Genomic DNA, 46,029 nt, shown 5'->3' with positions numbered 1-46,029 from the left:
GCAAAGTGGGTTAGTGCCCGCACCGTGCGTGCGGGGCCGATGCCGGTGGATGAGTCGTACCTAATGGAATAGACGCGCCGATATCGCCCATATTGCACTGGCAGTGTGGGGGTCAGGGATTCGAGTCTCCTTAGCTCCACAAGAAACGGCTTGGTCAGAGAATCTTCTGACCGGGCCGTTCTTCGTCTATGACACCCGGGCGTGCTTCGGTGGCACTTACTCGGGCAGTGGTTGTTCGAGCCGAGTCTCGTTGCGTCACGCCCGGTAAGACTTCAGCGAAAGGCGGGTATCTAGAGAAGTGCGTAGAGCGTTGGCTCCAATACACATTAACGACCACGAGTTGTACGACTACGACGTGGTGTTGCGACTGATCGACACAAGGATTCTTACGGTTGCAGGAACTTTCGTCCATGAAGACGGCAGAAGGGAGTACGAATTCCTTGCGGGAGCTCTGCCGCTAAGTCTGTATGACGGTGGCTTTGGGTACAGCAGGGATCCCGTCGAAGTCGGCGATAGCGACGATCTCATTTACTTGGGGAGCTTTGCAGTGACTAATGCGCTGCCGCTACCCGAAGGACTATTCGGTCACTGCGCAGAAATCCGACTAGTCGCGGAGGTGGAGGTGCCCTCGGATGCGATAGTCGTGGGCGAGGATGGGAAGCCAACAGCGATCGAGACGCTGGGTGAACGAGATTTCCCGGACCTCCCTTTGGCGATCTTTTCCTAGGGGCATCGCCCGATTGTTCGGGATGACTGAACTAACGGTGTTGACCACGGTCTGACTGACGCGCTCGATCTCAAGAACGAGATGTAAGACGCGACTTGCTTTCCAGCACAAGGCTTTTGCGCGTAGCGCGTGATCGTCGTAATCCGCTTTTAGTGGGTGTCGTCCGCGCCGTGATCCATGTGATCCCTTCGCTCAGCCGGCCTCCTCACCTTTCGGCATCCAGCGAAGCGCAAGTGCGCCGAGCGCGGCACTGAGGACGGCGGCGATGCTCACCGCGACATGCAGACCGGTGAGGAAGGCTGACTTGGCCTGCTCAACGATCCCGGCGGCAAGGTCGTGGTCGAGGGTTTCGTCCAGGGTGGGCGCGAGGTGTGGTCCCGCGAGCCGGAAGATCACCGCTGCCGTGGAGCCGAGCAAGGCGATGCCGAGGGCGTTTCCGATCTCATTCGATGTCTCCGCGATCGCGCCAGCCGAACCAGCACGGTTCGCCGGGACCGCTGCGACGGCGGTGTCGGCGACCAGCGCGAAAGAGATTCCGTAGCCGACGCCGGCGACGACGGTGGAGGCGATGAACCAACCGATTCCGCCGGTGATCGTGGTCGCGAGCAACAGCGCCAGGCCCCCGGCCATTGCGAAGTGGCAGAGGACAAGTGCTCCGCGTTTCCCGATCCGCTCGGTGATCATGGGCGTGATGACGCATACCGTCGTGAGCACGGCCGCACCTGGCAGGGCGAGTAGGGCTGCGGTTAGCACCGGAAGGCCGAGGACCGATTGAAGGTACATGCCGGTGAGGTAGGCGGCGGCTGACCAGGCGAACAGCGAGAGCACGCCGGTAATGATCGCGACGGTGAAGGCCTTCTCTCGGAACAGGGTCACGTCCACGAGCGGGTACTCGAGCTTTCGCTGCCGCAGGACGAACCAGGCGAGCACCAGCACCCCGACGATGCCGAAAATCCCGACGGGCCAAGAAGGACCGTAGGCAGCGAGTTCCTTAATCGCGTATACGGCGGCGAGGAGTCCTCCGGCGGAAAGGATCATGCTCAGCAGATCGACGCCGCCTGGTCGGGTCGCCGTGACCTCGCGAAGCACTAGCGGGGCAGCGGCGAGAAAGATCACAACAACGGGCAGGTTGACGACGAACACCGAGCCCCAAGTGAAGTGGCTTAGCAACACTCCGCCGATGACCGGGCCGATGGCAAAGCCGGTCGCGAAGGTCGCGGCGAAGATCCCTATCGCTTGCGAACGCTGGCGCGGGTTCTCGAACAACTCGCTAAGCACCGCCAGAGCAGACGGGAGCAGAGTGGCACCTCCGAGGCCCATGAGGGCGCGGAACCCGATGAGCCATTCCGGCGAGGTCGAGAACGCGGCAACGGCGGACCCGATACCGAACACGGTCGCTCCGATCATGAGGAGTTTGAGTCTGCCGAAACGGTCGCCAATGTTTCCGAATGTGATGAGTAGCGACCCGACGGCGAAGCCGTAGATATCGAGAATCCAAAGCGCTTGATCCGCGGTCGGGGCGAGAGCGTGGGTGATCGTCGGCATCGTCAGGAACAGGATCGAGCCGTCCATCGACACCAGCAGCACCGGGCCGAGCACGACCAGCAACCCGAACCACGCACGCCGATCGGCCCGCACCTGAACTTGAGGGGCGGAAGTATCGGCGGTGGCGTTCTGCGTTTGTTGGCTCACGTCTTGGATTCTCGACAGCGCTGTGAATCGCAGCCAGACCCCTGTGATGGGTACACCTGACAGGTGCAGGCACGCCGGAAGGTGGCTGGCTAGCATGACGAATATGCAGACCGAGACCCTCGGCGTGTTTCTCAAGACTCGCCGCGACCGCGTCACTCCCGACGACGCCGGCCTGCAGACCTACGGCACTACGCGCCGGGTGGCCGGATTGAGGCGTGAAGAACTCGCGCAACTTGCCGGAGTCTCGGTCGGCTACTACACGCGCTTGGAGCAAGACCACTCCGGCACCGCCTCACCACAGGTGCTTGACGCCTTGGCTCGCGTGCTCCGGTTGGACGAGGCCGAGACGACGCACCTGCACAATCTTGCGCACCCCTCCGGTCCCTTTCGACTCAATCGGCCCGAACCGGAAATCCTGGCACCTCGGGTCTCCGCGCTCATGTCGTCGCTGGGTGAGAGCGTGCCCGCGATCGTGCTCGGTCGGCGCGGTGACGTGCTCGCATGGAACCGCACCGGGCACGCGCTGATGGCCGAACACCTCGACTACGACGCGCCAGCGCACCCGGAGACGCGGCCGTCGATCCCGCGCATGTTCTTCCTCGACCCGCTTCACCGCGATCTGTACCGGAACTGGGATCAACTCGCACGCATCCATATCGGCTACCTCCGCCTTACTTCCGGCCGCTACCCCTGCGATGCGAAACTCGCGGAACTCATCGGCGAACTCACGATGCACAGCCGAGAGTTCGGCACGATCTGGGCCTCCGGCGAGGTCGCTGACTGCACGAGCGGCCCGATGGATCTCCAACACCCCACCGTCGGCGCCGTGGCCGTCGATTACCAGGTCTGGTTGCAACCGGACAGCCCCGACCATCGTCTGGAGATCTACACGCCCAGCGACGCGGCATCGCGCGACGCGATAGCGCTCTTGTAGGAAGGTGGGGGGCGGCGGCCTCGCCGACACTTCAGTGGCAGTCTCATGAGCCCACGAACTTCCGCGAGCGACTATCGAGTGGCTAGGCCAATGTTCTATCCGCCGTGGTGCCAGGGGGCGTACGACTCCCCGAAAATACTGTAGAAGAATTGGCCGGGACGTAGCTCGTTCATGTCGTGCCAGAATCCCCAGGGATCGCGTTGATAAAAATCGTTCGGCCCGAAGCCGATATCGAGACACACGATGTTTGACCTGCCGAACGGACTCCAGTACACGGGCAGATTGCCGCGATTGACTTCGAGTGGAGTACGGAATCGGTCATTACACTGGGTGACTTTTGGGTGCATCTCTGTCGGCTCGGCGTTGGCGGATCCAATGCCAGTAAAGGCGAGGGTCCCGGCCGCGGCTAGAGCGCCGGCCCCCGCTATTACTTGACGGACAACTGAGTGCATCGGTTACTCCTCTGATTTTGTGAAGCAGGTCTCGTTGCTTGTTATGTCGCATCAGAAGTGTCGGATCGTTACGATCGAATGAATGGCAGCAAGGTGTAGTCAACGCCAACCGCTCAGTCAGCTAGTTCGATGGTCTCGCGGATCCAAACGAGGGCAGGCCGATTGGTGCCTGAGCATTCTGCGGTGATGGGGATGAAGGCCCAATGAAATTGTCGTCCCCGTCGCAGGCGTCGGAGGGCATATTGCCCTCCGAGCCTTTTCACGGGGACGAGATTTTCGCTGGGCCGCAACCAGCGGCAACGGGGAGCAGGTACTAGTACGCCGAACCACCGGAGAATTGACGACGTGCATAACCCAGATAGTTAAAGGAGATCTCATGACCACCATCCCAGAAACCCACCGCGACCTGTTAGAGAGGCCGCTCTACGCGCACCTCGCCACCATTCGCCCCGACGGCACGCCGCAAGTGAATCCGATGTGGTTCTCGTGGACCGGAGAGCATCTTCTCTTCACCAACACGACGGTCCGCCAGAAGTACAAGAATGTCACGGCACACCCGGAAGTTGCGATATCGATTAACGATCCGGAGCAGCCATATAGATATCTCGAGATTCGGGGAACAGTCGACCGGATCGACGACGATTCCACCGGAGCGGTCTTCGCGGCGCTGGCCGAGCGATACGGAATGAAACTCGACGGCCCACCACCGGACGTCCAGTATCGGGTGGTTTACGTGGTGAAACCGACAGCTACCAGCCACCAGTAGGAGACTCGACGCGGTCGTCGTCATACGAGCTCCCGATACACTCATAACCGCCGATGACGATAGGCATCACGGACGTGTTCGACGAAATAGCGGCCAATACTGTCCGCAGTGGTGAGCTCGGTATATGTCGACATAGGCACGTCGAAGTACTGGTAGGCCGAGCCGCTGTTGAACTCGACCTCCAACGTCCGGGTTGTCTCGTCGTAGCCCACCGAGGCGAGACTCGAACTGGAAACAGGATTTCGCCGCATCGACGCTCAGAATACCGCCATTAGCTCGGTCGACGTCGGCGTTGTTACCGCGCGTCCGGATCGATGAATGTGGTCCACGCGGTCTCGACGGCCGGCGCTTCGGCGGCCGACGGGAACTGGGCCGGCGGCGTGAGGTTGCTGTCGATCTCGAAACCGCTGGCGTCGACGATCATCGCGCTCGGCGGGGGCTGGCGCCAGAATTTGATGGCTTTGTCGAAGTCGCGCAATTGGGCGTGAGGTAGGCCGATGTGCTTGCGCCACAATCGGGTTCGTAGTTCGATCGCATAGCTCTTTCCCAAGAACACATCGAGAGTGTTGGCATCGGTGAAGCCGACCACACATTCGGTATCCAGCGTGTAGCCGCGATTGTCGCAGTTGGCCGATCCGACGATCGCATAACCGTCGTCGAATATCCACGTCTTGCTGTGCAGGTATGTACCGCAGACCTTTTGCCGTTCTGGATCGCCAGAATCCTTGAGTATGTACATCCCCCAACGCTTACGTTGGGGATCGATCTTCAGGAGATCGCGGCGGAACTCATTACGTTGTGTCACAAGGAATTTGAAGTCCGACGCGGCGGCGCCGGATCCGTTCATCACCATCAGCAGGTATTCGAAGTTGGGATCGGCGAGCTTGGCCAGCAGGGCTTTACGCGCCATCCGACTGACCAGGTACTGGTCCTCCAGGTAAATCCAGCGCTGCGCCTTTGCTATGCCGTGTTCGATCATCTCCCACGCCGAATAGTCGCCCGACGACGCAAAGGTGTACGGTCCGCTGGCCTTGCTGCTCGCAAAGGTTCGGCCGATGGCAGCGAAGCCATCCATCGATCGTGACTTAGTTGCCCCCGGAAGCCAAGTGGTCGACGGCAGACTCCCGCGATCGAGTTGTGCCGGATCGGGGAATGCTAGTTTCCGACGGGCGTCGCTGGTGAGCATCGTTGTCCCAGCAAGCCTTTCGTCGCGCGTCGCCGCAGTAGGGTGATCTATCCAGCGGTCCTCGAATATTTGCCGAACCTCGAGAGCGGCGGGACCGGTGATACGCACCTGTACGTCATGCCACGGCTCGCCCGCCGCGGGGTTGACGTTAACCCTAGACGGCGCGAGATCCATTCCGCCGAGAAACGCGACGAGCCCGAACATGCCTTGCACCACAAGGGCTTTCTGATGATGTATGCCCGACGGCGGAAGTCGTCCATCAATAACTGCCGCGCCGTTGGGGAGGTTGTTGATCATGTCGGCGATCCACTTGTTCTCGACGCCGGTATTGATACTTATCAACGGGGACAACGTAATTCGTCCGTCATAGAACAGGCCGCGAATCTGCGCCCGTGAGTTCTTCAGATGGTCTTCGAGTGTGCCGCCAGCGCCGGGCACCAATTGCACACCCTTGTCGACGGACCATCCGATGAGGTAAATCCGATGCTCGGGAAGAAACGCTGTCTTCAGTGCTTCGGACATATCGGCGAAGGCGCATTTACCATTGACATAGGGAATGATTTCGTTGCCCGACGTCACCTTTCGGCTCGCTGGGAACCAATCCTTCGACCGCACGACCCCTCGTTTGCGATAGGCGGGGTCTTCGACGTTGCGGCCCGGCACCTTCGCCAGCGCCTCGTCATCACTCTTGCAATTGCCGAACGACAGGGTGGGCGGTGAGGGAGCGGCCGGTGCCGCAGGCGCCTTGATCGGGGCTATGGGCGCTATCGCGGCCGGTGGATCGGCCATCGCACCTCACAGTCCCTTCAAGCTGTATTCGGTGGCAACAACCTGTTCGGTCGGCAAGATCTCGGTCCATTGGCTGAACACTTTGAATGGTTCCTTGCCGAATGAGATTCCGCCCGCGAGCGGGTCGAAGCCGTGGGCGAACACGGTCTCGGTTGGCAGCGCTAGATCCGAGTTCGGATCACCCGGCCGGGTTGGAACCGGCGTCAACGATTGTTGTTGTTCCTCAGCGATTTTCGCCGCAATCATCAGCAGGACATCGCGAAGTGACTTGCCCTGATATTCGGGCGGGTCCTCCGCCGCGTTGAACGGATACGGTTCGTCGAGACCTTCTGTTCCGGCCACTTCCGGCCGACTCAGGAAGGTCATCGCATCCTTTTCCCGACCGGGTCGGATCGGCAATACCGCTTTGACCCACGGGGAGTTGAGGAATGCGTTGCGGTTCGCGTCGCCGTCGAGTTGGAGGAACCAGCCGAGCGAGGCGCCCAGCGGTGCCGGGTCGGATTCGTCGGTGAACAAGTAGCGGTCACCGTGCACAAGGGTGGTCGCCTGTAGGTTGCCCGACGAATCCATCGGGGCGCCTTGATGGGCGCGTGGCTTCCACCAGTCTGGTGCGACGAAGTACAGCATGGCCTCGATATCGAAGAAGTAGCGGATGAGCTCGGACGCCACGTGGTAGTCGTCGTTCACCCAACCGGCTGTCTTGCCATACAGACGCGACACGATTGCGCGGTAGATCATGCTGCGCTCTTCTTCGCGTAGGTCCTCCGGACGCCGAGATTGCACCTTGCTGGAGAGCTTGATGCGCTTGCGCAATGTTTGATAGAACAACCGTTCCTTTTCTGCGGCAACAAGATCGGTGTAATCCTTCGATGCCGCGGCATTCTTCGCATCGATCGCATCTCTGATCGCTTTGGTGGCTCGGTACACCAACGTCGCTTCGAACGGAATCGCGCCCTTGCCGCCGAAGTTAGCCACAAGCAATCGCACACGGAACTTGTTGGCGGCAGTGGAGGGATTCGGCCGCAGATCCTCGTCGGTGACGGTGAATTCGACTTGCTCATTCTTAAAGTCGAGGACCGGAAGCGTGTCGAGCAACTCGTACCCTTCCGGCGGCGGTGGAAGAGCGATGTCGAACTTGAACTTGATGATGTTGTTGTCACCAACGTCAACTTCGTTGATACCTCGGTCCCGGTTGCCGTCTTCGCTCACATAGGTCAAGTCGTTGTCATCATCCCCGCCCTTATCCTGAAGGAACGGAATCGACAGTGGATAGGTCACCGGCTTATCCGGGGGATAGGGAATAGTGTCGGGACGTTTGATGTCCGGGTTGAGCGACTCTGCCTTCTCATGGACGAATTCGCCTGTGTCCAAAGTACTTCCGGGATTGTCGACGTAGAGCTGCCAGCACAATTGCTGGCCCTGATCTTGGACCTGAACCGCGACTTTGCGCATCTTGCGACTCAGTTCGTAACTGACGAGACGATCGGTAGTGTTCTGCAGAACGTAGCGGCGGCTCGACGTATCGGTGGTCTCGGTGACGGTGCGGAAGGTGGTTTTGAAATTCTGCTTCACCTCGCTGGAAAGCTTCGACGTTTGTTCCCGCATTCGCTTATGTGTCTGCTCCTGCGCCTGCTTGCGCGAGGAGTCCAGATTGAAGGACGCGCTGCCGCTCGCCTGGAAGATCGCACCGAAACCGCCACTGGCCGACGTCGTGACACCGAGTTTCATATCGGTGGCGTTCTCAGTCTTGACCGCATCGGCGATTTCGTCACGGACACTTGACGATTGCTCAGACTTTTCGATGGTCTCAACGGACTGTTCCATGGTGCGCTCGACCAGGGTGCGGCGAGTATTGACTTCGACTAACTCGACCGTGCCGCCGGGGCTGATCCACACGTGACCCACGGGTGGACCGAGGAAGGTGCCCAATTCGAAGAAGTATTCGCGGAAGCGGTGGAGAATGCCGATCGGGGATAGGAACATCTCCTTCGACGGATGACGTTGTCCCAGTAGCTTGACCGCTGCCAGTGCGCGCTCCCAGGGCTGGATTTGGCGGGCGAACAGTTGAGGCAGAATCGCCGCGTCGGTGTTCTGCAGATCCTGTAGTAGTCGCGCGGTGGCCATCTCCCGGGTGGGGGCAGCTGCGTCGGCGTCGGCACCAGCATTGGCGTTGGCGGCCAATGCCGGTGCGTTCAGCGTCGCCATCATCGTCGTGATGGGCGAATCAGGTGCGTCGGCGAGCAGCGTCTGCCACAGATTCGGATCGGCGGAGTCGGCGGCTCGCGCGCGCACCACGAGTTCGCGGCCGATGGACGTGCCGGTGAAGTCGGCAATATGCGGTGACGCGAGATGCGGGCCGGGCGCCGGCGCTCGCTCGAGGTCGGCGAGCCGCACGGCCTGCGCGAATCGGTTGGCCATTCCGGCGCGCACACGTTCGCCCTGCAGTTTGCTCCGCCAGCCGATCAGTGGTTGGTAGACCCCGAATGGTTCGCTGGCGTACGGCATGATCCCGTTCGGAAGTTGCTGTGGGGCAACCACATCGGGAGGCTTGTCGCCGGGATTGGCCGGACGCGGCGGCGCGGGCAGATCGGGTATCGCGAGTACCCAGCCGACTTCGATGTGGTCTGGATTGCGAATCGCGTTGGTAGCGGCGATGATTCCGAATTTTCCGGGGTCGCCGTAGAAGCGCTGTGCGAGCCCGGACAGGGTGTCTCCCGCGACGACCGGATGGACGCGGCCAAGATCGGGCAATGTCAGCACTTGGCCGACATTGATCATATTCGGATCGGCGATGCGATTGGCCGCCGCGATGAATCCGAACAGCCCTGCTTGTCCGTAGAAGCGCTGAGCGATCGCGCTCAGGGTGTCGCCGGGGGCGACGGTGTGTGTACGTGGCATGGGACGCTCCTTGCGCTCGCTGTCTGCGCTTCGAACGTATGCAGATATGGCGATAGGCGCGCGAGTAGTGCCCTACCTGAGTTGGGCGTAGGCGAGCACCTGTGCCTACTCGTTGAAAGTCTCGACCGCGGCACGCTGATGCAAGCGCTGCAAGTCCTCGGCCTGACGTACGGCTTGGCGATCGAACTCGGCTAAGCGCTCGTGGAATTGATCGCCGGGTTCGTGAAGCGAGAGGCCGAGTTCCCACATCGCCTTCTTCGCCAGCACCAGCGAGCGCATCGCCTCGAGGGAGACCGTGCGGCGTAGTTGTCCGCGCAACGGTCGCAGTGCGCTCAGAGCAACTCTCATGGCAGCGGTCAGTCCGAAGACCGCTGCCGTCCATATTTCCGGTAGGCGGCTGTAACCAGATGCCCATTCTTTGGCAAAGGCCGCTTCGTCGTCGAGTTCGCCGGGAAGGTGATCGAGTGCCCCGTCCATCCAGGGGTCCTTCGCGAGCAGTTCGGCGAGCCTGAGCCCGCCGCTCGCGCCCACCAGGTGAATCCGGATGTACATGGCCAGAGATTGCTGGCGAGTGATTCGGCTCATGGCTGGCGTCTCCTAGTTCTCCATCGCGGCTCGTAGAGGTTGCCCGGACGAAGCGTTTCTAAACCTTGGACCGACTCACTGTGATGTCCACGACAGCAGCCGGTCGACCGGCCAGGTCGTCACGATGCGATCGAGATCGATGCCATGTGCGACGGCACGCTGGGCTCCGAGGATCGCGAACTCTAGTTGTCCGGGAGCGTGTGCGTCGGAGTCGATCGCGAACAAGCAGCCCGATTCCCGTGCGAGATCGATGAGATCGTCTGGCGGGTCGACCCGTTCTGGTCGGGAGTTGATTTCGACAGCGGTGTTGTGTTCGGCGCACGCCGCGAAAACCGTTGCGGCATCAAAGGTTGACGGTGGTCGATGCCCACGACCGCTGAGTACTCGCCGACCGGTGCAATGTCCCAGAACGGTGACTCGTGGATTGCTCGCCGCGCCAACCAATCTGGCCGTCATGGCGTCGTGATCCATCCGCAGTTTGGAATGCACTGAGGCGGTGACGATGTCGAGCCGGCCGAGCATCTCGTCACTCTGATCGAGCGAGCCGTCATCGAGGATGTCCACCTCGATTCCGGTGAGCAACCGAAGCGAATGAGTTTGTGTATTCCACCGGCCGATCTGCTCGATCTGGTCGACGAGGCGTTCGGCAGAGAGACCGTTCGCGACGGTGAGACGTGGCGAGTGGTCAGTTATCGCTAACCACTCGTAGCCGAGAGCCGTTGCCGCGCAGGCCATTTCTTCGATGGGCGCGCCACCGTCGCTCCACTCGGTATGTGAGTGCAGATCGCCACGCAAAGCGGTCGCCAATTCGCCGGAGTCGCCGACTGGAAACGATTCAGGCATCTGCTGCAAGCGGTCCAGATAGCCGGGCACTTCACCGCGCAGAGCCTCGACGACGACCTGGGCGGTGGTCTTGCCGAGCGAGGGAATTTCGGTCAAAGTGCCCGACGCAGCACGGTCCGCCAAGTCACCGGGATCCAGCGCCGCGGCCGCTTGGCTCGCCTTGCGGAATGCTTCGACCCGGTAGCTTCGTTCGCGCTGGCGCTCCAGCAACCAGGCGATTCGCGTTAACGCGTGGACCGGGGAGATCGGAGCGATGAGGGGTTGCAGCGATCTCATCGCGTCCAGGTCCGGTCATCATCGAATGCGCCCATGTCGTCAGGGTATTCCCGACCGTCGCGGTGCTGCCAGCGCCGGCCAGTGGGACCAGCACGTCGACAGCGGTGCTGAAAGCATGAATGCGACGATAGAGCCATGACCGCAACCCTCGTCGCCAAGGACATCGCCGGCGGCTACGCGCATCGCGTGCTGTTCGACAACCTCGACCTCACGGTCACTCCCGGCGACGTGGTCGGTGTTGTAGGAGCCAACGGTGCGGGTAAGTCGACGTTGCTGCGGATTCTTGCCGGAGACCTGCCGCCGCTGGGCGGTTCGGTATCTTGTGCGCCGGCCGACGCCTTCATCGGATGGTTGCCGCAGGAACATGAGCGAGTGCCGGGGGAGACCATCGGGCAGTACATCGCGCGGCGGACCGGCTGTGCTCGTGCGACGCGGGCCATGGAAGCAGCCGCGACGGCACTTGCCGACGACGCCGGCTCCGGAAATTCCGCCGACGACTACGCAGCCGCACTCGATCACTGGCTCGCAGCCGGCGGCGCCGACCTCGACGAGCGAATCCCCGCGGTGCTCGCCGATTTGGGACTCGACGTCGGCGCACAGGCGCCCGAATCGGTTCTGATGGAAGGGCTTTCAGGTGGGCAGGCCGCGCGAGTGGGACTTGCGGCGTTATTGTGTTCGCGTTTCGACATCGTCTTGCTCGACGAACCGACCAACGATCTTGACCTGGACGGCCTGGCTCGGTTGGAGGAAGTCGTCGCGGGTATGCGCGGCGGCGTGGTATTGGTCAGCCACGACCGAGAGTTCTTGGCGCGCAGCGTCACCCGCGTCATCGAGCTAGACCTGGCGCAGCACACCAACACCGTTTACGGCGGCGGCTACGAGAGTTATCTCGAAGAACGCGAAGTTGCCCGGCGTCATAAGCGCGAGGAATACGAGGAGTTCGCCGAACGCAAGGCCGACCTGGTGGCGCGCGCCAGGACACAACGTGAATGGTCGAGTCAGGGTGTGCGCAACGCGATGCGAAAGGCTCCCGACAACGACAAGAATCGACGTCGGGCAGCGACCGAGTCGAGTGAGAAGCAGGCGCAGAAGGTACGTCAGATGGAGAGCCGCATCGCGCGGCTCGACGAGGTGGCCGAGCCGCGTAAGGAGTGGGTACTCGAGTTCACCATCGGATCGGCGCCGCGCTCAAGTTTGGTCGTGGCTACGTTGAGCAATGCCGTTGTGCGGCAGGGGGATTTCACTCTTGGTCCAGTGTCGCTGCAGGTGAATGCCGGCGAGCGAATCGGTATCACCGGGCCCAATGGCGCTGGCAAATCCACGTTGTTGAGGTTGCTGCTGGGGCAGACGGCACCCGACGCGGGCGATGCTAGCCTCGGCGCCAACATCGCGGTGGGTGAAATCGACCAGGCACGTGGACAATTCACGGGCATACAACCGCTCGCCCAGCGGTTCGAGGAATTGATGCCGCATCTGGCTACCGCCGACGTTCGTACCCTGCTCGCGAAGTTCGGCCTGCGGGCCGATCACGTCGAGCGGCGAGTAGCGGATTTGTCGCCGGGGGAGCGGACGCGCGCCGCGCTGGCGTTGTTGCAGGTGAAGGGGACCAATGTGCTGGTGCTCGACGAACCGACCAACCATCTCGATTTACCCGCGATTGAGCAGCTCGAATCGGCGCTAGATTCCTATGACGGCGCACTGCTCTTGGTTACCCACGATCGTCGGATGCTGGCGAATGTTCGAGTTGACCGACGGTGGCATGTCGAGGATGGTCACGTGGTCGAGTTCGGCTGAAATCCGCGAGTCCAGCGGCGTCGGGGGAGGATTGCTCTCGAAGGGTTGTCAGATCGCAGGTTTGCCCAGTCTGCCACGGTTGTTGGCGCTCGTGGATACCCTAAACACATGCGTCCTCTTCGGTATTCGATCAACATCACCTTGGATGGCTGCTGCGATCACCGCGAGGGGGTGCCCGACGAACAGACGCACCTTCACGCAGCACAGACGATCGCCGAGGTAGACGCGATTCTGTTGGGCCGGACCACATTCGAGATGATGCAGGATGCGTGGCGAGGGCCAGGTCTCAATCCGGAGATGCCCGAATGGACTGAACCCTTTGCCCGAACAATGGATTCGATGAAGAAGTACGTGGTGTCGAGTACGTTGTCCGACCTCGACTGGAACGCGGAACTGATCCGTGGTGACCTGCGGCAAGCGGTGATCGATCTCAAGCGCCAACCGGGTAACGGGATCCTGGTGGGTGGCGTTCAGCTGCCACTTGCGTTGGCGCAGTGGGGATTGATCGATGAGTGCGAGTTCGTCGTGCATCCGAGGATCGCCGGTCACGGACCGACGCTATTGGCTGGCCTGTCAGAACACCTCGACCTTGAGCCGTTGAGTCGCAAGGAGTTTCAGTCGGGAGTGGTGGCGACGCGCTACGCGGTCCGCAACTAGCCCGGCAAGCAGGTTAGTGACGTGTCCGAATTCTCGCTAGGGTGAAACAATGGCGGAGGATTCAGACGGCAACTTACGGGTTGGCCATTCGGAACGCGAGACGGCTATTGGGCTGCTTAACGATGCGTTCACCAACGGTTACCTCGACGTAGTCGAGTTCGAAGAACGCTCGGGCTTGGTATACGCCGCCCGCACCCGTGCCGATCTGCGACGCGCGGTTGTCGAACTTCCGACCGCTGGGCACCTATTCGGTGACATCGGTGCGGACCTGGTCGCGACGACGGCGGGGGCGCTCGATTCGCCGGTAGAAATCCTCGACGCCGATTGGTCGACGGTCCGCCGCAAAGGCAAATGGAATGTCCCACAACGATTACGACTCACCGGTTCGATGGGCACGATTGATCTCAATTTGAGCAAGGCCACCCTGTCGGGTGGGGTGGTTGACATCGAACTGCAAGTGTCCGCCTCGACGGTCAAGATCAAACTCGGTACTGACCACCAGGTTCGATATTCAGATCTGGCGAAGAGCGGCTGGTCGACTGTCAAAGACAAGTCTGGCTCGCCTGGTCGTGCGTCCGGGCCGGTGATCTACGTTCGTGGATCGATCTCGGCGATGACCAGTGTGGTGATTACCCGCGGTTGATTCTTGTCTGCGTCGGCATCTGACGAAACACCTGAAACCTGATGGCTCTGAAGATGGACAAGGCCGGCGGCGCCTGTAAACGCCCCGGCCTCTGGTTCAACAAGCGAATTACAGCCTCGCGTGAACTTGCTGAATACTCTATCAGTCGAAACGCCGGGAACGAAATCGAGTTTTGCCTTCGTAGACCGATGTGAGTTATCCGGTGCCGCCCAATTCCATCAGCAGGACGCCGGCTGCGATCAGCCCTATCCCGGCGATCATTCTCCGAGTTAACATCTCTCCGAACAGGATTCGCGACGCGAGTGCCGTCAGTGCTACTCCGGCCGCCGCCCAAATGCCATAGGCGATTCCGAGTGGCATACCGTGCCGCAGCGACGCCAATAGCGCGCCGAATGCGGATAGGTACCCGACTCCGACGACAACATAAAGAAGATTGCGGCCGGCCGCCGCTGCCCGAAGCGACAGTGTGGCGATCACTTCGGCCGCGATCGCACACGCTAAGAACAGTAGCGCCATCTCAACGCTCCGAAATTGGCTGCGGGGCAACATCGTTATCATCAACGTCGCTGGAATCATCTGTGCGGGAGCCATTTTCGACGAGAAGTACTCCGCCGATGATCAGAATCAAGCCGACGCCCATCAGTCCCGTGAAGGTTTCGTCGAAAATCAACGTCGATGCCACGGCGGTCAATGCGACTCCCGACGCACCCCACACGCCGTAGGCCACCCCTAGTGCCATGCCTCGCCGCAATACGAGTGTCAGCAGGATGAATGCGGCGACGTATCCGATGACGACCACCGCGTACAACGCCGGCGTCGTCGCTGACCCCTTCAGTGAGAGCGATGCGGCGACCTCACTCAATACGGCAGCGGCGAGTAATGCCCACTTCACGATGTGGGCCGGTCCGTGGTTTTCGGCACGACTATTACGTTAGCAACCATAAGTTAACGGCTTCCCGACCTGGACCAAGACGCTGAACTGCCGAAAGAAGCCCAAATACAACTGGTACAACCAGTTGACCACTGGCTGAAGAACTGTCAGAATCGACGATCGTGGACATTCAACCGATCGAACGGACTGCGGTCTCCGACGAAGTGCTCGGCAAGTTGGTCGCCGAAATTCTGTCCGGACGCATCGCGCCCGGCGATCCGCTCCCCGCCGAGCGCGAATTGGCTCTGCGCTTCGGCGTCAACCGGCATGCCATCCGCGAGGCACTCAAAGGGGTCCGGCAAGCCGGTCTAATCCGTATCGCGCAGGGCGGTAAGACTCGTGTCCTCGACTGGCGACGCCACGCCGGACTTGATGTCCTGACGGCGCTCGCTGCCACCGGTGCGGTGCCGCCGGTAGAACTGTTGCGAGACATCGTCGAGATGCGGCGCAGTGTGGCAACCGATGCCGCGCGCCTCTGCGCGGCGCGCGCATCCGAGGCGCAACGCGCGGCGATCGTCGAAGCCGCTCGCGGGTATCCGGTCGCTGACGCGACAATCGCCGCAACCGTCGCCGCCGACGAGGTCTTCTGGACGGCAGTCATCGATGGTTCAGGCAACCTGGCCTATCGGCTGGGACTGAATACCTTGCTGTCCGGCTTCGACGCGATTGGCATCGGCGCTCTCGCTGATCTCGGTCTGATGGCCGAATTCGTCGACCGGGCAGCGCATCTCGAACTCGCCGACCGCATCGCCGCGCGCGATGCTGACGGTGCAGCCCGACTCGCCGACGATTTACTCGGCCGAATCGTTACTCTGCTCGCGGGCGCCGACGAGCGCTGACCTTCGAAAGAGACCCCATGTTCGACCTCATTCTGCACGCGATCCCGATCTTCGTGATCTGCCTTGTTCTGGAAGCCGCATCCTTCTATTTCTTGCCCGACGACGATGAGCGCGGTTATGAGTTTCGGGACACCGCAACGAGTTTGACGATGGGGCTGGGCAATGTCGTCATCAATATCGGCTGGAAACTGGCGGTCCTCGCGGTACTGGCCGGAGCCTTCCTGATCACACCGCTGCACTTGCCCGCCGACAACCCGTTGACGTGGCTGGCGCTCTTCGTCGCCGACGACGTGGCCTACTACTGGTACCACCGCACCCACCACACCATCCGGCTTCTGTGGGCCAGTCACGTGGTGCATCACTCCAGCCAGCAATACAATCTCTCGACGGCATTGCGGCAGACGTGGACACCATTTACGTCCCTTCCGTACTGGATTCCGTTGGCATTACTTGGTTTTGAGCCGTGGATGATTCTGCTGCAACAGTCGATCAGCCTGCTCTATCAGTTCTTCATTCACACCGAGCGCGTCGGGAAACTCTGGCGGCCAATCGAATTGGTGATGAATACACCGTCGCATCACCGAGTGCACCATGGATCCAACCAGGCATATCTTGACCGCAATTACGGCGGAATCCTCATCGTATGGGATCGACTGTTTGGAACTTTCGCCGGTGAGGATGAGCAGGTGCGCTTCGGGCTGACGAAGAATATCGACACATTCAACCCGATGCGGGTCGCGACCCACGAGTACACCGCGATTTGGCGCGACGTGCGCGGGGCGGCCAATTGGCGCGACCGCGTCGGGCACGTCGTGAAAGGCCCCGGCTGGGCGCCGACGGCGCAATAGACCACGGTGCGGTTACCGCCGAGGAATCGGCCGCGGCCCCGACTGCGTCGACGCTTGTTCTCGTGCAGAAGCGAATTCGGCGACGAGGCCTTCAGCGCTGCGAGCTGCCGCGTTGCAGACTCGGCGGCTGAAGGCATCGTTGAGCGGATGTCGTGCTCGCTGCCGCCACCGTTGCACCGCACCGAGAGCAACCCGTGCCCCCGACGTCATAGTTTCGAAAGGGTCGAGTCCGAGCCGATCGTCAGGCGATGTGCCGTAACCGCCGATGAGCCGCGTCATCTCGACAACCTCGGATTCCGACAGCGTCGTGGTTCGCGACCGCAACAAGCCGATGAGGCGGAGTTCCTCGAAACCGTGGACGTCAGAAAGCATTTCGTCCACCGAACGGATGAGTGATCTGGTCGCCGGGCTTGGGTAGTCATCGAGGATGCGGCGCAGTCCACTCAACGCGGAGTGAACTTTTAGTTGGTCGGCGCGTTGGCCGAACTGGACGTTCAGCACCGCCTGCAACTCGGTCAGACCGCTGCGGTTCAGCAATTCCGTTGCCAGCGAAGAGGAATCTACGATGCCAGTCTGCAGCAGTGTCACCGAGATGCGAATGCCGAACAGCCCGAAGCGCCGCACCAACCGCGCGCGGACATCGGCGGGTAGCGGCAGTGGCGAGTTTTCCCGCGCGAAACGATCCGCCGACAGCATCGATACTTGAAGGTCACTGGCCGGTACGGCGGCGAGGGTTTGTAACGCGGCGAATTCACTCTGACGCATGGTGCGCGCGGTTAACGCGAGTAGTCCGGCGACGGGAACAACCGACTGACACAACCCGGTAGCGGCCAATTCGGCGGCGTAGCCGGCTGCGACCTCCTTGGCCGACAACATGGCGTCAAGGCGTCCGACACCGATTTCGTCGGCGCGGGACACCACCCCGATCACACCGAGCGGTCCCGCGCGCCCACCGACCTGGCGGCTCAATTCGCTCAGTACGTTGACATCGCTGGCGCCGGCGCTACGTAGCAGATAGACCACCGCGTCCGCGCCGGACACACCATTCTCTGGAGCCAGCAAACGCATTGTGCGGGCCGATATTTCGGCGTTAAGTGACGCAGTGCCAGGAGTATCGATGACGGTGGTGCGTTTGAGTTCGTTCGACGGCCAGGCCACATCGAGCCGATCAACCGCTGCGGGGTCGAGGCCGTCGAGATCGAAGTTCAGATGACCGGCCGGCCGGTCAACCGGAACTGGCGCACTCATTCCGTTGAGATGCCAGGCGCGCACCGACGGAGCACTGCCGTGGCGAAACCAGGTCACAATGCGGGTGCACTCGGTCGCATTGCTGGGCGCCAGTTCCTCGCCGATGAGTGCGTTGAGCAACGTCGATTTTCCCGCTTTCAAGGTGCCCGCCAACGCGATCCGCAGCGGCTCGGCGAATCGCGCGGCACATTCGGCGAGCAACGCCGCGGCGGGTTGTTGCGCGAATGCCGGATCGTTGCGGTATATCTGTTCGGCGTCGGCAAGTAGTGCGGCGACGCGGTCGTGCGCATTCATTCGGTTCCCCCTCGCGCCCAATTGCCCGCCTCAGTGAGGAAGGTGAGCTGTTGTTTCAGTTCACGGCACCGGGTATCCCGTTCGGATACTTGGGCTTTCGCCGCCTTCTCGGTTGCGGCAATCGACTCGGTCAGTGACCGGGTAGTTTCGTCGGCGATCGCGCGGAAGTGATCGCGCAGTACTCGCTGGATTAGTCGCAGCCGGTCTCGAGATTCACGGCCAGCCTCGAACTGCACGTCATCGACGAGGCGGCGGATCGCCATCTTGGCCTCACCCCGCCGTCGTTGCAGCCGCATATCCCGGTCTTCCTGATATGACTTGCGGCCCAGAGCGACTCCGGCGAGTACCGAGAACGGATTGATCATCGACATGCCGACCAAGGTTGAGATCATGCCAAACATCATCATCCCGCCATAGGAGCCGCGCATGCCGGTGATTATCTTGTGCCCAAAGCCCGACGGGGCCTGTTCCAATCCGGCCAGCGGATCGACCGGTTCGAGATCCCCACCGACCGAGGCCAGCGCGACTTCGGGAATCGCGACCGAGCCGTCCTGGGCGAATGATTCGGCGACCGCCGACGCGACATCGATGGATTTGCGGTGTATCCAGATGAAATTATCGCCAACTGCTTCGCTGACGCGATGTTGGAGACGTTCGGTGAGGTCGGCCCAGATCACCGACGGGTCGGTGTCGTCCACTTCCTGCTCGAAATCCTTGAGGATGGTGCGGAACCGCCCCCGAAGGTCGTAGTCGGCGTCGGCGGACAGATCGGATATTCCATCGCCTAGGGTCTGCTGCCAGAGCGCGGTCCGGCTGCTCAGTTCCTTTGCCTCACGCCGTGCGACATCCAGTTCGGCGACGATGCGTTCCCGCTCGGCGGGATCGGACAGTACGGTGAGCTCGGCCGACAGGGTCAGCGAAAGGTGCTGTGTCGCAGAGGCTATCGCTGAACGGACCCCGCGCTGCATGTCCTGCTGCGCGTGCGCGAGGACCTCACCCGACAGGAACCGGAGCAGTTCGGGATAGCCAGACTCCTCGTTGAGTTCTTTGTCTTCCAACGTAATCGCGTGCGCCCGCAACGTCGACGACAACGGTTTGGGGACTAGCGGTATCTCCGCTCGTGTGAGGTGTGCGGTATCGGCAGCGACGACATCACGCCAATACGGGTAGAGGTCGACTTTGGTCGTCGCACAGAACGCTTTGGGGCACAGCTCAATTGCCTGACGGATGAACGTCATCTCCGGGGCGGTGAATTCTTGGCTGACATCGCTGCAGATGATCAGGGCATTGGCGCCCGGTAGCAGGCCTAGGGCGGCCGCGGCGTGGACCGATCCGACACCGCCGGTGCCCGGCGTGTCCACGAGCATCAACCCCTGTTTGAGCAATGGGCTTGGCACGCTGATCTCCAGGCGCACGACCTCGGCGCCACCTGCTTCGGGAGCGTGGGCGAAATCCCGGTGCACGTCGTCGATCGAGATCTCGATTCGGCGGGTAGCGTCACCGTCGGCCACGACGAGATGCGCTGTCGGTTCATCGCCGAAGTTCACGACGGTGATGAGTTCGGTCGTCTCACCGTCGCCGACCCGGCAGGCCGGCACATTGAGCAATGCGTTGATCAGTTGGCTCTTGCCTTGGCTGAGCCGACCGACGACGACCACCCGGGCACTCGGGTCGATAATCCGATCCTTGGTTATCGCCATACGCTGCGCGAGATCTGCCCGGCCGGACTTTTCGGCCATATCAGTAAGCCGCTCAACGATTTTCAGCACTTTCGCCGCGCCGCTGTCCATGGCCATGCCTTCCGTGAAGAGATGTCACCACGTGGCCGATGGCCCCGGCCCGCAGGGCTGAGGCCACCGATTGTCGGAGAGTCAGAAGATGTCGTCGAGCGCGTCGCCGATACCGTCGATCACCCCGCCTGCCGCGTCACCGATTCCGCCAGCGATTCCGCCGGTCACGCCCCCGAGGACGCCGCCAACCGCGGTGATCGCATCCGTCGGGTCAGGCAGGTGCAGGCCGCTGTTGTCCTCGGAGTTGTACGAATCGTTCACGTCATGCGAATCATGCTGGGAATTGTCGTTGAACGAGTCGTTCACGGAATTGTCGGTGTTGAACGAATCATCGATGTGGGTTTCGGTGTAGTCGTTGTCGTTCACCGTCGTCGGCCCGGTGTGGTGGGTGCCGAGATCGATATTCTCCAGCGAGACACCGCCGCCGTTGCCGCCATCGCCACCGTCGTCGCCCCAGCCGAGGAAGCCGCCGTGGCCGCTGCCGCCAGCGCCGCCGTCGCCCGCGTCGACATTGACCTGAGCGTGGTTGTCGTTGGTGCTGTTGTCGACGTTGGTCGTTGTGGTGGTATTGCCGCTGTTGTTGCCGTGGATCGAATTGTCGATGTCCACGTCCGTGTTGGTGACGGTATTGCCGACGGAGTTGCCGTCACCGGTCACGCCGCCGCCGGTAGAGATATTTCCGGAGTTGTCGCCGCCGACGGCCACCGAACCGGCTCCGCCGGAAGAGGTTACGTCGTTGTCGACGCCGCTGACATTGCTTCCCTGGGTCCACTGTGAGTTTGTCATTTTGGTTACCTTCTGTCTTGTCGAGATGTTGTGGTTGTGGTTGCGGGAGTTTTCATTTCCCGGTGAAACTGAATCTACGAGGGACTGCGAACGGCCAAAACGGGGTGAATCCCCGCACTGGTCGGGGGGAATTGGAGGGGTAGTGCGCTAGGGGGAGAGCGGCGTTCGGGGAATGTTGGGGGATTGGGGGTATCCCCGGCGCGGAACACGGCCAAGCGCGGGCCCGATGGATAACCATCGGACCCGCGCGGATCGGCTGATAGACGCGTCCGTCAGTAGTAGACGCCGTCGGGGATATCGTGGCCGGCTTCGGGCGCCACGATCCCTTGCGGCGCAGACGCATCCGACGCGGCGTCAGGTGAGTAGGTGTCGGTGACCGGCGTCGACGCGTCGGCCGGGGCGTCCGGCATCGCAGTTGCGAGGTCGGTTGGGTCGGGCGCCGCCGGGTCGAGACCGCCCGAGTCGTAGCCGTCGTCGGTGAAGTCATAGGTGGGGACGGGGCTGCCCGACCCGTCCGGGATAGTGATGCCGTCGTCCGGTTCGGGGGTGGGCGCGATGGGATCGGCGGGCAACGAATTGTCTTCGGACAGAAGAGGTATGCCTGCTGAGTCGTCTCCGAAGAGCTCCGGTGTGATTCCCGGTCCGGACGGATCGTTGGCGGCGACGACCGTGGTAAGTACCGCCGAATCTAGTGGCGTTGACGCCGACATCGATGTTGTCGCCGATAGTGGCGGAGTGGTGGCCGCGGTAGGGGAAATCCCAGCCGCCGCGGGCGATGCCACCGCACTCGGCGGCATCGTCGCGGCCATCGGATGTAGCCCCTGCGGCTCGGCCGCCGGCTTCTCACCGCTGTCGCCGCCTGTCGCTGTCGCCGCCGCGTGGTTGTCATTGGAGCTGCTGTCGGCATTCGATGTCTTGGTGTCATTGCCGCTGTTGTCGCCGTGAACCGAGTTGTCCTCGGTCTTGGTTTGCGACGTCGACGTGTTGCCGACGTCGTTTCCGTCGCCGGTGACACCGCCTCCGGTACTGATATTGCCCTCGTTATCGCCTCCGACGGCTACCGAACCTGGGCCGTTGGCCTGCACGACCGTGTTGTTATCGCCGATGACGGTTGTGTAGTAGTTGTTGATCACCTGGGTGATGATGTCGGCGGGACTGCCGCCAGCGGGGATGGGTGGGCACCATTCACCGCCGCCGTACGAAACCTGTTCGACAACACTGGGAATCGCTTCGGCGACCTCGGTTTGCGTCACATCATGCAGGCCGGAATCGGCCATACATTTGCCTGGATTCTCACTGAACTGCTGCGCCTTTTCCGAGTCGCCCAGCAACTCCATGATGAAATCGATGATTGATTGGTTGACAGACATTGCTTTCTCCTCGGTGCGGATTGTCGAAATGCGGTCCTCCGTGTCGAGGGGCATCTGTCAACAAACGCTATGAGCAAGTGGTCGGTCAGATAATGGGGACGATCCCCACCATTGCGACCCGCGATTGGGGGGCTGGTTATCCCCAATGGGGGTTTGCGGGATCGAACCTCTACAGATCGTCGAAAGCCGAATGGTCGGTTACCGTCGAATGATTATGGCCGTCGAAACCGAAGTCGCCGGAGGGTGATCTATCGAGCCAGTCGGAATCGGCCGGTGCTTGGGGAACGTCAGCGAAGTCGCTCGGTGCGTCGGTCTCGTCGGAGATCTGGGTGGTCGACAAATCATTCGGCACTATGTCGCCGGAGTCGGCGTCGAGAATCGCGGGGTCGACGTCGGGAACGGCAAATGGATCGAAGGGCGAATCCGATTCTGCGGCAGTGTGATCGATGACGATCGGCGACTGGACATCGCCCGGACCGGCAAACGCGTCGCCCACGGCGGTGTCGAAGGAATGGGCGGCATCACTCGCTGACCAGATCGAGCCCGACGTCGGAGCCGAATGGGACGACTCGGCAACGACCGGAATGAGATGGTCGACGTCGGCGGTCGTCACGTCATGCAGGTTGGCCGCCGTCAGCGCGCTTTGCGGGTCGGCGTGATACGCCGCCGCCGCCGCCGGGTCGTGGACGAGCGTCGTGATGAAGTCCAGCAAGGAACTTGGGGCCATGTGCCACACGATACTGCGAAAAGGTAACTATCGAATATGGGATTTTCCCCCAATGAGACGGGCCGGATTAGGGGATTGTGGCCCCCGCGGGAACCGGGTCTACGGGGTAAACGCCCGCATATTGGCTGAGCTTCTTTCGCTGCCCTCGACAGGAGGGGATTATTACATGCGAACATCGAAACACGATGGACGGAGTTCGCCATGGCAACACTTTGCCTGGGGGTTGCAATCGGTGCGGGAAACTTGATCGCCGCGGCTCATCCCGGTGCGGCGACGAGATGGACGACCCAGTTGTCGGTTGCTCCGCACGTCGCTCCGGAGGCCGGGTTACCCGAGGAGAATCCGCGCGTTCGGCCCGATGGGATGGTGCTCACCGGATTCGTTGAGCGCGTTGGAGATCCGGTGCCGATTTCGGGGCCAGGCGGTCAAAGTTTTCCGGCGGCACAACTAACCGTCGACGCCGTGAAGAGTCTCGTCCGATCCCAACTAACCGGCGGTGAGACTTCACCCGCACTTGTCCTTGCCTGCCCAGCCTATTGGTCAGATTCCGCTCGAGATCAGTTCGCCGCGGCGGCATCGGCCGCTCGGCTGCCACAACCTCTCCGGGTGGAGACCGATCTGGTGATGGCCTTCGCCCGTCTGCGTCAACTCGCCGACATGCCGCGCGCGGGACTGGTCGCGATCGCCGATCTCGGGGCGACCGGAACCACCGTCGCCATTGGCGACGCCGCGAGCGGCACGATTGTTTCTGACCGTCTTCGGCTGGATGAGGCAAACGGCATCGATCTCGATCACGCGCTACTCCAACACATTCTCGGGCAGGTCGCCGACTCGGCAGACCTCACCGCAGCTGACCCCAATCTCGTTGCGGCGCTGGAGAGGTTGCGGATCGAGGCGCGAGCGGCCAAGGAACGGCTGTCGGCTGATTCGGTGACGTCGGTAGCGGTCGACTTGCCGATGTATCGCGGCGACGTACGGGTCACCAGATCCGAACTCGACGACCTGGCCGATGAGCAGGTGACAGGGATCGCCACCGGTATACGCGAACTGATCGATCGCGGCGGTGCCGAGGACCGAGATGTGGCCGCGGTGTCACTCTGCGGCGGTGGCGCGACCATGCCCATTGTCGCACAACGGCTTTCGGCCGAGTTTCATACCGCGGCTGTCGTCGATGCAGAGCCATACGCCACCGCCGCGCGAGGCGCGGCTGGCGTGGCGTCCACCCTGACTCCGCCTCGACCTCGACCCGGGGTGCCGCCCGCGTCGAGCGCGTCGCGCCCGCCCGCGGTGTTTGGAGCGGTGGTCGCCGATCCGCGAGATGTGTCGCCGGGCCAGACCCCGCCTGCCGGAGTGCCTATCCGCGACACCGCCGCAACTTCACGCTGGCAAGTGCCCCCGGACGAGGCATACGACGATGACCACCCGGCGGACAAACCCGAACGCGGCGCACAGGCGGTAACCTTCGGGCCACGTGCGGAACCGGAAGCGGATCAGCCACGGAGTCGGGTACGACTGTTCGCCCTATTGGCCGCTGGCGCAGTGGCATTCATGGTGGCTGCCGGGGGAGTCGCGTACGCGCTGACCGGTGACAATCAAACCAATACACCGGCGCCGGGTACGTCGGTGTCGCAGTTCTCGACTCCCGAATCGACTACGTCGGTCGAAGGGACCATCGAGGAGACCACAACCGAACAAGGGGTGCCCGACGGCGGCGGCGGAAATACCACCGAGGAACCTGGGCCAACGGAACCGTCGGTGACCGAGCCAAGCGTGATGCCATCGGGAACACCGCCCGAACAGTCACCGCCACCGGCCGACGGCGGGCCTGTCACGCCAGCGCCCACGAGCTGACCGAACCGATGGTTCGAGTCGTAGCACCGGCAGCGGCAGAACTCGTCGCCGATATCGCCGCGCGTCCGGCCCGTCGACGCGTGCAACCGATCATCGGGTCGGCTGGCTCGGGAAAGACTCTGGTACTTCAGGAAATTCGGCGAATATATCGGGAGGCCGGTGAGTCGCTCGCCCAGAATCTCACGCCGAGTTCGGACGAGAAGATACTCGTTGTCGACAATGGCCACCGGCTCCCCGACGCCGACCTCGCCGAGGTTTCGAAACTCGCGCGCGCAGGCACCCATACAATCGTCTTCGCCACGGAGTCGAGACCTCGGCAGACCGCGTGGTCGGCAGCGATCGAGGCGCTTACCTGGGACACACCACCGGTGATACTGACGGCCCTGTCGGCCGACGATGTCGATTCCTTCGCCGCCGAATTGGGCTACGGGTCCGATCCTATTCGCGCGCAACAGATTCAGCTGATGACCGGTGGCCTCCTCGACCTGGTGTTGGTCGCGCTCTCCGCGGGTGGGCGGTCCGACGGGATGACCGCTGCGGTCACAGATGCGGTGCGCGAGAGGATGTTCCGGCTCGGCGGACAAGTACTGTCCACGGTGGCGATGTTGACGTTGACCGCGCCCATCGGTTCTGCGGAAGTAGCTGCCGCACTCGGAGTTTCGATCGATCGGGCCGATCAACTGGTGGATATCGCGCGTGGCACCGGCCTGGTTACCGGCCCGGCGGAGTTGAACTCGCTGGTGCAGCGGGGAGCGCTGACCGCGCTTGGGGAGTCACGGCGGCGAGAACTGGGTCGTGCCGTGCTCGACGCGCTGTGGTCGGCAGGGTCGATTTCGGGGGAGCTCGCAGCCGAGCTGGCCTCCCACGGAGTGCTGGACGAGCGACTTGTCGAACCGATCCTCCGGTTGGCCGCGGATGGACCGGTTCGCTCGGATATGTTGTACGAGTTAGCTATTCATTCTGGTGCTGATCCGCTGGCGACGCATGTGCGCGCCGCGGAGGCAAAGGCGATCGCTGGCGACCTACGGGCGGCAGGCGCCGACATCGATCGCCTGTGGGCAGATTTCGGTGCCAGCGAGGACTCCGATCCACAGATGAGATTTCGCGCGGTGCGGATCAGTGCGTGCGCGGCCGTTGCTTCGGGATCGGCGCCGCGTGCGGCTGAACTCTACGACTGGCTGGCTTACACCGGCAACGGGGTCCCGCAAGGTTGGGGCGCCGACGCCGCACTGGCCGGCGTAATCCATCTCGCCGTCGGCGACGCGGGTGCGGCCCGTCGGGTGTTGGCCACCGAAGCTGAGCCGGAAGTGAATTCGCCATTCGCCGGTACCGCCGTCGATCGGCTGTTGCTGCGCGGCCTGGTGCAGTCGCTCGAGACCGATAGTTCACCAGCGCTGGTCACGCTGTCTCGCGCGGTTGGCCTCTCGGGTACCGCGACTGCGGGGTTGTCCCCGGACACCCCAGCGGCAGTGGCCGCTATCGCCGCCCTGCAGGTCGGCCAGGTGGCCCGCGCGCGTTCGCTGTTGACACGCGTCGCCGCGGACCAGTGGCCGCCCGCGCACCGAGTCCGGATGTCACTGCTGACGGCATGGGTTCTGATGGCTGAGGGAGACGAGCAGGCGGTCCAGGCGTGCCTTGACGCGTTGGGGCCTGTCGAACAGGTCCGCGATCAGATGGCGCTCGCCACCCTACGTATCGCGATGGCCCGGCGAGCTGGAGACCTGGGGCGCCTTCATCAAGCATGGGAGGATGCGGCCGGCCCGCTCGGTGAGTACACGGTCGATCTGTTCGGGTTGATGTTCGTCGGCGAGGTGTGGGTGGCCGCAGCACGACTGGGTCGCCTCCACGACGTCGCTCCGATGGTCGAGGACGCGACGACTCTTCTTGCCGCACTGGGGAATCCGATTCATTGGCTGACCGCGTTGCATTGGTACGGCGTACACGCCGCGATCGCCGGTGATTCACCGAAAGAACTGATTCCGCATGCCCAGGCGCTGGCGGAGGCCGCGCGGCACAGCTCGTACGCGGCCGCACTCGCCAGCGCCGGCCGTACGTGGATCAGGGTGCTCGGCGGGACCGTCGATGCCGCCGAGGTCGATACGGCGTGCCGGGGACTCGATGACGCCGGGCATAACTGGGATGCGACGCGACTTGCCGGGCAGGCGGCATTGAACGCCGATGATCAACGCGTCACTGCGGTGATGCTGCAATTGGCGCGGTCGTTGCGCACCCACCATGTCGCGCAGACAGAGCCAGACCCTCAACCGAGTGAGCCGTCGACCCGGTCGGCGATGTCAGTACTGAGCGAGCGTGAACGCGAGGTCGTCGAACTGCTGCTCATCGGACTGACCTATCGAGCCATCGGTGAGCGACTCTTCATTTCGGCGAAGACCGTCGAGCATCACGTCGCGCGGATCAGGAGGAGGATCGGCGCGCAGACCCGGTCGGAGATGTTGTCCATGTTGCGGTCGATGGCTGGGGAGTGAATGCGCCAGCCATACCGTGGCGACGTCGTGCTCGACGGAGCCGTCGATGGACACCGCCACCCGAAGCTGACGCGAGCGGCGCAGCGGCTCGAGCGCGAATGAGAGGACCCCGTCGCGTCCAACGTCGACGTGAGCGGTCCGCGATAGGGAGGCGGTTTGATCGCCGTCGATGACCGATACGTGGCCGGTGACTCCGGCGATGGGAAAAGTGCTTCGCAGATGTACCGAAAGTGACAGGGGCACATCGGGATTGATCGGAATCGGCGCGGCGGTGACCGGCGCGACCAGTATTCGCCCGGCCTGAATGACATCGATATCGGCGATCCACACACGCGCGAAAAGTAAATCGATGTCGTGGGTATCGGACTTGTGTGCCCAATCGGTTAGCGAAGTGCGGTGCATGTGGCGAGCGTATTCATCGACCGTGATCGTCGGCATGAGTAGCGCACTACTCGAATAGCATCATGCCGTGTCATTGACGCGAATCGGGCCGCCCGGCGATCGCCGGACGGCCCGAAAGGCAACTCTAGGTTTGCGGCTAGTGCGCAGCTTCGTAAGCATCGACGATGTGCAGCGGGATACGTCCACGGTCGCTGACCGAGTGGCCGTTCTCGTTCGCCCATTCGCGGATTGCCTGCGTCTGGGCCTTGCTGCGGTTTCCGCCGGTGGCTACGCGACGAGCGGTACGTGCGACGGGACGAGAAACGTCGAGGTACTTCTGCAGCGACGCGCGGAAATCATCGGCATGCTTGGCAGAGGTGTCGAATTCGTAGGTGCGACCGTCTACCGAGAAGCGAACGGTTTCGTACTCTTCGAGCACCTTGCCGTCGATGTCATCGATAACCTCAACGACCTCACGTTTTGCCATGGACTGCACTCCTTCGGGTAGGACACTGAAATTGCGATGGACTATTCAGAGAGGCGGACGAAATGACGACTAGTAAATCCGCAACCGAACAATTCTGTTACAGACTAACTCAATCCGGTTAAGCCTGTGCTGAGAAGGGGCAATTGACGCCCTGATTCTCAGGAAGTTGGTGGGGAACTCGTATCGGAAGTCTCATCGTCAGGTGCGGATGTCGAAGTGCTGGCGATTCCCAAGAGCGCGGACGGCGCGGCATCGGCCGCATTGATTTCTCGATAGCCATCGGAGGTGATGGAGAATCCATTACCCGATTGGGCGTGTAGGCAGTAGAGGCCGCTGATGTGGCTCAAGCAGGTAAATCGGCTTATCGAAATACTCTGGCCGAAATTGACTATGGTGCCTCGGTGCATCACCGGATACAGGTTGGCGCATGCGCCATGCGTTGGTCCGGAGTTGCTCAGAATGATCATCTCCGGGGCCCACTGGCAGGTCGACGGTGTATTCGCCGGCGGGTTCTGAGCGCCCTCAAGTCCAGTCGCTTCGCAGGCCAAGGTATCGCGCCCATTGGTGCCGGTGGAACAACTGACCGAGCGACTAGGCGTAGTGAAATTGAAACCGGAAGTATCGACCAATGGCGAGTCGGCAGTTACCGCACCCGGGTGATAGCGGCTGTTATCCACCCGTGGTGCGGCGGTCACCGTGCGCCCGATGGTCCATTTCGGCAGATTGGTCTCACGCGTCGACGACTGCTGAGGGCCAGTGGAGCTGGTGGTGGTGGGTGCCTCGGTCTCGGTAGAAAGTCGATCGGTCGGTGGCACAACGATCTCGCCGGGCTCGTTAGCGCCGGTGATTCCGCAGGCGGACGCGCCAAAGAGGACGGTTCCCGCCGCAGCGCACACCAGCACGCGCTCGAACCGTCGCCGCGGTGCGGTGTTGCCGCGCCGGGGAAATCCGTACCCTGGCATCTTGTGTCGACTCCCAAGATCGTCTTGTTCTACGTGTTTGTGCCGCTGGCCGACCCTGAGGCTATTCGCCTGTGGCAACTCTCCGTATGCGAGTCACTCGGACTACGCGGTCGGATCATTGTCTCAGTCGACGGCATCAATGCGACGGTGGGTGGCGATCTCTTACAAGTCAAACGCTACGTCAGAATTACGCGCACGTATGCACCGTTCGCTGATGTTGACGTGAAATGGTCGATGGGCACCGGTCAGGATTTCCCTAGATTGAGCGTCAAAGTCCGCCCGGAGATCGTCAGCTTTGGTGCACCTGAGCGGCTCAAAGTCGACACGAACGGTGTCGTAGGCGGCGGTAAACGACTCACGCCAGCCCAGGTCAATGAATTGGTGCGGCAACGCGGCGATGACGTTGTATTTTTCGACGGCCGGAACAAGCTTGAAGCGCAGATCGGCAGATTTTCCGGTGCTATCGTGCCCGATGTAGCCGCCACGCGTGACTTCATCCCACTGATCGACTCGGGTGAGTTCGATCATTTGAAGGATCGTGCGGTGGTGACTTACTGCACTGGCGGTGTGCGATGCGAGGTGCTGAGTGCGTTATTACGCGAGCGTGGTTTCAGCGATGTCTATCAACTCGACGGCGGTATTGTCCGCTATGGCGAAGAATACGGCGACGACGGTCTGTGGGAGGGGTCACTCTATGTATTCGACGAGCGAATGAGTGTCGATTTCTCCGATCACGCAAAAGTTCTCGGCACTTGTTCGCGATGCGGTAGTCCGACCAAGAATATAGGCAACTATCCCGATCCGGAGGGACGGGAATTGGTGGTCATCTGCCCGGATTGCCTGGACACAGCCGAACCGGTGCACAGTCGATGAGTTCGTCCTCGCGTCAAGTTCCCGTCATCGTTGTCGCCGGATTTCTCGGCGCCGGTAAGAGCACGCTGCTCAACCATCTGCTCCGGAGTAGTGGTGCGACGCGAATCGGTCTGATAATCAACGACTTCGGTGCGATCAATGTCGATGCTCTATTGGTCGCCGGTCAAGTCGATGGTGTGGTGGGACTCGGTAACGGCTGCATGTGTTGCACGATCGACGACGATTCGCCCGATGGAATCGAGGCGATTGTGCGGCGTTTGCTGGCGCCAGCCGCGGGAATCGATGCGATTGTGATCGAAGCGTCGGGACTCGCCGAGCCGCGGACATTGATCAGAATGGTTGCCGGGCTGACAGATCCGCGAATCGTATACGGCGGATTGGTCTACCTCGTCGATGCGGGAGGATTCCTCGCGAGTCGGCGTCAGCATCCCGAATTGGCGGCCCATATTCGTGTCGCGGATCTACTCGTCGTCAACAAAGCCGACCTATTGTCCGACAAGCCCGACGCAGACGACCTTGATCGCGACACGGTCCTTGGCGCCATCGCCGAACTCAATTCCACCGCGCCGATGGTGCTTACGACGGAATCGGTTGTCGATCCGACCATGCTCTTCGACCCCGCGCCGGTGCGCGAGGACGGTGGGCCACGGCAATTGTCACTCGACGAATTACTTCGTGAGGACGCACATGATCATCACGAGTGCGTTGACCATCGCCATTTGCATGACGAGTACCAGTCGGTGTCGTTCCAGTCGGTCGAGCCGATGAATCCGCGTCGGCTAGCGGTATTTCTTGAGCGTCCGCCAGCTGGCACCTATCGGATTAAGGGGTGGGCACATTTCGATCTGCCTGGCCATCGCGGGCGATTCGTGCTGCACGCGGTCGGGGGGCGGATTCGCATCGAGGCGGCGAGTTGGTCGGGGGAACCGCCGTCAACGGCCATTGTCGTGATCGGCGTTGGCCTCGACGAAGAGGTCGTCCAGACGGAGCTGAGCGCGGCGGTCGGGCCCGACCTTAACGACGAATTTGGGATCTTGAGCATCACCCGTTATTTCGCTGCCACCTAACGGGACGAGGCTTTGCGCTTTCGGCTCGGCGAGGTCACAGCTGCCTAACGATAACCGTCGTGCCAGGTCGCGGATTCGTCAAAAGCCTCAACCCCTGCTTCACTGTTACCAAAGGTGCCAGTGTGTCTGCTGTGACTAATGTTGCGTATGGAGGGCCGATTTGTGTTTGCGTTGAGGAAGACTGCCGTGACGACCGCGGCTGCGGCGGCGGCCGTAGTGATTGCTGGTACCAGCGCGTCCGCTATTCATGCCGCGCCGCTCGCGCCCGTGCCGGTCGCGGGCAAGACGCTCGCCGGTAAGACAATCTTCCTCGACCCGGGCCATCAGGGCGGCTCGGCCGGGCATAGCCTCACCAAGCAGGTCCCCGACGGTCGCGGTGGCATGAAGGACTGCCAGACGTCGGGTGCGACCGGTGTTAACGGCGTCCCTGAGCACAAGGTCAATTGGGAGGTCGCGCAACTGGTGAAAGCGGGCCTGGAAAGTCAGGGAGCCCGCGTGGTGCTCAGCCGCGCGGATGACACCGGCTGGGGCGGCTGCGTCGACGAACGCGCGGCCGCGGCCGGCAAGTCGGGTGCGGCGGTAGCGGTGAGCCTGCACGCCGACTCGACGAGCGGCGGCGCGGATACCTCGAAAAAGGGTTTCCATATGATCGTGCCGACCTTGCCGTTGTCGAATAAGCAAGCGCAGCAAGCACAATCGAATGGTGGCCGCAAGGCGTCGACCATCATGCGCGACGTGTTCAAGAAGGCTGGTTTCCCACCGGCAAACTACGCGGGTGTAGCCGACGGCATTCAGACTCGCTCAGATATCGCCGCCGTCAACCTCACCACGGTGCCCGCGGTCTTCATCGAAATGGGCAACCTCTCCAATCCCACCGAGGCGTCCGCGCTATCGGACAAGGCTGGTCAGCTCAAATATGCGACAGCCATCACCGACGGGATCCTCGGCTACGCGGCCGGCACCGGAGTATCCGCTTCACCCCTGCTCTCCACTGGATCGCTGGGCGCCACACCGTCCGACGCGCCGACATCGACTCCGAACGCAGAGGTCGACACCGAGGGGCTCGCGGGAGTGTTCCCGCTGATTCAGCAGCTGCTGGCCACGCGCGACCCCGAAGCGCTCATGGCGCTGATCGCAGGGCCGGGACAGGACGTCGGATCTCAAGTACTCAAAGCGATGCTGTCGGTCGTCTACTCGCTGTTTGGCGGCAAACTGCCGATCGGCTGACCGAGGTAGCTCGATCACCTGAACTACAGTTTGTGGCATGAGTCTCAAACAACTGTTCGTCATGAAGACGCCGGTGCCGTCGCTACGCGGTCGCCGGGTACTGATAACCGGCGCCGCAAGCGGCATCGGACGGGCCACCGCCAGCGAAGCGGCGAGCCAGGGAGCCGAGCTGGTCCTCACCGACCTTCGCTTGGAGCCGCTCAACGAGGTCGTCGCCGAGATCGCCGCGAGTGGCGGCACCGTGCTCTACCACCAGGCCGGTGACGTCTCCGACTACGACTGGGTCAAATCGTTTGCCGCGCAGGTCGACGCCGAGGTCGGCGTGATGGACGTGGTGATGAACGTCGCGGGTATTTCGGCCTGGGGCACCGTCGAGAATCTGGAGCATCGACACTGGCGGTCGGTCATCGACGTGAACCTGATGGGTCCGATCCACATCATCGAATCCTTTGTGCCGCAGATGGTTCGGCGTGGGCAGGGTGGCCACCTGGTCAACGTGTCGTCGGCGGCGGGGCTGCTCGCCCTTCCGTGGCACGCGGCTTACAGCGCAAGTAAGTTCGGCATTCGCGGCGCCTCGGAGGTACTTCGTTTCGACTTGCGTCAGCACAATATCGGCGTGTCACTCGTGTGTCCGGGCGGTGTCGCCACGCCACTGGTCGAGACTGTTCAAATCGTCGGGGTCGATCGCGATAATCCTAAGGTGCGCAAGGCAATTGACGGGTTTCACAAGGTTGCGATTACTCCGGAGAAGGCGGCTCGCGCGATCATCAAGGGTGTTCGTAAGAATCGCTTCCTGGTGTACACGTCATTCGATATTCGCTTCGGTTACTGGTGGGCGCGTAAGTTCGCGTTCCCCTACGAGGTGGTAATGCGAATCGCGAACGATCGCTTCAGCCATCTCGCGAAGATCGCGCCGAGTGTGGCTTCGGCTCAACCGGCGCCAGCCCTCGACGAATTGTCCAACGGGCGTGAATGATCGCGACGGCGCGGACACCCTCGTGGTGTCCGCGACCCGCGCCGAAGCGGGCCATGTACCGCCGGGTACTCGGCTGCTGATTACCGGCATCGGAAAGGTTCGTGCCGCAACGGTGCTCACTCGCGAACTGGCCGCTGCGCAGTCCGGCGCCGCACCGCCGGTGAGCGAGGTAATCAATATCGGTACGGCCGGGGCGTTGCATGATCATCATTCGGGGCTGTTCGTACCATCGACGGTGATCGAACACGACATCTCGAGCGAGGCGTTGCGCGCGATGGGTTACGACATCGTGGACACCCACAGCTTCGACGGTGACGGTTCGGTGTTGGCCACCGGAGACACGTTCATCGCCGACCCAGCGGTGCGCGCGGAGCTGAGCAGGCGGGCTGATCTGGTCGACATGGAGGGCGCTGCCATCGCCCACGTGTGCGCGACATTTAACGTCGAACTCACGCTGGTGAAAGTGGTCAGTGACGGTGCCGACGAACAAGCGATGGATTGGCCGTCGCTCATCGACGCCGCGGCGCTCGATCTGGGCCGCTGGCTCGCCGCGCGCTGATCAGACGATGTCAGCGGGTAGGTGATGGCGGGCGACGCCTGGGGGCGGGCTCATCGGCGAAGTCAGCGGTCAGATCGACGCCGGCAGCTCGTGCCGCCGCGCCAGCCGTGCGCCGGGTGGGCGGGATTTGCTGGGGTTGCTGACGGGGACGAGGTGCCCGCGCGGGATCACGGACGGGCTCACCCTGTGGGCGTGGACGTGGCGTGGTGCGCTGTTGACGTTGCTCGGGCCGGGGCTGTCCGACCGGGGCGTCATCGCGATCGGCACGTCGACGGCCGGGTTTGGCCGGCGCTTCGACCCTGCGGCGTCGGGTGGGTTGCGTCCGACGATCATCCTCGTCGGAAGCGACGGGACGTCGGGGGGGCGTGCGTCCCGACGGCGCTTCGGCGGGTCGACCACGCGTCGCTGTCTTCGTAGTAGAGGAGGGCGCGGGCCGCTTCGCGGGTGCCTTGGTGGCCTTGCGCGCGGCCGCTGTCTTCGCGTCCGGGGTCCTCGCCGGTGCGTCGGCGGTGGCGTCGCGGGTGATGAACCAGCGCGCGATGACGACCGCGAGAGTCAACACAAAGGTGACTGCCATCGACGGAAAACTGCTCGCAATGGGTAACGCGAGCTTAAGAACCAGAGTCTTGAGCTCGGTGTCGGAATTAATTGAGTACAGCGTGACAATACTCACCACGAATGCGACCAACGGCGGCTGTACCGCGGCGGTGAAAAGCGCCCGGCGCCGCACCGCGAGCGCCGCGCCGACGCAGCCGATCAGGTACAGAACCTGGTAGCTCGAACCAAGCGCACCGTGCATCGCCGCATCAAATCCAGCGCCGATAGCGGTCAGGACCGTGGCGAGCAGTACCGCCGCCCACCAGGGTAAACCCCGGTATCTAGGCAGCACGGACTGCTCTTTGAGGGGCACATTGCTTGCCTCGAATTGGCCGGATAACACATTAAGACGGTACCGGGTGCAGCTGAGAAAATCGGTATCCGGGTTCGTCGGGTGTGGCACGCGTCGACATCAGCCGGGCGATTTATGCCTTACGTCTCCTATCGTTTGGCGGACCACGTCATCGATCGGTTCAGGTTCGGGCAGCAGTGAGGTTTGATCGGCGAAGGCGTCTAAGTCGGCCAGTTTGCGGGCCGTGACGCCCAAGCGCGAATCGATCGCGCCGACGGTCAGGTTGTAGGCCTCGACGGCGCGGCGCAGCGATCCGCCCATCTTGTCGACATGTCCGAGGACCGTCGACAGGCGTCGGTACAACTCATAGCCAAGGTCGTGGATGACCTTCGCGTCCTCAGTTAGCGCGTACTGCCGCCACCCCAGCGCGACCGTGCGCAACAGCGCCACCAGCGTCGTCGGGGTGGCCAAGACGACCTTCTTGGTAAATGCGTACTCGATGAGATCGGAATCGGCCCGCGCTGCCGACTCGAGGATTGGATCACTCGGGATGAATAACACCACCATTTCCGGGGTATTGGTGAATGCCGTCCAATACGCTTTCGACGACAACGCGCTGATATGCGCGCGCACGGCGCGCGAGTGTGCGGTCAGGGCCTGCCCTTCGTGTGCCGGGTCATCGGTATTGACTGCCTCCAGATATGCGTGCAGTGGCACCTTCGCGTCGACGATGATCTGGCGTCCGCCAGCGAGGTGAACCACCATGTCGGGACGTACCCCTGAACCAGCTTCTACCGAGCTTGCCGCGCCCACCTGGGTGTCGAAATCGCAGTGGCGAGTCATGCCGGCCAATTCGACCACGCGCTCCAACTGAAACTCTCCCCATCGGCCGCGGATATGTGGGGTATGAAGCGCGTTCGCCAGTGCGCGGGTCTGGGTATGCAGTTGTGCGGATAGATGTCGCATCCCGTGTACCTGTTCGGACAGGCCGGCGTAAGCGCTGACCCGGTCGGTCTCGGTACGGCGCAGTTCGTCGGAGAGCCGACCGAGTGTGTCCCGCAGCGGCCCGACGATGTGATGTACCTCGGCCCCAATCGCGGCGGATTGCCGACGCGCGGCATCCTCGCTCGCGACACTCAACGACTGCGCCGCCAGCGCTTCGGAACGCTGATATGCCCGAGCGTCGGCCTGGGCGTTCGCGAGTCGTGCGCCGCTACGTGCGACATGAGCCAACCAGCCCAGACCGAAGCCGAGAACTAGCCCGACGACGAGTGCGATGACGGTGGAGGTGGACATGGCAGCAGACTGTCAGAGAGGTATGACAGTCACGCTCCTGACGATGTGCGGCGGGCTGAAATCTACGGCGACAACGCCTACGGGGGAAGATTTCCCTCGACGACGCCGCACGTCGCAGATTTAGGCCGCCTCCCGCTCAAGCAGTGACCGTTTGATGTCGACCCCGTACCGGAAGCCGGTCAGCTTTCCCGACTTGCCAATTACCCGGTGACACGGCACGAATAAGGCGGCTGCGTTTCGGGCACATGCAGACGCCGCGGCGCGGATAGCCGGGGCGTTGCCGGCGCGTTCAGCGAATTCGCTGTAGGTGACCACCTCACCGGCATCAACCGCGCGCAGTACGTCCCACGCGTGCAGCAGGAAATCTCCAGAATGCTGGCGTACCGGAATTTTCGTCACGATGTCGTGGTCGCCGGCGTAGTACGCCTCGACGGCACCGGTCAGCTCGGCCAGGGGTGCGTGCCGAACGGTCTCCGGTTGGATCCGCGAATGAATCAGGGCCGCAAGGTAATCGGGGTCATCGACCCAACCGGAGGCGAGAATCCGATCATTGTCGTCGGCGATCAGGGTGAATGGACCGTCGGGTGTATTCACGGTGGCCCAGCGTGCGGTTTCGGACATGTGTCGTTCCTTTCGGGTGTCGGCAGTAGCTGCCGAGATGTTGGTTAATGAGTCTTGGAGGTGGCGGGCAGAATCTTTGCCCGCCACAGATGCATGGACGCGTAGGAGCGCCACGGTGCCCACTTGGTGGTCTGGGTCAGATCGATATCTAATTCTTGTGCCGCACGCGCGACGACGAGATCCGTGCTCAGCAGTACGTCGGGATCAGCCGCGGCTCGCATCGACACATAATTCGCGGTCCAGTCGCCGACCCCGGGCAGGGTGCGCAATAGGCCACGCATATCTGACGCAGCGAGACCCGTGTGCAGTTCCACCGAACCGTCTGCGATTTTTTCCGCGGCGCCGACGATCGCGTCGATCCGACGACGCGGACCGCGCAGCACGTCTGCGCCCCGCTCGGCAATCATCGTCGGGGTGGGGAAGAGTTTCGTCGGCCCGTCGTCGGCCTCCCACGGCGCTGCCTCACCCAACTCGGCCACGAGATTGCCCAGGTGCGTTCGGGCCGCGCGCACGCTGATCTGCTGACCGATCATGGTCGTGAACAGCGTTTCGGCGGCGTCGAGCGTGCCGGGTACCCGAATGCCAGGAGCGGCGGTTACCAGCGGTCGCAGGCCTGGGTCGGTGGCGAGCAACTGATCGGCCGCCTGCGCGTCGGCATCAAGGTCGAGTAGCCGCCGCACCCGATTGACCGCGACGCCGAGATCGCGCATGTCGAGATGACGCAACCGCAGGACCACGCTGTCATGGGCAGCGTCCGCGTCGATTCTGATCGAGATCAGAGCCGGTCCGTGTGGCAGCGTCACAGTGCAGACGAATTCGTCATCGATCATCTCCGAAACGCCGGCGATCGTGTGCGAGGCCAGAAACCACCGCAGCCACGCGACGTCGAGCGGGCGGCGGTAGGGCAGTCGCAGCGTGATGGCGCCGGTCCCCGACGTCACCGCCGTGCCGTGGGCTCGTGATGCGCGGAGCTCGCGTAGCTGAGTCGGCGACAACGCGAAGACCTCGCGAATCGTGTCGTTGAACTGCCTGATGCTGGCGAAACCGGCTGCGAAGGCGACGTCGGTCATGGGCATCGTCGTGCATTGGATCAATACGCGGGCGTTGGTGGCGCGGTGTGCGCGGGCCAGAGCCAGCGGCCCGGCACCCAGCTCAGCAGTCAGCACGCGGCCCAGTTGTCGCGTCGAATAGCCCAATTGCCGGGCCAGACCCTCGACACCGTCGCGCTCGACGACGCCGTCGGAGATCAATCGCATGGCTCTCGACGCTAGGTCGGCCGAGGTGTTCCACCGCGGTGAACCGGGAACAGCGTCGGGTGCGCAACGTCGGCACGCGCGAAAGCCGCCATGCTGAGCCGCCGCCGCGGTGAGCACGAACCCGACATTGCGGGCCAGTGGCGTCTGCGCGGGACATGAAGGGCGACAATAGATTCCGGTGGAGGAGACGGTGACGAAGAACTGCCCGTCGAAGCGTGAATCGCGAGCCTGCAGGGTGCGATAACAGCGTTCGAAGTCGAGGCCGGGGGCCGTCGTTGAGGTGGGCATGTCTTCACTGTGCCAGCGTTCCGACGTCGAGGCTAGCGGAAATCCGCCATTGCGTTTCGGTCCAATTTTGAGGGTTATTACCCAGCATGTACGCCCGGTCGTGTAATCCTGGTCACATGAGTTGGATGAGTGACCGGCATCACAAAGATGCCTTATCGGACCTACCCCCGTGGGGGCTGGAGATCATGATGGGTCTCTACGGGCCACGGACGATCGAAGCCGCGTTGGAGTCCGAACGTCCGACCCCGCTATCGGCCGACCAGTCGATGGTCGCGCTGTCGGCGGTCGGATTTGTGCCGGTATATGTGCCCGAGCAGCCGACGTCCGCGCAGCTGCCGAACCCGCGCGCCGACCAGGCAGCGACTGTCGGCGAGTTCGGGACAGCGCAGGTCAGTCCGGCGATGGCGGAATTCGCCGCGATTGATGCTCTCGGTCGCAAGCTCGGTCATCTCTTCCGTCGGCACTGACCGTGCCGCCCGCGTAGGTCCTGCACAATGCGGCACCGGTATGTGAGTATTTACCGGTGAGCGAAACCGCGGAAAAACCGGCGTACCCGACTCGCGGACAGGTCTTTCTGTCCGGTTTGCGGGCCACGTCGATTATCGGATTGCAATTCATCCTGATCGCCATCGCGCTCTGGGTGCTCTTCTGGGTGCTGGCAAAATTCTGGATCGTCCTCCTGCCGGTCTTGTTCGCGATCATTATCTGCACCGTCCTGTGGCCGCCGGTTCGCTGGATGCGTAATCGGGGAGTGCCAGGCGCGGCGGCCTCGGCGGTGATGATGTTGCTCGGTATCGGTGTGCTGGCCGGCATTCTCACCTGGATTGTGCCGTCGATCGTCCGACAGGCACCCGAGCTGGCTGCCAAAGGCACCGAAGGCGTTCAGCGCCTTCAGGATTGGATCCAGGGTCCGCCGATCAATCTGAAGGATGAACAACTCGATCGCATCGTGCATGCGATCACCGAAAAGCTTCAGTCGAGCGCGTCCTCGATCGCGTCGGGAGTATTCAGCGGTGTCGGTGCGGCCACGTCGGTTGTGATCACCCTGTTTACCTCGGTGATTCTGGTGTTCTTCTTCCTCAAAGACGGCCCCAAGTTCCTGCCGTGGCTCAATCGAACCCTCGGTCACCCCTCGGGCACGCACACGAGCGAAGTGTTGTCGCGGGTATGGGGGAGTCTGGGTGGTTTCATCCGGACGCAGGCGATCGTGAGCTTCGTCGACGCCGCACTGATCGGCGCCGGACTATTCATCCTGCAGGTTCCGCTCGCGTCGGTACTGGTGGTTATCACCTTCTTGGGCGGCTTCATTCCAATCGTCGGTGCCTTTGTCGCCGGCGCGCTAGCGGTGTTGATCGCCCTGGTCTCCAACGGCGTGACGCAGGCACTTATTGTCCTCGCCATCATCCTGCTGGTTCAGCAACTGGAAGGTAACGTGCTGCAGCCGTGGTTGCAGTCCAAGTCGATGGATCTGCACGCGGTGATCGTGTTGTTGGCAGTTACCTTGGGCGGCAGCCTATTCGGCATAACCGGCGCATTCCTCGCGGTGCCGGCCGCGGCCGCGCTGGCGGTCGTATTCCGGTACATCAACGAGCAGATCGCCGAACGCGCCGGCGAGAATGTGCCAGAGATCGTCGACGACGTGGATGACCCACCGCCCGTGGGCGCAGGCCCGCCGGGTGATCCAGCGCCCGCCGGGTAGCTAGTCGACGGTCGAATTGTCCTGGTGCACAGCGGTAATCGCCGGACCCATCACGGTCGCGAGATCCTCCGCGACGTCGCGGTCACCTTCGGGCGGCATCGCGACATAGCTCAGCGCCATCCGGGCGATGGCCCTCGCTATGCGTATCGCATCGGTGTCGGACAACGCTAGCCACGACGACGTGAACGATGCCGCCAGAATGTCGCTGGCCGCCGTGATCAGCGGCGCCGCGTCGGTAGTCAGCAGCTTGAGAAGGTCGCTGTTGGCATCACCCGCGAGTAGTGACCGGATCATCGGATCCTGTGCACTCAACGTGAAGAAGTCATTGAACCCGGCGTACAGAGCCGCATGAATGTCGTTGACATGGGCCTCGATTGCGACGCCGACGTGTGTGGCGAACGCGCCGGCAATGCGCAGCGCGTACGCCTGGGCCAGTCCATATCGTGACCGGAATTCGTTGTAGACGGTTTGTCGGCTCACGCCCGCGGCCGTCGCGACGTGGGTCATGGTTATCGCCGACCAATCTCGATCGTTGAGCAGATCGTGGAGTGCGTCGAGCAGCGAGTTGCGCAACAGCGCCTTGCTGGCTTCGGCGTAGGTTGGTCGTCGGCCCGTCACCCGGCCAAGCTTATCGCCGACGCTCGGGATGAGTCGGCTAGCGGGGCCGCCCACGCGGCGACGGGGGACTGGAGTGGGGGCAAACATGCGGCGATCTCCTCGCGAGTCTTGCGGCCCTGGGCCGGGCGGCCGATACTCACCGCGCCGATCACTTGTTCGCCGTCGAAGACACGGACCGTCGCGTCAAGGTCAGCCAATGACCCCTCGACCGTGATCCGGTCACCGGCACCGGGCCAGCCGGCGATCTGGATATTGATGCCGTACTGCACGGTCCAGGCCAATGGCACTGGCGTGGTGGTGAACTCGACGTCGGCACCCAGGTCGGCGAGGATTGTCGCCGCGACGACTTTGCCCTGATCGCCGGCGGTCAGCCAGTGTTCGGAGCGATGGTGCAGACCGGTCAGCGGGTGTGGATACTCTGCGACATCACCCGCCGCGTAAACACCCGGCGTGTTGGTTCGCAAGTGCGCGTCAACCTGAATCCCGCTGGTGCCCAATGGAATACCTGCCGAACCTGCGAGATGGATATTCGGCGTGGAGCCGAGGGCGGCGACCACGAACGCCCCGCCGGGCGAGTTGAATCCGCGACCTTCCACCTGGTCGGTGGTAGCCGCCGTTACGACGGCGTTGGTGTGGATATCGACGCCGTGAGCGCGGTGCTGCACGCTGATGAGGTCGGAAATCTCCGGGGGAAGTACACGTGCCATCGGGCGGTCGGTTGCTTCGAGCACGGTGACCGGTGTTCCCGCTGCCGCCGACGCCGCCAACTCGAGCCCGATGAGGCCGCCGCCGATGACAACCAGGGGTTTCGATTGGGACAGTTGCGCTTTCACCGCAAGGGCGTCCGCACGAGTACGCAGGACGGCAACGTCGGGTGCTAGCCAATCAAACCGTCGAGTGACCGCGCCGGTGGCCAACACTAGTGCGGTGTAGGCGATTTCGCTGCCATCGGCGAGCCGCACCGTCCGCCGTGAGGTGTCGACCGAGCTGACGGTTGAGTCGGTGTGGATCTCGATCTTTCGGTCGGTCCAGAACTCCGGCTTGCGCAGGGTGATTTTGGCCGTCGAGAGATCCGCGCCGACGATATCCTTCGACAACGCGGTTCGGCGATAGGGTAGCTCCGGCTCGTCGCCGATCACCGATATCGGACCGTTGAATCCGTTGGCGCGCAGCGCCTCTGCCGCTGTGATTCCGGCGATTCCGGTGCCGACGATCACCACGTGTGCGGTGTCCTGGGCGCTCATGGCCGGGCGACCTCGACCATTTCGAAGTCGGCTTTGGCCGCGCCGCAGTCGGGGCAACTCCAGTCGTCGGGAATATCGTCCCAGCGGGTGCCGGGTTCGATGCCGTCTTCGGGCCAACCGAGTTCTTCGTCGTACTCGAATCCGCATTGTTCACAACGGAATAGTTTGAAATTCATGCCGAAACTCCTTCGAAGTCAATCTTTTCGCGGACGCCGCAGTCGGGGCAGGTCCAGTCGTCGGGGATGTCAGACCAGCTCGTGCCGGCCGCGAAACCTTCGCGCGGTGCGCCTTTGGCCTCGTCGTAGATGTAGTCGCAGACTGGGCATTGGTAAGTCGCCATCGTGAATCTCCTTATGCCCCAGTGCTTGCGCCGTAGCGGGCGAGGATCTTCTCCCGACGATTCGGCTGAATATTGACCTTGGTGATGTCACCGTCGTAATGATCGAGTACTCGGTGGTCCATCACCTTGCGCCAGATCGGTGGGAAGTAGGCGAGGGTGATCATGCTGGCGTATCCGCTGGGCAAGTTTGGTGCGCCGTCGAAGCTACGCAGGGTTTGGTAGCGACGCGTTGGGTTGGCGTGGTGATCGCTGTGGCGCTGCAGGTGATAGAGGAAGATGTTGGTGCAAATGTGGTCGGAATTCCAGCTGTGCTGAGGACTGCAGCGTTCGTAGCGACCGCTCGCGGTGGTCTGCCGCAGCAGGCCGTAGTGCTCCAGGAAGTTGACGGTTTCCAGCAGGGAGAAGCCGTAGATTGCCTGAATCACCATGTAGGGCAAGATTTCCCAGCCGAAGATGGCGGTGAGTGCGCCCCAGAGCACGATCGACATCGCCCAGGCGTTGAGGACGTCGTTGCTCGGATGCCAGAACGACTTTCCCGCGCGGTCGAGCCGCTTGCGCTCCAACTCAATCGACGACCGCAGGCTGCCCCACACGCTGCGCGGCAGGAAGCGCCAGAACGTCTCGCCGAATCGTGAGCTTGCCGGGTCTTCGGGTGTCGCTACGCGGACGTGGTGGCCGCGATTGTGCTCGATGTAGAAATGTCCGTAAAAGGTTTGCGCGAGTGTGACTTTCGACAGCCAGCGCTCCAGATCGTCCTTTTTGTGGCCCAATTCGTGTGCGGTGTTGATGCCGATGCCGCCCATCACCGCAATGGAAAGGGCGAGACCGACTTTCGAGATGATCGATAGTCCGCCGTCGATGCCCAGCCAGGACAGATCGTCGGCTGTCCAGAGGTAACAGGCGTAGACGAGGCTGGCCATCTGGAACGGGATGAAGACGTAAGTGCAATAGCGGTAGTACTTGTCGTTCTCTAGTTGCTCCATCAATTCTTCGGGCGGATTGTCGCCGTCGGGGCCGAAGAAGACATCGAGCGCTGGCAGGAGGATGAAGAGCAGAAACGGGCCGATCCACCACCACGCCGGTGAGACGTACTGAAGTCCGTGGCCGATCGCATTCATCGCGGCGACAAATCCGGACGCGAGGAAGACCGCGGTCGGTGGGATCAAGCCAAGTAGCCAGAGATGGCGCTTCTTGTCGCGCCATTCGGACGCCGGCAGTGCCGACTGGGCTTCGAGCGGAGTGCTCATCGGTACCTCCTGAGGGGCTGTGTCGTGTACGTCACTGGACATTACTAGGTAATTCGTCGGAAGTCTATACAAACAGTAGAATTTGTAAAGCGATGAAGACCGGAGACGTCCGACCATTCCGAGGCCGACGATGGGACTTTTGTACGATGGTCGCCAATCGTCGGTGAGGGAGTGGTTGTGGGACTGGCAGATCGAATCGCGGGGCGTGAAGACGGGTTGTTGCTGTTCAGCATCACCCCGCCGCGCCGATCGACGTCGCCTGAAGAGGCTCAGCGGATCGCCGACGTCACCATTGAACGGCTACAGGCGGTCGACGTCGACGGGCTGATCCTCTACGACATCGACGACGAGAGCGATCGCAATCCGAATGAGCGTCCGTTCCCCTACTTGCCGACGAAGGATCCGGCGGCGTTCTACGAACAGCATCTCGGTGGCTGGGAGAAGCCCGTCGTCGTATATCGGTGTGTCGGTAAATACGAAGAGTCCGAGCTGACCGACTGGCTGGCGGCACAAGACCCGGCCAAAGTGCTGACTACCTTCGTCGGCGCGTCGACCGGCGGCAAAGTGTGCCGAACCGATCTGCCGAGTGCGCAGAAGCTCTGGCATGAAGTCGCGCCAACTATGCGGCTCGGCGGGGTGGCCATTCCCGAGCGACATTCACACAGCGGCGGCGAACATTCGCGGCTGATTCGCAAGCAGCAGGCCGGTACGTCGTTCTTCGTGACGCAGGTCGTCTACGACACATCGGCGGCCAAGAGCATGGTGTCGGACTATTTCTACGCATGTGAGGATGCGGGTCTAAAGCCGGTGCCAGTGATTTTCACGCTGTCGGTCGTCGGGTCGATGAAGACGGTCGAATTCCTCGAATGGCTCGGCGTCGACGTTCCGCGATGGGTCCGCAACGATCTGTCCCACGCCCCCGATCCATTGGCGACGTCGTATGACCAGTGCATCCTCGCCGCTCGGGAGCTGACGTCGTTCTGCGAGCATCTGGGGATGCCGCATGGATTCAACGTGGAGAGCGTATCGATCCGGAAGGCGGAGATCGAGGCGTCGGTGCGATTGGCGAGCCATCTGCGTACGCGTCGGCTGCGCTGAGGCGCCTGCCGATAGACTGGCTCCCCGTGAGTCTTACCCTCGGAATCGTCGGGCTGCCCAACGTCGGCAAGTCCACCCTGTTCAATGCGCTGACCCGTAACGACGTGCTGGCCGCGAACTACCCCTTCGCGACCATCGAGCCCAACGTCGGCGTGGTTGAGCTGCCCGACAAACGGCTCGACCGGCTCGCGGAAATCTTCAGCAGCGAGCGCATCCTGCCGGCAACGGTGTCGTTCGTCGACATCGCCGGCATCGTCAAAGGCGCGTCCGAGGGCGAGGGTATGGGTAACCAATTCCTCGCCAACATCCGCGAGGCCGACGCCATCTGTCAGGTGGTGCGCGTATTCGCCGACGACGACGTTGTGCACGTCGACGGACGGGTAGATCCCCTCGCCGACATCGCGGTCATCGAAACCGAGCTGATCCTCGCCGACCTGCAGACGCTCGAAAAGGCGATTCCGCGTCTGGAGAAGGAATCGCGAAAGAACAAGGATTTGGTTGCCTCATTGGCAGCGGCTCAAAAAGCATCCGAGTTGCTGAACGAGGGCAAAACCCTGTTCTCCCAAAAGGATTCGTTTGACCTCGATGCGGTGCGCGACTTGCACCTGATGACTGCCAAGCCGTTTCTCTATGTGTTCAACGCCGACGAATCGGTGCTGACCGACGACGCGCGCAAGAAGGAACTGCTCGACACCATCGCACCCGCCGACGCCGTATTCCTCGACGCCAAGGTCGAGAGCGAGCTCCTCGAACTCGATGAGGAGGACGCGCAAGAATTGCTCGATTCGATCGGCCAGGATGAGCCCGGACTCCGCTCGCTCGCGCGTGCCGGTTTCCATACGCTCGGCTTGCAGACCTACCTCACCGCGGGGCCAAAAGAGGCGCGCGCGTGGACAATTCACCGCGGCGACACGGCTCCCAAGGCCGCTGGCGTGATCCACACCGACTTCGAAAAGGGCTTCATCAAAGCCGAGATCGTCAGCTTTGAAGACCTCGACGAGCTGGGCTCGATGCAGGCGGCGAAGGCGGCCGGCAAGGTGCGGATGGAAGGCAAGGACTACGTCATGGCCGATGGGGACGTGGTCGAGTTCCGGTTCAACGTGTAGTAGTTGGCACAGGACTCCGACGTCCTCAAGATGGAGGACTTTCTATGAGGAGGCGACCGCGAGATCGAGTTCAGCGCCGATGGCAGTCCAGGTGCAGGATCGCGTATGCGCGGCGTTATCGTGATGAACTTGATACGGTGACCTGACACTCATCCGTCTGCGCGAGTTGAGGCTTGCGCCCGCCGTGACCTGGGGGAGTCGTGACAGCAGGACACGTTGACGTCGACTACACGAATTGGGACTGGCTGCCGCAAGCGGCCGCTGAAATACAGGACTACCTAGCTAGGTTGCTAGTCGAGGCGAGTATCAAGCCGCATGACATATCTGCTCGTTCAAAGCTGATCTCCTCTTTCCAGAAGAAATGTGAGCTGAAGGGATACAAG

At 62.3% G+C, this 46,029-nt stretch carries 44 protein-coding genes; 20 read left to right on the top strand and 24 right to left on the bottom strand.

Annotated elements, in window-relative coordinates; translation table 11 throughout:
- Positions 1-340: 340 nt before the first annotated feature.
- On the top strand, positions 341-727 hold the full coding sequence (locus GOEFS_RS01720; protein ID WP_138917838.1) for a hypothetical protein: 387 nt from the start codon (positions 341-343) through the stop codon (positions 725-727).
- A gap of 192 nt (positions 728-919) precedes the next feature.
- Here GOEFS_RS01720 and GOEFS_RS01715 read toward each other — a convergent pair whose 3' ends face one another.
- The gene (locus tag GOEFS_RS01715) at positions 920-2,419 is read right to left on the bottom strand and encodes an MFS transporter (RefSeq protein ID WP_007316140.1); all 1,500 of its coding nucleotides are present in this window, start codon (positions 2,417-2,419) and stop codon (positions 920-922) included.
- 94 nt (positions 2,420-2,513) lie between these two features.
- Between GOEFS_RS01715 and GOEFS_RS01710 the strand changes: the two genes are divergently transcribed.
- On the top strand, positions 2,514-3,353 hold the full coding sequence (locus GOEFS_RS01710; RefSeq protein WP_007316139.1) for a helix-turn-helix transcriptional regulator: 840 nt from the start codon (positions 2,514-2,516) through the stop codon (positions 3,351-3,353).
- A gap of 828 nt (positions 3,354-4,181) precedes the next feature.
- On the top strand, positions 4,182-4,571 hold the full coding sequence (locus GOEFS_RS01700; RefSeq protein ID WP_007316137.1) for a PPOX class F420-dependent oxidoreductase: 390 nt from the start codon (positions 4,182-4,184) through the stop codon (positions 4,569-4,571).
- Positions 4,572-4,612: 41 nt separating this feature from the next.
- Here GOEFS_RS01700 and GOEFS_RS01695 read toward each other — a convergent pair whose 3' ends face one another.
- The 5 genes from GOEFS_RS01695 to GOEFS_RS01675 all read right to left on the bottom strand — a co-directional run bounded on the left by GOEFS_RS01695 (position 4,613) and on the right by GOEFS_RS01675 (position 11,148).
- On the bottom strand, positions 4,613-4,822 hold the full coding sequence (locus GOEFS_RS01695) for a KTSC domain-containing protein (RefSeq protein ID WP_007316136.1): 210 nt from the start codon (positions 4,820-4,822) through the stop codon (positions 4,613-4,615).
- Between the two features lie 44 nt (positions 4,823-4,866).
- A complete protein-coding gene (locus GOEFS_RS01690; RefSeq protein WP_007316135.1) occupies positions 4,867-6,546 on the bottom strand; it encodes a phospholipase D-like domain-containing protein in 1,680 nt (559 codons plus the stop codon).
- Between the two features lie 6 nt (positions 6,547-6,552).
- Positions 6,553-9,444, bottom strand: coding sequence for a LysM peptidoglycan-binding domain-containing protein (locus tag GOEFS_RS01685; protein WP_007316134.1), 2,892 nt, complete (start codon positions 9,442-9,444; stop codon positions 6,553-6,555).
- A 105-nt stretch (positions 9,445-9,549) separates the two neighbouring features.
- The gene (locus tag GOEFS_RS01680) at positions 9,550-10,029 is read right to left on the bottom strand and encodes a hypothetical protein (protein ID WP_007316133.1); all 480 of its coding nucleotides are present in this window, start codon (positions 10,027-10,029) and stop codon (positions 9,550-9,552) included.
- Between the two features lie 75 nt (positions 10,030-10,104).
- Positions 10,105-11,148, bottom strand: coding sequence for a PHP domain-containing protein (locus tag GOEFS_RS01675; protein WP_007316132.1), 1,044 nt, complete (start codon positions 11,146-11,148; stop codon positions 10,105-10,107).
- 135 nt (positions 11,149-11,283) lie between these two features.
- Between GOEFS_RS01675 and GOEFS_RS01670 the strand changes: the two genes are divergently transcribed.
- The 3 genes from GOEFS_RS01670 to GOEFS_RS01660 all read left to right on the top strand — a co-directional run bounded on the left by GOEFS_RS01670 (position 11,284) and on the right by GOEFS_RS01660 (position 14,242).
- Entirely contained in the window at positions 11,284-12,942 is a 1,659-nt protein-coding gene (locus GOEFS_RS01670) for an ABC-F family ATP-binding cassette domain-containing protein (RefSeq protein WP_007316131.1), read from the top strand.
- 108 nt (positions 12,943-13,050) lie between these two features.
- Positions 13,051-13,599 carry a dihydrofolate reductase family protein gene (locus GOEFS_RS01665; RefSeq protein ID WP_007316130.1) on the top strand — a complete coding sequence of 183 codons (549 nt, stop codon included), beginning with the start codon at positions 13,051-13,053 and terminating at the stop codon, positions 13,597-13,599.
- 49 nt (positions 13,600-13,648) lie between these two features.
- Complete coding sequence (locus GOEFS_RS01660) at positions 13,649-14,242, top strand: DUF1707 SHOCT-like domain-containing protein (protein WP_007316129.1); 594 nt, start codon at positions 13,649-13,651, stop codon at positions 14,240-14,242.
- Between the two features lie 195 nt (positions 14,243-14,437).
- Here GOEFS_RS01660 and GOEFS_RS01655 read toward each other — a convergent pair whose 3' ends face one another.
- Both GOEFS_RS01655 and GOEFS_RS01650 read right to left on the bottom strand, forming a co-directional pair.
- The gene (locus tag GOEFS_RS01655) at positions 14,438-14,758 is read right to left on the bottom strand and encodes a DMT family transporter (RefSeq protein WP_007316128.1); all 321 of its coding nucleotides are present in this window, start codon (positions 14,756-14,758) and stop codon (positions 14,438-14,440) included.
- A gap of 1 nt (position 14,759) precedes the next feature.
- Entirely contained in the window at positions 14,760-15,134 is a 375-nt protein-coding gene (locus tag GOEFS_RS01650; protein WP_007316127.1) for a DMT family transporter, read from the bottom strand.
- Between the two features lie 161 nt (positions 15,135-15,295).
- Here GOEFS_RS01650 and GOEFS_RS01645 point away from each other — a divergent pair, with 161 nt between their 5' ends.
- Positions 15,296-16,012: a FadR/GntR family transcriptional regulator gene (locus GOEFS_RS01645; RefSeq protein ID WP_007316126.1), complete on the top strand. Its 717-nt coding sequence runs from the start codon at positions 15,296-15,298 to the stop codon at positions 16,010-16,012.
- 17 nt (positions 16,013-16,029) lie between these two features.
- The gene (locus GOEFS_RS01640; RefSeq protein ID WP_007316125.1) at positions 16,030-16,860 is read left to right on the top strand and encodes a sterol desaturase family protein; all 831 of its coding nucleotides are present in this window, start codon (positions 16,030-16,032) and stop codon (positions 16,858-16,860) included.
- 12 nt (positions 16,861-16,872) lie between these two features.
- On the opposite strand, the gene GOEFS_RS01635 is transcribed toward GOEFS_RS01640, so the two are convergent.
- The 5 genes from GOEFS_RS01635 to GOEFS_RS01615 form a co-directional block, all read right to left on the bottom strand.
- The gene (locus tag GOEFS_RS01635) at positions 16,873-18,402 is read right to left on the bottom strand and encodes a dynamin family protein (RefSeq protein ID WP_007316124.1); all 1,530 of its coding nucleotides are present in this window, start codon (positions 18,400-18,402) and stop codon (positions 16,873-16,875) included.
- A complete protein-coding gene (locus GOEFS_RS01630) occupies positions 18,399-20,198 on the bottom strand; it encodes a dynamin family protein (protein WP_007316123.1) in 1,800 nt (599 codons plus the stop codon). The genes GOEFS_RS01635 and GOEFS_RS01630 overlap by 4 nt, the downstream gene beginning before the upstream one ends.
- Before the next feature lie 75 nt (positions 20,199-20,273).
- A complete protein-coding gene (locus GOEFS_RS01625) occupies positions 20,274-20,978 on the bottom strand; it encodes a hypothetical protein (RefSeq protein WP_007316122.1) in 705 nt (234 codons plus the stop codon).
- 272 nt (positions 20,979-21,250) lie between these two features.
- Positions 21,251-22,348 carry an IniB N-terminal domain-containing protein gene (locus GOEFS_RS01620; RefSeq protein WP_138917836.1) on the bottom strand — a complete coding sequence of 366 codons (1,098 nt, stop codon included), beginning with the start codon at positions 22,346-22,348 and terminating at the stop codon, positions 21,251-21,253.
- Between the two features lie 169 nt (positions 22,349-22,517).
- Positions 22,518-23,075 carry an IniB N-terminal domain-containing protein gene (locus GOEFS_RS01615; RefSeq protein ID WP_040524259.1) on the bottom strand — a complete coding sequence of 186 codons (558 nt, stop codon included), beginning with the start codon at positions 23,073-23,075 and terminating at the stop codon, positions 22,518-22,520.
- Between the two features lie 201 nt (positions 23,076-23,276).
- Here GOEFS_RS01615 and GOEFS_RS22255 point away from each other — a divergent pair, with 201 nt between their 5' ends.
- Both GOEFS_RS22255 and GOEFS_RS01605 read left to right on the top strand, forming a co-directional pair.
- Positions 23,277-24,926 (top strand): Hsp70 family protein, encoded by a 1,650-nt coding sequence (locus GOEFS_RS22255; protein WP_007316119.1) that lies wholly within the window; start codon positions 23,277-23,279, stop codon positions 24,924-24,926.
- Positions 24,927-24,934: 8 nt separating this feature from the next.
- The gene (locus tag GOEFS_RS01605; RefSeq protein ID WP_007316118.1) at positions 24,935-27,412 is read left to right on the top strand and encodes a LuxR C-terminal-related transcriptional regulator; all 2,478 of its coding nucleotides are present in this window, start codon (positions 24,935-24,937) and stop codon (positions 27,410-27,412) included.
- Between the two features lie 538 nt (positions 27,413-27,950).
- Here GOEFS_RS01605 and GOEFS_RS01600 read toward each other — a convergent pair.
- A complete protein-coding gene (locus tag GOEFS_RS01600; protein ID WP_007316117.1) occupies positions 27,951-28,280 on the bottom strand; it encodes a histone-like nucleoid-structuring protein Lsr2 in 330 nt (109 codons plus the stop codon).
- Positions 28,281-28,438: 158 nt separating this feature from the next.
- Positions 28,439-29,242, bottom strand: a complete 804-nt coding sequence (locus tag GOEFS_RS01595; protein WP_040524258.1) for a hypothetical protein — start codon at positions 29,240-29,242, stop codon at positions 28,439-28,441.
- Between the two features lie 3 nt (positions 29,243-29,245).
- Here GOEFS_RS01595 and trhO point away from each other — a divergent pair, with 3 nt between their 5' ends.
- The 5 genes from trhO to GOEFS_RS01570 all read left to right on the top strand — a co-directional run bounded on the left by trhO (position 29,246) and on the right by GOEFS_RS01570 (position 33,944).
- The gene (trhO, locus tag GOEFS_RS01590; protein WP_007316115.1) at positions 29,246-30,115 is read left to right on the top strand and encodes an oxygen-dependent tRNA uridine(34) hydroxylase TrhO; all 870 of its coding nucleotides are present in this window, start codon (positions 29,246-29,248) and stop codon (positions 30,113-30,115) included.
- A complete protein-coding gene (locus GOEFS_RS01585) occupies positions 30,112-31,182 on the top strand; it encodes a CobW family GTP-binding protein (protein WP_007316114.1) in 1,071 nt (356 codons plus the stop codon). The genes trhO and GOEFS_RS01585 overlap by 4 nt, the downstream gene beginning before the upstream one ends.
- A 186-nt stretch (positions 31,183-31,368) precedes the next feature.
- Positions 31,369-32,409, top strand: a complete 1,041-nt coding sequence (locus tag GOEFS_RS01580) for an N-acetylmuramoyl-L-alanine amidase (RefSeq protein WP_007316113.1) — start codon at positions 31,369-31,371, stop codon at positions 32,407-32,409.
- A gap of 37 nt (positions 32,410-32,446) precedes the next feature.
- Positions 32,447-33,385: an SDR family oxidoreductase gene (locus GOEFS_RS01575; protein ID WP_007316112.1), complete on the top strand. Its 939-nt coding sequence runs from the start codon at positions 32,447-32,449 to the stop codon at positions 33,383-33,385.
- Positions 33,378-33,944: a nucleosidase gene (locus GOEFS_RS01570; RefSeq protein WP_007316111.1), complete on the top strand. Its 567-nt coding sequence runs from the start codon at positions 33,378-33,380 to the stop codon at positions 33,942-33,944. The genes GOEFS_RS01575 and GOEFS_RS01570 overlap by 8 nt, the downstream gene beginning before the upstream one ends.
- 10 nt (positions 33,945-33,954) lie before the next feature.
- On the opposite strand, the gene GOEFS_RS22250 is transcribed toward GOEFS_RS01570, so the two are convergent.
- The 4 genes from GOEFS_RS22250 to GOEFS_RS01550 form a co-directional block, all read right to left on the bottom strand.
- On the bottom strand, positions 33,955-34,884 hold the full coding sequence (locus GOEFS_RS22250) for a DUF6542 domain-containing protein (protein ID WP_050949730.1): 930 nt from the start codon (positions 34,882-34,884) through the stop codon (positions 33,955-33,957).
- A gap of 69 nt (positions 34,885-34,953) precedes the next feature.
- A complete protein-coding gene (locus tag GOEFS_RS01560) occupies positions 34,954-36,129 on the bottom strand; it encodes a DNA recombination protein RmuC (RefSeq protein WP_007316109.1) in 1,176 nt (391 codons plus the stop codon).
- Between the two features lie 120 nt (positions 36,130-36,249).
- Positions 36,250-36,750, bottom strand: coding sequence for a methylated-DNA--[protein]-cysteine S-methyltransferase (locus GOEFS_RS01555; protein WP_007316108.1), 501 nt, complete (start codon positions 36,748-36,750; stop codon positions 36,250-36,252).
- 44 nt (positions 36,751-36,794) lie between these two features.
- Positions 36,795-38,294 carry a DNA-3-methyladenine glycosylase 2 family protein gene (locus GOEFS_RS01550; RefSeq protein ID WP_007316107.1) on the bottom strand — a complete coding sequence of 500 codons (1,500 nt, stop codon included), beginning with the start codon at positions 38,292-38,294 and terminating at the stop codon, positions 36,795-36,797.
- 116 nt (positions 38,295-38,410) lie between these two features.
- Here GOEFS_RS01550 and GOEFS_RS01545 point away from each other — a divergent pair, with 116 nt between their 5' ends.
- Both GOEFS_RS01545 and GOEFS_RS01540 read left to right on the top strand, forming a co-directional pair.
- On the top strand, positions 38,411-38,761 hold the full coding sequence (locus tag GOEFS_RS01545) for a hypothetical protein (protein WP_138917835.1): 351 nt from the start codon (positions 38,411-38,413) through the stop codon (positions 38,759-38,761).
- Positions 38,762-38,817: 56 nt separating this feature from the next.
- Complete coding sequence (locus GOEFS_RS01540) at positions 38,818-39,993, top strand: AI-2E family transporter (protein WP_007316105.1); 1,176 nt, start codon at positions 38,818-38,820, stop codon at positions 39,991-39,993.
- Here the strand turns inward: GOEFS_RS01540 and GOEFS_RS01535 are convergent, their stop codons facing one another.
- The 5 genes from GOEFS_RS01535 to GOEFS_RS01515 are packed head-to-tail and all read right to left on the bottom strand — an operon-like array spanning position 39,994 to position 43,442.
- Positions 39,994-40,611 carry a TetR/AcrR family transcriptional regulator gene (locus GOEFS_RS01535; protein WP_007316104.1) on the bottom strand — a complete coding sequence of 206 codons (618 nt, stop codon included), beginning with the start codon at positions 40,609-40,611 and terminating at the stop codon, positions 39,994-39,996. It lies immediately after the preceding gene.
- Positions 40,608-41,855 (bottom strand): NAD(P)/FAD-dependent oxidoreductase, encoded by a 1,248-nt coding sequence (locus tag GOEFS_RS01530; RefSeq protein ID WP_007316103.1) that lies wholly within the window; start codon positions 41,853-41,855, stop codon positions 40,608-40,610. Before GOEFS_RS01530 ends, GOEFS_RS01535 begins: the two co-directional genes overlap by 4 nt.
- Complete coding sequence (locus GOEFS_RS01525) at positions 41,852-42,031, bottom strand: rubredoxin (RefSeq protein WP_007316102.1); 180 nt, start codon at positions 42,029-42,031, stop codon at positions 41,852-41,854. Before GOEFS_RS01525 ends, GOEFS_RS01530 begins: the two co-directional genes overlap by 4 nt.
- Positions 42,028-42,195, bottom strand: a complete 168-nt coding sequence (locus GOEFS_RS01520; RefSeq protein WP_007316101.1) for a rubredoxin — start codon at positions 42,193-42,195, stop codon at positions 42,028-42,030. Before GOEFS_RS01520 ends, GOEFS_RS01525 begins: the two co-directional genes overlap by 4 nt.
- 11 nt (positions 42,196-42,206) lie before the next feature.
- Positions 42,207-43,442 carry a fatty acid desaturase gene (locus GOEFS_RS01515; RefSeq protein WP_007316100.1) on the bottom strand — a complete coding sequence of 412 codons (1,236 nt, stop codon included), beginning with the start codon at positions 43,440-43,442 and terminating at the stop codon, positions 42,207-42,209.
- A 177-nt stretch (positions 43,443-43,619) separates the two neighbouring features.
- Here GOEFS_RS01515 and GOEFS_RS01510 point away from each other — a divergent pair, with 177 nt between their 5' ends.
- From GOEFS_RS01510 to GOEFS_RS23570, 3 genes are all read left to right on the top strand, one after another.
- Positions 43,620-44,540 carry a methylenetetrahydrofolate reductase gene (locus tag GOEFS_RS01510; protein WP_007316099.1) on the top strand — a complete coding sequence of 307 codons (921 nt, stop codon included), beginning with the start codon at positions 43,620-43,622 and terminating at the stop codon, positions 44,538-44,540.
- 26 nt (positions 44,541-44,566) lie between these two features.
- Positions 44,567-45,646 carry a redox-regulated ATPase YchF gene (ychF, locus tag GOEFS_RS01505; protein ID WP_007316098.1) on the top strand — a complete coding sequence of 360 codons (1,080 nt, stop codon included), beginning with the start codon at positions 44,567-44,569 and terminating at the stop codon, positions 45,644-45,646.
- 200 nt (positions 45,647-45,846) lie between these two features.
- Positions 45,847-46,029, top strand: a 183-nt coding sequence (locus GOEFS_RS23570; protein WP_007316097.1) for a hypothetical protein, incomplete at its 3' end; no start/stop codon positions are given.

The organism is Gordonia effusa NBRC 100432, assembly GCF_000241305.1.
Classification (GTDB): Bacteria; Actinomycetota; Actinomycetes; order Mycobacteriales; family Mycobacteriaceae; genus Gordonia; species Gordonia effusa.
Note: the sequence above shows the minus strand (reverse complement) of the source record. Positions and strands in the feature narration are given on the sequence as shown.

Bases quoted from the DNA above. Each gene is read 5' to 3' on its own strand.
- GOEFS_RS01710 (WP_007316139.1), top strand. From the start codon at position 2,514: ATGACGAATATGCAGACCGAGACCCTCGGCGTGTTTCTCAAGACTCGC.
- GOEFS_RS01700 (WP_007316137.1), top strand. From the start codon at position 4,182: ATGACCACCATCCCAGAAACCCACCGCGACCTGTTAGAGAGGCCGCTC.
- GOEFS_RS01695 (WP_007316136.1), bottom strand. From the start codon at position 4,822: ATGCGGCGAAATCCTGTTTCCAGTTCGAGTCTCGCCTCGGTGGGCTAC.
- GOEFS_RS01690 (WP_007316135.1), bottom strand. From the start codon at position 6,546: ATGGCCGATCCACCGGCCGCGATAGCGCCCATAGCCCCGATCAAGGCG.
- GOEFS_RS01685 (WP_007316134.1), bottom strand. From the start codon at position 9,444: ATGCCACGTACACACACCGTCGCCCCCGGCGACACCCTGAGCGCGATC.
- GOEFS_RS01680 (WP_007316133.1), bottom strand. From the start codon at position 10,029: ATGAGCCGAATCACTCGCCAGCAATCTCTGGCCATGTACATCCGGATT.
- GOEFS_RS01675 (WP_007316132.1), bottom strand. From the start codon at position 11,148: ATGAGATCGCTGCAACCCCTCATCGCTCCGATCTCCCCGGTCCACGCG.
- GOEFS_RS01670 (WP_007316131.1), top strand. From the start codon at position 11,284: ATGACCGCAACCCTCGTCGCCAAGGACATCGCCGGCGGCTACGCGCAT.
- GOEFS_RS01665 (WP_007316130.1), top strand. From the start codon at position 13,051: ATGCGTCCTCTTCGGTATTCGATCAACATCACCTTGGATGGCTGCTGC.
- GOEFS_RS01660 (WP_007316129.1), top strand. From the start codon at position 13,649: ATGGCGGAGGATTCAGACGGCAACTTACGGGTTGGCCATTCGGAACGC.
- GOEFS_RS01655 (WP_007316128.1), bottom strand. From the start codon at position 14,758: ATGGCGCTACTGTTCTTAGCGTGTGCGATCGCGGCCGAAGTGATCGCC.
- GOEFS_RS01640 (WP_007316125.1), top strand. From the start codon at position 16,030: ATGTTCGACCTCATTCTGCACGCGATCCCGATCTTCGTGATCTGCCTT.
- GOEFS_RS01635 (WP_007316124.1), bottom strand. From the start codon at position 18,402: ATGAATGCGCACGACCGCGTCGCCGCACTACTTGCCGACGCCGAACAG.
- GOEFS_RS01630 (WP_007316123.1), bottom strand. From the start codon at position 20,198: ATGGCCATGGACAGCGGCGCGGCGAAAGTGCTGAAAATCGTTGAGCGG.
- GOEFS_RS01625 (WP_007316122.1), bottom strand. From the start codon at position 20,978: ATGACAAACTCACAGTGGACCCAGGGAAGCAATGTCAGCGGCGTCGAC.
- GOEFS_RS01620 (WP_138917836.1), bottom strand. From the start codon at position 22,348: ATGTCTGTCAACCAATCAATCATCGATTTCATCATGGAGTTGCTGGGC.
- GOEFS_RS01615 (WP_040524259.1), bottom strand. From the start codon at position 23,075: ATGGCCCCAAGTTCCTTGCTGGACTTCATCACGACGCTCGTCCACGAC.
- GOEFS_RS22255 (WP_007316119.1), top strand. From the start codon at position 23,277: ATGGCAACACTTTGCCTGGGGGTTGCAATCGGTGCGGGAAACTTGATC.
- GOEFS_RS01605 (WP_007316118.1), top strand. From the start codon at position 24,935: ATGGTTCGAGTCGTAGCACCGGCAGCGGCAGAACTCGTCGCCGATATC.
- GOEFS_RS01600 (WP_007316117.1), bottom strand. From the start codon at position 28,280: ATGGCAAAACGTGAGGTCGTTGAGGTTATCGATGACATCGACGGCAAG.
- GOEFS_RS01595 (WP_040524258.1), bottom strand. From the start codon at position 29,242: ATGCCAGGGTACGGATTTCCCCGGCGCGGCAACACCGCACCGCGGCGA.
- GOEFS_RS01585 (WP_007316114.1), top strand. From the start codon at position 30,112: ATGAGTTCGTCCTCGCGTCAAGTTCCCGTCATCGTTGTCGCCGGATTT.
- GOEFS_RS01575 (WP_007316112.1), top strand. From the start codon at position 32,447: ATGAGTCTCAAACAACTGTTCGTCATGAAGACGCCGGTGCCGTCGCTA.
- GOEFS_RS01560 (WP_007316109.1), bottom strand. From the start codon at position 36,129: ATGTCCACCTCCACCGTCATCGCACTCGTCGTCGGGCTAGTTCTCGGC.
- GOEFS_RS01555 (WP_007316108.1), bottom strand. From the start codon at position 36,750: ATGTCCGAAACCGCACGCTGGGCCACCGTGAATACACCCGACGGTCCA.
- GOEFS_RS01550 (WP_007316107.1), bottom strand. From the start codon at position 38,294: ATGCCCACCTCAACGACGGCCCCCGGCCTCGACTTCGAACGCTGTTAT.
- GOEFS_RS01545 (WP_138917835.1), top strand. From the start codon at position 38,411: ATGAGTTGGATGAGTGACCGGCATCACAAAGATGCCTTATCGGACCTA.
- GOEFS_RS01530 (WP_007316103.1), bottom strand. From the start codon at position 41,855: ATGAGCGCCCAGGACACCGCACACGTGGTGATCGTCGGCACCGGAATC.
- GOEFS_RS01525 (WP_007316102.1), bottom strand. From the start codon at position 42,031: ATGAATTTCAAACTATTCCGTTGTGAACAATGCGGATTCGAGTACGAC.
- GOEFS_RS01520 (WP_007316101.1), bottom strand. From the start codon at position 42,195: ATGGCGACTTACCAATGCCCAGTCTGCGACTACATCTACGACGAGGCC.
- GOEFS_RS01515 (WP_007316100.1), bottom strand. From the start codon at position 43,442: ATGAGCACTCCGCTCGAAGCCCAGTCGGCACTGCCGGCGTCCGAATGG.